This is a genomic window from Paracoccus acridae (assembly GCF_014642735.1).
Classification (GTDB): Bacteria; Pseudomonadota; Alphaproteobacteria; order Rhodobacterales; family Rhodobacteraceae; genus Paracoccus; species Paracoccus acridae.
In genome coordinates this window covers 1-56,205 of the sequence record NZ_BMIV01000012.1, presented here as the reverse complement: position 1 = coordinate 56,205, position 56,205 = coordinate 1, and the positions used below count along the sequence as shown (strand labels likewise).

At 61.8% G+C, this 56,205-nt stretch carries 55 protein-coding genes and 2 pseudogenes (1 of these 57 only partly in view); 32 read left to right on the top strand and 25 right to left on the bottom strand.

What is annotated here, in order from left to right:
* Window positions 1-264 carry the 5' portion of an Lrp/AsnC family transcriptional regulator gene (locus IEX25_RS15175; RefSeq protein WP_229665286.1) on the bottom strand. The gene continues 207 nt to the left of window position 1, outside the view, so 264 of the gene's 471 nt are visible here — the first part of the coding sequence; it begins with the start codon at window positions 262-264; the stop codon falls past the left edge of the window.
* A gap of 103 nt (window positions 265-367) precedes the next feature.
* Between IEX25_RS15175 and IEX25_RS15170 the strand changes: the two genes are divergently transcribed.
* Complete coding sequence (locus IEX25_RS15170; RefSeq protein ID WP_188716057.1) at window positions 368-1,804, top strand: aminotransferase class V-fold PLP-dependent enzyme; 1,437 nt, start codon at window positions 368-370, stop codon at window positions 1,802-1,804.
* Between the two features lie 237 nt (window positions 1,805-2,041).
* On the opposite strand, the gene IEX25_RS15165 is transcribed toward IEX25_RS15170, so the two are convergent.
* Genes IEX25_RS15165 through IEX25_RS15155 form a run of 3 tightly spaced genes read right to left on the bottom strand, consistent with a single transcriptional unit; the run spans window position 2,042 to window position 3,716 of the window.
* Complete coding sequence (locus IEX25_RS15165; protein ID WP_188716055.1) at window positions 2,042-2,761, bottom strand: RNA polymerase sigma factor; 720 nt, start codon at window positions 2,759-2,761, stop codon at window positions 2,042-2,044.
* Window positions 2,758-3,294 carry a cupredoxin domain-containing protein gene (locus IEX25_RS15160; protein ID WP_229665285.1) on the bottom strand — a complete coding sequence of 179 codons (537 nt, stop codon included), beginning with the start codon at window positions 3,292-3,294 and terminating at the stop codon, window positions 2,758-2,760. Before IEX25_RS15160 ends, IEX25_RS15165 begins: the two co-directional genes overlap by 4 nt.
* A gap of 2 nt (window positions 3,295-3,296) precedes the next feature.
* On the bottom strand, window positions 3,297-3,716 hold the full coding sequence (locus IEX25_RS15155; protein ID WP_188716052.1) for a hypothetical protein: 420 nt from the start codon (window positions 3,714-3,716) through the stop codon (window positions 3,297-3,299).
* Window positions 3,717-3,888: 172 nt separating this feature from the next.
* On the opposite strand from IEX25_RS15155, the gene IEX25_RS15150 reads away from it, so the two are divergent.
* A complete protein-coding gene (locus IEX25_RS15150; RefSeq protein ID WP_188716050.1) occupies window positions 3,889-4,956 on the top strand; it encodes an NAD(P)H-dependent flavin oxidoreductase in 1,068 nt (355 codons plus the stop codon).
* Window positions 4,957-5,119: 163 nt separating this feature from the next.
* Here the strand turns inward: IEX25_RS15150 and IEX25_RS20565 are convergent, their stop codons facing one another.
* On the bottom strand, window positions 5,120-5,254 hold the full coding sequence (locus tag IEX25_RS20565) for a hypothetical protein (RefSeq protein ID WP_370463875.1): 135 nt from the start codon (window positions 5,252-5,254) through the stop codon (window positions 5,120-5,122).
* A gap of 488 nt (window positions 5,255-5,742) precedes the next feature.
* Between IEX25_RS20565 and IEX25_RS15140 the strand changes: the two genes are divergently transcribed.
* The 6 genes from IEX25_RS15140 (at window position 5,743) to metB (ending at window position 10,945) form a co-directional block, all read left to right on the top strand.
* Window positions 5,743-6,126 (top strand): DUF488 domain-containing protein, encoded by a 384-nt coding sequence (locus IEX25_RS15140; protein ID WP_188716048.1) that lies wholly within the window; start codon window positions 5,743-5,745, stop codon window positions 6,124-6,126.
* Window positions 6,123-6,872, top strand: a complete 750-nt coding sequence (locus IEX25_RS15135; RefSeq protein WP_188716046.1) for a 5-formyltetrahydrofolate cyclo-ligase — start codon at window positions 6,123-6,125, stop codon at window positions 6,870-6,872. Before IEX25_RS15140 ends, IEX25_RS15135 begins: the two co-directional genes overlap by 4 nt.
* A gap of 93 nt (window positions 6,873-6,965) precedes the next feature.
* Complete coding sequence (locus tag IEX25_RS15130) at window positions 6,966-7,313, top strand: hexameric tyrosine-coordinated heme protein (RefSeq protein ID WP_188716044.1); 348 nt, start codon at window positions 6,966-6,968, stop codon at window positions 7,311-7,313.
* 24 nt (window positions 7,314-7,337) lie between these two features.
* Window positions 7,338-7,676, top strand: a complete 339-nt coding sequence (locus tag IEX25_RS15125) for a carboxymuconolactone decarboxylase family protein (protein ID WP_188716042.1) — start codon at window positions 7,338-7,340, stop codon at window positions 7,674-7,676.
* A 24-nt stretch (window positions 7,677-7,700) separates the two neighbouring features.
* The gene (locus tag IEX25_RS15120) at window positions 7,701-9,392 is read left to right on the top strand and encodes a cytochrome c oxidase subunit I (RefSeq protein ID WP_188716040.1); all 1,692 of its coding nucleotides are present in this window, start codon (window positions 7,701-7,703) and stop codon (window positions 9,390-9,392) included.
* Between the two features lie 350 nt (window positions 9,393-9,742).
* On the top strand, window positions 9,743-10,945 hold the full coding sequence (gene metB / locus IEX25_RS15115) for a cystathionine gamma-synthase (protein WP_188716038.1): 1,203 nt from the start codon (window positions 9,743-9,745) through the stop codon (window positions 10,943-10,945).
* Window positions 10,946-11,371: 426 nt separating this feature from the next.
* Here metB and IEX25_RS15110 read toward each other — a convergent pair whose 3' ends face one another.
* On the bottom strand, window positions 11,372-11,788 hold the full coding sequence (locus tag IEX25_RS15110; protein ID WP_188716036.1) for an RrF2 family transcriptional regulator: 417 nt from the start codon (window positions 11,786-11,788) through the stop codon (window positions 11,372-11,374).
* 77 nt (window positions 11,789-11,865) lie between these two features.
* On the opposite strand from IEX25_RS15110, the gene hmpA reads away from it, so the two are divergent.
* Together hmpA and IEX25_RS15100 are read left to right on the top strand one after the other, a co-directional pair.
* Window positions 11,866-13,056, top strand: a complete 1,191-nt coding sequence (hmpA, locus tag IEX25_RS15105; RefSeq protein WP_188716033.1) for an NO-inducible flavohemoprotein — start codon at window positions 11,866-11,868, stop codon at window positions 13,054-13,056.
* Window positions 13,057-13,072: 16 nt separating this feature from the next.
* Window positions 13,073-13,357, top strand: a complete 285-nt coding sequence (locus IEX25_RS15100) for a DUF6522 family protein (RefSeq protein ID WP_188716031.1) — start codon at window positions 13,073-13,075, stop codon at window positions 13,355-13,357.
* Between the two features lie 138 nt (window positions 13,358-13,495).
* Here IEX25_RS15100 and IEX25_RS15095 read toward each other — a convergent pair whose 3' ends face one another.
* From IEX25_RS15095 to IEX25_RS15070, 6 genes are all read right to left on the bottom strand, one after another.
* Window positions 13,496-14,254: a Crp/Fnr family transcriptional regulator gene (locus tag IEX25_RS15095; protein ID WP_370463874.1), complete on the bottom strand. Its 759-nt coding sequence runs from the start codon at window positions 14,252-14,254 to the stop codon at window positions 13,496-13,498.
* A gap of 346 nt (window positions 14,255-14,600) precedes the next feature.
* Window positions 14,601-15,128 carry a hypothetical protein gene (locus IEX25_RS15090; protein WP_188716027.1) on the bottom strand — a complete coding sequence of 176 codons (528 nt, stop codon included), beginning with the start codon at window positions 15,126-15,128 and terminating at the stop codon, window positions 14,601-14,603.
* Window positions 15,129-15,349: 221 nt separating this feature from the next.
* Window positions 15,350-16,042 carry a hypothetical protein gene (locus IEX25_RS15085; protein WP_188716024.1) on the bottom strand — a complete coding sequence of 231 codons (693 nt, stop codon included), beginning with the start codon at window positions 16,040-16,042 and terminating at the stop codon, window positions 15,350-15,352.
* Between the two features lie 32 nt (window positions 16,043-16,074).
* Window positions 16,075-16,971 (bottom strand): hypothetical protein, encoded by an 897-nt coding sequence (locus tag IEX25_RS15080; protein WP_188716022.1) that lies wholly within the window; start codon window positions 16,969-16,971, stop codon window positions 16,075-16,077.
* 325 nt (window positions 16,972-17,296) lie between these two features.
* On the bottom strand, window positions 17,297-18,679 hold the full coding sequence (locus IEX25_RS15075; RefSeq protein ID WP_188716020.1) for an ATP-binding protein: 1,383 nt from the start codon (window positions 18,677-18,679) through the stop codon (window positions 17,297-17,299).
* Window positions 18,679-19,392, bottom strand: coding sequence for a response regulator (locus IEX25_RS15070; protein WP_188716018.1), 714 nt, complete (start codon window positions 19,390-19,392; stop codon window positions 18,679-18,681). Before IEX25_RS15070 ends, IEX25_RS15075 begins: the two co-directional genes overlap by 1 nt.
* A 308-nt stretch (window positions 19,393-19,700) precedes the next feature.
* Here IEX25_RS15070 and IEX25_RS15065 point away from each other — a divergent pair, with 308 nt between their 5' ends.
* From IEX25_RS15065 to IEX25_RS15035, 7 genes are all read left to right on the top strand, one after another.
* A complete protein-coding gene (locus IEX25_RS15065) occupies window positions 19,701-20,465 on the top strand; it encodes a PRC-barrel domain-containing protein (protein ID WP_188716016.1) in 765 nt (254 codons plus the stop codon).
* 177 nt (window positions 20,466-20,642) lie between these two features.
* Complete coding sequence (locus tag IEX25_RS15060; protein WP_188716014.1) at window positions 20,643-21,407, top strand: hypothetical protein; 765 nt, start codon at window positions 20,643-20,645, stop codon at window positions 21,405-21,407.
* A 249-nt stretch (window positions 21,408-21,656) separates the two neighbouring features.
* Window positions 21,657-22,082 carry a DUF2238 domain-containing protein gene (locus tag IEX25_RS15055; protein ID WP_188716012.1) on the top strand — a complete coding sequence of 142 codons (426 nt, stop codon included), beginning with the start codon at window positions 21,657-21,659 and terminating at the stop codon, window positions 22,080-22,082.
* A gap of 245 nt (window positions 22,083-22,327) precedes the next feature.
* Window positions 22,328-23,161, top strand: coding sequence for a glucose 1-dehydrogenase (locus IEX25_RS15050; RefSeq protein ID WP_229665284.1), 834 nt, complete (start codon window positions 22,328-22,330; stop codon window positions 23,159-23,161).
* 4 nt (window positions 23,162-23,165) lie between these two features.
* The gene (locus tag IEX25_RS15045) at window positions 23,166-25,061 is read left to right on the top strand and encodes a glycoside hydrolase family 15 protein (RefSeq protein WP_188716010.1); all 1,896 of its coding nucleotides are present in this window, start codon (window positions 23,166-23,168) and stop codon (window positions 25,059-25,061) included.
* A 241-nt stretch (window positions 25,062-25,302) separates the two neighbouring features.
* A complete protein-coding gene (locus IEX25_RS15040) occupies window positions 25,303-25,521 on the top strand; it encodes a hypothetical protein (protein ID WP_188716009.1) in 219 nt (72 codons plus the stop codon).
* A 391-nt stretch (window positions 25,522-25,912) separates the two neighbouring features.
* Window positions 25,913-27,982 (top strand): catalase, encoded by a 2,070-nt coding sequence (locus IEX25_RS15035; protein ID WP_370463873.1) that lies wholly within the window; start codon window positions 25,913-25,915, stop codon window positions 27,980-27,982.
* Window positions 27,983-28,018: 36 nt separating this feature from the next.
* Here the strand turns inward: IEX25_RS15035 and IEX25_RS15030 are convergent, their stop codons facing one another.
* Both IEX25_RS15030 and IEX25_RS15025 read right to left on the bottom strand, forming a co-directional pair.
* Window positions 28,019-28,504 (bottom strand): RipA family octameric membrane protein, encoded by a 486-nt coding sequence (locus tag IEX25_RS15030; protein ID WP_167623945.1) that lies wholly within the window; start codon window positions 28,502-28,504, stop codon window positions 28,019-28,021.
* A 19-nt stretch (window positions 28,505-28,523) separates the two neighbouring features.
* Window positions 28,524-30,173: an alpha-glucosidase gene (locus IEX25_RS15025; protein ID WP_167623946.1), complete on the bottom strand. Its 1,650-nt coding sequence runs from the start codon at window positions 30,171-30,173 to the stop codon at window positions 28,524-28,526.
* A gap of 62 nt (window positions 30,174-30,235) precedes the next feature.
* On the opposite strand from IEX25_RS15025, the gene treZ reads away from it, so the two are divergent.
* The 7 genes from treZ to IEX25_RS14990 all read left to right on the top strand — a co-directional run bounded on the left by treZ (window position 30,236) and on the right by IEX25_RS14990 (window position 38,457).
* Complete coding sequence (gene treZ / locus IEX25_RS15020) at window positions 30,236-32,113, top strand: malto-oligosyltrehalose trehalohydrolase (protein ID WP_188716005.1); 1,878 nt, start codon at window positions 30,236-30,238, stop codon at window positions 32,111-32,113.
* A 268-nt stretch (window positions 32,114-32,381) separates the two neighbouring features.
* Window positions 32,382-33,332, top strand: coding sequence for a glycosyltransferase (locus IEX25_RS15015; protein ID WP_188716003.1), 951 nt, complete (start codon window positions 32,382-32,384; stop codon window positions 33,330-33,332).
* Window positions 33,329-34,336: an acyl-CoA dehydrogenase family protein gene (locus tag IEX25_RS15010; protein ID WP_188716001.1), complete on the top strand. Its 1,008-nt coding sequence runs from the start codon at window positions 33,329-33,331 to the stop codon at window positions 34,334-34,336. The genes IEX25_RS15015 and IEX25_RS15010 overlap by 4 nt, the downstream gene beginning before the upstream one ends.
* Complete coding sequence (locus IEX25_RS15005; protein ID WP_188715999.1) at window positions 34,333-34,992, top strand: PIG-L deacetylase family protein; 660 nt, start codon at window positions 34,333-34,335, stop codon at window positions 34,990-34,992. The genes IEX25_RS15010 and IEX25_RS15005 overlap by 4 nt, the downstream gene beginning before the upstream one ends.
* Window positions 34,961-35,563 carry an SAM-dependent methyltransferase gene (locus IEX25_RS15000; protein WP_188715997.1) on the top strand — a complete coding sequence of 201 codons (603 nt, stop codon included), beginning with the start codon at window positions 34,961-34,963 and terminating at the stop codon, window positions 35,561-35,563. The genes IEX25_RS15005 and IEX25_RS15000 overlap by 32 nt, the downstream gene beginning before the upstream one ends.
* Window positions 35,564-35,883: 320 nt before the next feature.
* Complete coding sequence (locus IEX25_RS14995) at window positions 35,884-37,035, top strand: BON domain-containing protein (protein ID WP_188715994.1); 1,152 nt, start codon at window positions 35,884-35,886, stop codon at window positions 37,033-37,035.
* 120 nt (window positions 37,036-37,155) lie between these two features.
* Complete coding sequence (locus IEX25_RS14990) at window positions 37,156-38,457, top strand: cation:proton antiporter (RefSeq protein WP_188715992.1); 1,302 nt, start codon at window positions 37,156-37,158, stop codon at window positions 38,455-38,457.
* Between the two features lie 111 nt (window positions 38,458-38,568).
* Here IEX25_RS14990 and nadE read toward each other — a convergent pair whose 3' ends face one another.
* The 3 genes from nadE to IEX25_RS14975 form a co-directional block, all read right to left on the bottom strand.
* Complete coding sequence (gene nadE / locus IEX25_RS14985) at window positions 38,569-39,567, bottom strand: NAD(+) synthase (protein ID WP_229665283.1); 999 nt, start codon at window positions 39,565-39,567, stop codon at window positions 38,569-38,571.
* A gap of 59 nt (window positions 39,568-39,626) precedes the next feature.
* The gene (locus IEX25_RS14980; protein ID WP_188715990.1) at window positions 39,627-39,878 is read right to left on the bottom strand and encodes a hypothetical protein; all 252 of its coding nucleotides are present in this window, start codon (window positions 39,876-39,878) and stop codon (window positions 39,627-39,629) included.
* Window positions 39,879-40,255: 377 nt separating this feature from the next.
* On the bottom strand, window positions 40,256-41,221 hold the full coding sequence (locus IEX25_RS14975) for a LysR family transcriptional regulator (protein WP_188715987.1): 966 nt from the start codon (window positions 41,219-41,221) through the stop codon (window positions 40,256-40,258).
* 62 nt (window positions 41,222-41,283) lie between these two features.
* Here IEX25_RS14975 and dctP point away from each other — a divergent pair, with 62 nt between their 5' ends.
* The 4 genes from dctP (at window position 41,284) to IEX25_RS14955 (ending at window position 44,913) form a co-directional block, all read left to right on the top strand.
* The gene (gene dctP, locus IEX25_RS14970) at window positions 41,284-42,315 is read left to right on the top strand and encodes a TRAP transporter substrate-binding protein DctP (RefSeq protein WP_188715985.1); all 1,032 of its coding nucleotides are present in this window, start codon (window positions 41,284-41,286) and stop codon (window positions 42,313-42,315) included.
* Entirely contained in the window at window positions 42,302-42,859 is a 558-nt protein-coding gene (locus IEX25_RS14965; protein WP_188715984.1) for a TRAP transporter small permease subunit, read from the top strand. The genes dctP and IEX25_RS14965 overlap by 14 nt, the downstream gene beginning before the upstream one ends.
* A gap of 109 nt (window positions 42,860-42,968) precedes the next feature.
* Window positions 42,969-44,276, top strand: a complete 1,308-nt coding sequence (locus IEX25_RS14960; RefSeq protein WP_229665282.1) for a TRAP transporter large permease — start codon at window positions 42,969-42,971, stop codon at window positions 44,274-44,276.
* Between the two features lie 25 nt (window positions 44,277-44,301).
* Window positions 44,302-44,913, top strand: coding sequence for a dimethylsulfonioproprionate lyase family protein (locus IEX25_RS14955; RefSeq protein WP_188715980.1), 612 nt, complete (start codon window positions 44,302-44,304; stop codon window positions 44,911-44,913).
* Window positions 44,914-45,251: 338 nt separating this feature from the next.
* Here the strand turns inward: IEX25_RS14955 and IEX25_RS14950 are convergent.
* A pseudogene (locus IEX25_RS14950) lies at window positions 45,252-45,485 on the bottom strand (integrase core domain-containing protein); the annotation flags it as partial.
* A gap of 133 nt (window positions 45,486-45,618) precedes the next feature.
* Here IEX25_RS14950 and IEX25_RS14945 point away from each other — a divergent pair.
* On the top strand, window positions 45,619-46,782 hold the full coding sequence (locus IEX25_RS14945; protein WP_188715978.1) for an HlyD family secretion protein: 1,164 nt from the start codon (window positions 45,619-45,621) through the stop codon (window positions 46,780-46,782).
* Window positions 46,739-48,763 (top strand): glycosyltransferase family 2 protein, encoded by a 2,025-nt coding sequence (locus IEX25_RS14940; protein ID WP_229665280.1) that lies wholly within the window; start codon window positions 46,739-46,741, stop codon window positions 48,761-48,763. Before IEX25_RS14945 ends, IEX25_RS14940 begins: the two co-directional genes overlap by 44 nt.
* On the opposite strand, the gene IEX25_RS14935 is transcribed toward IEX25_RS14940, so the two are convergent.
* The 4 genes from IEX25_RS14935 to IEX25_RS14920 all read right to left on the bottom strand — a co-directional run bounded on the left by IEX25_RS14935 (window position 48,747) and on the right by IEX25_RS14920 (window position 52,203).
* A complete protein-coding gene (locus tag IEX25_RS14935; protein WP_188715976.1) occupies window positions 48,747-49,838 on the bottom strand; it encodes a HAMP domain-containing protein in 1,092 nt (363 codons plus the stop codon). The two genes, IEX25_RS14940 and IEX25_RS14935, sit on opposite strands and share 17 nt — an antisense overlap.
* 6 nt (window positions 49,839-49,844) lie before the next feature.
* The gene (locus IEX25_RS14930; protein WP_188715974.1) at window positions 49,845-50,465 is read right to left on the bottom strand and encodes a hypothetical protein; all 621 of its coding nucleotides are present in this window, start codon (window positions 50,463-50,465) and stop codon (window positions 49,845-49,847) included.
* Between the two features lie 406 nt (window positions 50,466-50,871).
* The gene (locus IEX25_RS14925) at window positions 50,872-51,306 is read right to left on the bottom strand and encodes a hypothetical protein (RefSeq protein ID WP_188715972.1); all 435 of its coding nucleotides are present in this window, start codon (window positions 51,304-51,306) and stop codon (window positions 50,872-50,874) included.
* Window positions 51,307-51,939: 633 nt separating this feature from the next.
* Window positions 51,940-52,203, bottom strand: coding sequence for a zinc finger domain-containing protein (locus IEX25_RS14920; protein ID WP_188715971.1), 264 nt, complete (start codon window positions 52,201-52,203; stop codon window positions 51,940-51,942).
* 221 nt (window positions 52,204-52,424) lie between these two features.
* On the opposite strand from IEX25_RS14920, the gene IEX25_RS14915 reads away from it, so the two are divergent.
* Window positions 52,425-52,667 carry a hypothetical protein gene (locus IEX25_RS14915; protein WP_103175200.1) on the top strand — a complete coding sequence of 81 codons (243 nt, stop codon included), beginning with the start codon at window positions 52,425-52,427 and terminating at the stop codon, window positions 52,665-52,667.
* A 244-nt stretch (window positions 52,668-52,911) separates the two neighbouring features.
* Here the strand turns inward: IEX25_RS14915 and IEX25_RS14910 are convergent, their stop codons facing one another.
* The 3 genes from IEX25_RS14910 to IEX25_RS14900 form a co-directional block, all read right to left on the bottom strand.
* The gene (locus tag IEX25_RS14910) at window positions 52,912-53,271 is read right to left on the bottom strand and encodes a hypothetical protein (RefSeq protein ID WP_188715969.1); all 360 of its coding nucleotides are present in this window, start codon (window positions 53,269-53,271) and stop codon (window positions 52,912-52,914) included.
* Between the two features lie 57 nt (window positions 53,272-53,328).
* Entirely contained in the window at window positions 53,329-54,060 is a 732-nt protein-coding gene (locus IEX25_RS14905) for a hypothetical protein (protein WP_188715967.1), read from the bottom strand.
* A gap of 346 nt (window positions 54,061-54,406) precedes the next feature.
* Window positions 54,407-55,048, bottom strand: coding sequence for a VPLPA-CTERM sorting domain-containing protein (locus IEX25_RS14900; RefSeq protein WP_188715965.1), 642 nt, complete (start codon window positions 55,046-55,048; stop codon window positions 54,407-54,409).
* A gap of 335 nt (window positions 55,049-55,383) precedes the next feature.
* Between IEX25_RS14900 and IEX25_RS14895 the strand changes: the two are divergent.
* Window positions 55,384-55,991, top strand: a pseudogene (locus IEX25_RS14895) (transposase family protein); the annotation flags it as partial.
* Window positions 55,992-56,205: the final 214 nt, after the last annotated feature.

Here is a 56,205-nt window from a genome sequence, read left to right as displayed (position 1 = left end):
GTGGCGCGAGAAACGGTCGATCCACTCGCGGGAATGATGCCGGGTGCGGATCATCACGAAGACTGTCAGGTCCAGTCCCAGTGCCGCCACGTCTACGCGGGCCTGTGAGCCCGCCAGAATGCCCGCTGCCTGCAAGGCCTGGATGCGCCGCCAACAAGCGTTCTGCGAGAGTCCGACCCGTTCAGCGACCTGGCGCTGCGACAACGAAGAGTCACGCTGCAGGGCAGTTAGGATGCGGAGGTCAATCACATCAAAATTCTTCATTCCACCGTTCATATGATCGAACCATAGCCTCATCCAGCACAAATTGAGAGAAGTTGATCGTCGCACGTTGGTCTATCTTCGCGCTAGCTGAAGGAGACCTGCCATGACCCTTAACCCGTTCGCCCCATTCCTTGCCGAACTCGCTGCTGCCGATCCCATCGGTGCCCTGCGTGACGGGCTGATCGGCGAGGGAGCAATGATCGAGGGGGTCTTTGGTCCAAAGCCGCTGATCTATGCTGATTACACCGCCTCGGGCCGCGCGCTGCGGCAGATCGAGGCCTTTGTGATGGACCATGTCTTGCCCTACTACGCAAACAGCCATACCGAAGCATCGTTTTGCGGCGCCCGGATGACGGGGATGCGGCGCGCGGCGCGGGCAGTCATCGCGCGGGCTTGCGGCGCGGGGCCGGATTACGCGGTCATCTTTTGCGGGGCAGGGGCCACGGCGGGGGTGAACCGGCTGGTCACGCTCTTCGGGGCGGGTCCTGGCACACGGGTGATCCTGGGACCATATGAGCATCACTCGAACCTTCTGCCCTGGCGCGAAAGCGGCGCCGAGGTGATTGAACTGGACGAGGATCCCGCGGGCGGTCCCGACCGTGTCGCCTTGGCCGAGGCCTTGGCGGGCGCGGCCAACCAGCCGATCATCTGTTCTTTCTCGGCCGCGTCGAACATCACCGGTGAACTAGCCGATGTTGCCGCCCTGACGGGGCAGGCGAAGGCCGCCGGGGCGCGCATCGTCTGGGACTATGCCGGGGGCGGGCCCTATCTGCCGATCCGCATGTCCCTGGCACCCGGCGCTGATCTGGACGCCGTGGTCGTCTCGCCGCACAAGTTCGTGGGCGGTCCCGGCGCATCGGGCGTGATGATCCTGCGCCGCGATGCGGTGGTGACCGACCGGCCCAGCTGGCCCGGCGGCGGGACCGTTCGCTTCGTGTCTCCGGGAAGGCACGACTACAGCCAGCAGATCGAAGCGCGCGAGGAGGCAGGCACGCCCAACGTCATCGGCGACTTGCGCGCGGCTCTTGCCTTCCTGGTCAAGGACAGCATTGGCACCGACTTCATGGCCGAACGCGGCGCCGCCGTGATGCGCCGTGCGCAGGACGCGTGGTCCCGTCAGCCGCGGATCGAGCTTCTCGGCTCCACCAGCCGACCGCGGCTGCCGATCTTCTCGTTCCGGATCCGCGATGGGCAGAGCGGGCATGTGCATCACCAGTTGATCACTCGGCTTCTATCGGATCGCTACGGCATCCAAGCCCGGGGCGGCTGCGCCTGCGCCGGACCCTATGTCCATCACCTGCTGGGGATCGACGAGGTAGCGTCGGACCGGATGCGCCAAGCGATCCTGTCGGGCAACGAGATCGAGAAGCCGGGCTTCGTCCGTCTTAACCTGTCTCCCCTGATGAGCGACCGCAAGGTGCAGGTGGTGCTGGACAGTGTCACCGAGCTGTCGCGCGATGCCCCCGACCTTGAGCGACACTATCGTTGTGATCCGATAAACGCGATCTTCGCGCCCGTCGCGGACATGGCGCTTGCTTGAAGATGTCAAAGGTTTGAGGGTTCCAATCAATCGTGGTCGCCAAATAAGATTGTCGGGCGGTCAGCGCTCTTCGTGCCGCTCCCAACTTCCCGGAGTTGTCGCTGAAGCACACAAATCGCGGTCCAGCCAAACAGCCCGCGTCAGGCTGGTCTTGTTCCCGATAGAACGGCTCACAGTTCCTCAGTTGGTGCTCTCCGTTTCTTGTGGCCAGGTCCGGTTCTAACTTCACCATGCTTGTCAGTCTGAGCCTCGGATCAACTCCTGCCGTTCTTTCAGCAAGGCCACGACAGCATCCGCCATGACGGCGCAGCGGCTGCCCGCAAACGGAAAGATCGTCTCGAAGCCGCCGTGGATCCGATCCGTGATGATCCGCCGCAGGCGATGGCGCGCGCGCATCAGCCGGGTCTTGACGGTCCCGAGCGGCAGTGACAGGTCGCGCGCGATGTCGCGCAGGCTGAGGCCGGAGGCTTCGTGCATCAGAAACACCAGCCGAAGGTCCGGCGGCAGTTCCGCCACCGCCGCTTCGATCAGCGCGCGGGTCTGCATCCGGCCAAGTGCGGCTTCCGTGGGCTCAGCCTCGGTGCCGGGGAACAGCACGACCTCCGCATTGGGAAGTGCAGGATCCTTGATGGTGTCATATTCCTGTTGCTCGCGCGCCTTGCGCAGGCGCATTGCCGCGCAGTTCAGCGTGATGCGGGTGATCCAGGTCGAGAACCGGGCCTCCTCGCGGAAACCGTCCAGATGCGTGAAGGCGGCCAGATAGGCGTCCTGCACCACCTCTTCAGCCTCGGCGTCGCTGGTCATCAGGCCACGGGCAATCCTGAACAGGCGCCCGTTCAGCCGCCGGATCAGTTCGCGCACCGCGGCCTCGTCACGGAGCCGGGCTGCCGCCACCAAGGCAGCCTCGGACAATTGATGCTCGGCGCAGGCAGGTTTCGATTGCGGCTTTGTGCTCATGTCGCTTCTCCGCGCCCTTGCATGACGGATCCCTGTTCAAGAATAGCATGAACTGGGGGAAAGGCGGCTAACGCCACCTCGGGCAGATCGCCGGGTCCGGCTGTGGGGTCCTGCCAGCCGAGCTCCTGACCCGGCCGGCCCACCACGATGCGCGCCACCATGCCCGCATGCTCATGGGGCTGGCAGTAAAGATCATAAACCCCAGGAACGGAGAGCGTGACCTCGAACGTCTCGCCCGGCAAAAGCAGGTCGCTGTCCCAGGGCGTTGCCCGCGCCGGGATGCGCCTTGGCCGATCCAGGATGTCAGGATGATAGGCGGTGGCCGTATGGCTGTTGCCCGGGTCGCGGTTCACGAAGCGGATCGTCGTGCCGGGGCTTACGGCAAGGCCAACCGGCACGAACCAGACCGCCTCGCCGCGCGGACTGCCCTTCATCTCGATCATCAGCGGGAGTGCGGAAATCGCTTGGCGGGACCGCAGGCAGACGGCCCCCAAGAGAGCCGTCCCCCGGGTCAGCAGCGTCCGGCGGTCCATGATCATTCCGCCAGCCGCGCCTTGGCATCCTTGTCGTGATAAAGGACGACATGGACATGGGGCTTTTCCACCCCGGGATGACCGGCGTTATAGTAGATGTCGGTCGTGGTGACGCTGTCGCTGCCAACCGCCAGATCGTTGAAGGCGCCGCCACCCTCCAGATCCTCGATGGGCGTCATGTAGATCGTGGCCGAGAGCTTGCCGTCGTGGTCATAGCCGAGGAACGGACCCGCGGGCAGGGTCGCGGGATCGACATACAGGGTGCCCAGGCCGGGCAGGAACTCTGGCAGGGCGACAAGCTCGCTGACCTTCTGGAACGGCGCGGCAGGGGGTGCCGAGTCAGGGGCCGTCTGCGCGACGACCGAGAAGGGCAGGACGCCGAGCAGCAGGCCAGCGGCAAGAGCGGGGATGGACCGAAGCATGTGAACACCTCTTCATGACAGGCCGGATCTGCCCGGCCATGGTCATTGGATGCGGAATCGAGGAAAAGGTTCGCATGAGAGGGCAGGCAGTCCTGGATTTTTATCCGGATCATTGTGCAGCCTTGATCTGCTGGCGGAGGTTGGCGCAATCTGAAGCAGGAAGGAGCTTCTTATGACCGCCACGACCAGGCTTTTGGACCTGCTTGAAGTCCAGCTTCCGATCCTTCAGGCGCCGATGGCAGGGGTGGCTACGCCCGCAATGGCGGCAGCTGTCTCGAATGCTGGCGCCTTGGGCGCCCTGGGCCTGTGTTCCTCGACCCCGGAGGCAGCAAGGCAGGCCATCGAGGAGGTGCAGCAGCAGACAGCGGCACCGTTCAACGTGAACTTCTTCTGCCACGCAAAGCCACAGCGCGACCCGGCGCTTGAAGCTGCCTGGGTCCGACGGATGGCACCCCTTTTTGCGCGCTTCGAGGCAGAACCGCCGGCCGAGCTTCGCGATATCTACACCAGCTTTCGCGACACGGATGCCTATCTCGATGTCGTGCTCGAACTGCGTCCACGCGTGGTAAGCTTCCATCTGGGTCTGCCCCGGCCTGACCAGATCGAGGCGCTGCGCGACGCAGGGCTGATCCTGATCGGCAGCGCCACATCTGCTGCCGAGGCCAGGGCCGTCGAAGCCGCCGGGTTTCATGCGGTTGTCGCGCAAGGATGGGAGGCTGGGGGCCATCGCGGCATTTTCGATACGGCCGGGCCAGACGCGCGGCTCTCGACAAGCGACCTACTGCAAGTTCTCCTGGCCGAGGTCAGTATTCCGGTCATCGCCGCCGGCGGGATCATGGACGGCCGGGACATGTGCCGGATGCTGGAACGGGGCGCCGCAGCGGCGCAACTGGGCACCGCCTTTATCGGCTGCCCCGAAAGTGCGGCGGACGCTGGCTATCGCGACCGCCTTGCCCTGGGCGGCGACACGGTGATGACACCCGCCATCTCGGGCCGCCCGGCCCGTTGCCTCAGCAACGCGCTGACCCAGTGGACCGAGAATGTCGCCCCGGCCGATATACCAGCCTATCCCTGCGCCTACGACCTGACCAAGGCGCTGACCATCGCTGCCAAGGCAAAGGGTGCCACGGCTTACGCAGCGCAATGGGCGGGTGCGCAGGCTGCACGGGCGCGCGCGCTTCCGGCACGAGAGCTGGTGGAGGCCTTGGACAAGGAGAGGAAGGACATCTCCGTTTCGTAGGACCTCGCAGGATTGCACTGGTCGCTTTCGGGGCTCACGCGGCTGTCGCGCCGATCGCGGCAGGGCGATATCTGCCAGGGTTGAACCATTCAGGTCGGTCAGGAACGCCGCCTCGGCCAATCGCAGGCGCGCCTTCAGGCGGCAGCATCCGGTGATCGTGCATTCACCACCTTCCCGGGGCGAAGCATTCGATAGGCGCCTGTTTTTGTTCCAGCAGGCGAACCAAGGTTCCTAGCCTCGTCTCGGGCGGCAGGGCCAGGACTGCGCCGCCGCCGCTGCCTCGCCGCGTTGTGACGATCCCGGCCTGGGCAAGTCGCTGAAGGATCTTGGCAAGGTGGTTGCAAAAACCCCGAATTCTTCAGCCAGTTCAGCCGTCGAGAGCGCTTGGCCGGGATCGGCGGCCATCCGCATCAGCATTCGCAGGCCGTGATCCGTGATCCGTGATCCGTGAATGAAGTCAGGCACACTGTGCCACATCATTAATAGGTATTTACAATACCTGTTTACCAGCCTAGGCTTGAACTACAGCCCCATTGGGGAAGCGGCATGTCACGCGATGCAACGTCGCAGCCGCATTTATAACCGAACAACATCATGGCTCGCGCGTCGTGAGGCATACGGAACTGCCGTTCGCCGGGCCTAGGTCCCGCGATGGCTCGTCCAGGTCTGGGACGACGCCCGCAAGATCTGTCGCCTAGGGAAAGGGGGCGCGCCTGCTTGGCCAGAATGCATCTAAGGCGGTGCGCAACGGTATTCGGCTGATCGCCAATATGCTGGGAGGGGGAAATGACGACAGATGTCGATATCCGCATCGCCCGCGACTATGACAAGGGCGGACAGGACGACGGCGCCCGCATCCTTGTTGACAGGCTATGGCCCCGTGGCTTGTCTAAAAAGGACCTCGACCTTGACGACTGGATCAAGGACATCGCGCCCAGTGCAGAACTGCGCAAATGGTTCGATCATGATCCCGAAAAATGGGTCGGGTTCCAGAACCGATATTGGGCAGAACTGGCCGATAATCCCGAAGCGATCGAACAGTTGATGACATGGTGCCGCAAGGGCCGTGTCACCTTGCTGTACGGCGCCAAGGATCGCGAACACAACCAGGCTGTCGTTCTGCGCGATTATCTGGCTCAGCAGCTTTCCGGCGGAGCAGATAGAAGATGAGTGCACCAGACTATATCCAACAGGTTTCCTCGGCTGCAGAGCAGCTTGCAGCGGGGAACCGGGAAGATAACGCCACAGGCAGCTTCGCTTCGCCTCCCTGTTTCGCCCACGAGATCGCACCGTCCTATTTTGATCCGCTGGGTGCCGATCCCCAGCAGGCGACCGACGTTGCACGGTGGCGCAAGGCCCGACGCACATCGCTTCTTCAGGACCGGGCCGCGCTGCCGGTTGCCAAGCGCCACGACGCGTCGCTCGCGGTGGCGCGCACGCTGGACCGCCTGTTGGCGGAGCGCCATGGGGATGTTGCTGGTCTGACAGTTTCAGCATGGTGGCCGATCAAGGCAGAACTGAACCTTCGGCATTGGATGGAGGACATGACCGGGCGCGGGGCGACGATCGTTCTGCCGGTCGTGACAAAGCCCGGAACGCCGATGATCTTTCGGACTTGGAGGCCCGGCTGTCGCATGGTGCAGGGATTCTGGAAGATCCCGGTCCCCGCCGAGGGACCCGAACGCATTCCCGATGTGACCCTTGCCCCAGTCGTAGGCTGGGACAATGCGGGGTTCCGGCTTGGCTATGGCGGCGGCTATTTCGACCGGACGCTGGCGGCGCTGCGCCCTCGGCCCTTCCTCATCGGCGTAGGGATACAATCCGCCCGTCTTTCAACGATCTTTCCGCAGCCGCACGATATCGCCATGGACGCCATCGTCACCGAGTTCGGCCTGCAATGTCGGACGAAGCCATGAGCAACCATCTGCCCGAAGGCGCATCACGGGTTTCGTCAGGTTTCGCCCAACTGAAAGCCGTTCGTGTCAGGGTGCCAATCAAAGGAAAAAGCCATGTCACGACCGCAGATGATCCTTGCCGCGGCGCTGACCCTGCTGCCGACCTCGGTCCTTGCCCAAGGAAGTGACGCAGCGGCTGCCGACAGGCCGGCCGAGGCACCGGCAGAAACCGCGCCCGCGCCGTGGCTGACGACGTTGATCACCGAGACCCCGCAACAGGGCTTTGACCTGGCGATCACGCTGGCGCGGCGGGCAGTCAAGACAACCCAGCCTGACGTCGAGGTGCTGAAGACGCAAAGGCCCATCTATGCCGGGGATGCCGACAGCCTGATCGAGGTGTCCGGCGTGGCGGCCGCGTGGTTCGCGACTGTGGCAGCCGCGAATGATTATTGGCGCGAATGAAACGCAGGATCGAGGAGCACCACCATGACCGACATGACCATGCCGAAGGCCAGCAAGGCGCTGGCAGATCGACGTCACGCCCTGGCACCGGAAATCGATGACGCCTTTCTTGCGTTGTCGAAGGCGGTCTTTGCCGAGGGCGCGCTGGACAAGAAGACCAAGCAACTGATCGCGCTTGCGGTGGCCCATGTGACCCAGTGCCCTTGGTGCATCGAGGGCCACGCAAAGGGCGCCAGGCGCGCGGGCGCGACGGACGAACAGATCATGGAAGCGATCTGGGTCGCGGCCGAGATGCGCGCGGGCGCGGCCTATGCCCACGCCAACAAGACGCTGGCCGTGCTGGAGGAGTCCGCCGACCACTGATGGGATCATGGAGGAGGGGGCGAGATGGCCCAGGCAAGCGACGTTCACGCTGACGGCCGCGGGTTCTTCACCCGATGGTTCATGTCGACCAATCACAAGGACATCGGCATTCTCTACCTGTTTACCGCCGGGTTCTTCGGGCTGATCTCGGTCCTCTTCACGGTTTACATGCGGTTAGAGCTGCAACACCCCGGCGTTCAGTACATGTGCATGGAGGGCCTTCGCCTGCTGCCCTCGGCCGAGGACTGCACGCCAAACGGGCATTTGTGGAATGTCCTGATCACCTATCACGGCGTGCTGATGATGTTCTTCGTCGTCATTCCCGCGCTGTTCGGCGGTTTCGGAAACTATTTCCTGCCGCTGCATATCGGCGCACCGGACATGGCGTTTCCGCGGCTGAACAATCTCAGCTACTGGATGTATCTGGCGGGTGCGAGCATGGCGATCCTGTCGCTGCTTTCGCCGGGCGGGAATGGGCAGGCGGGCGCCGGGGTGGGCTGGGTCCTTTACGCTCCCTTGTCAACGACCGAAGGCGGCTATGCCATGGATCTGGCGATCTTCTCGATCCATCTGTCAGGCGCCTCGTCCATCCTGGGCGCGATCAACATCATCACCACCTTCCTGAACATGCGCGCGCCGGGAATGACGCTGTTCAAGGTTCCGCTGTTCGCCTGGTCGGTGTTCGTCACGGCCTGGATGATCCTGCTGTCGCTGCCGGTACTGGCGGGCGCGATCACGATGCTGCTGATGGACCGCAACTTTGCGACGAATTTCTTCAACCCGGCGGGCGGCGGCGATCCTGTCCTTTATCAGCATCTCTTGTGGTTCTTTGGCCATCCCGAGGTGTATATGCTGATCCTACCCGGCTTTGGCATCGTCAGCCACGTCGCCGCCACGTTTTCCCGAAAACCCATATTCGGCTATCTGCCCATGGTCCTTGCCATGATCGCGATTGCGGTCCTCGGCTTCGCGGTCTGGGCCCATCATATGTACACCGTCGGCATGTCGATTACTCAACAGGCCTACTTCCAGATTGCCAGCATGACCATCGCCGTGCCCACGGGCATCAAGGTCTTCAGCTGGATCGCAACGATGTGGGGCGGCTCGGTCGAGTTCAGGACGCCGATGCTGTTCGTCTTCGGCTTCCTGTTCCTCTTCACTGTGGGTGGCGTCACCGGCGTTGTTGTGGCGCAGACGCCGCTCGATCGCGTTTATCACGACACCTACTACGTGGTCGCCCATTTCCACTATGTGATGTCGCTGGGGGCGGTGTTCGCCCTGTTCGCGGGCATCTATTTCTGGATCGGCAAGATGTCGGGCCGCCAGTATCCCGAATGGGCAGGCAAGCTGCACTTCTGGGCGATGTTCATCGGCTCGAACCTGATCTTCTTCCCGCAGCACTTTCTGGGCCGACAAGGAATGCCGCGCCGGTACATCGATTATCCAGATGCCTTCGCAGTCTGGAACTACGTCAGCTCGATCGGTGCTTACCTCGCATTCGCATCGTTTCTCTGGTTCATCGGCGTGGTGTTCTACACGCTTTTCGCAGGACAGCGCGTGACCCAGAACAACTATTGGAACGAATACGCCGACACGCTGGAATGGACGCTGTCATCGCCGCCGCCCGAACATGCGTTCGAACGGCTTCCCCGGCGAGAGGACTGGGACCGTGACTACGCGTTCGCTAGGGAAAACTCCGATCCACTACAACGATAGAAGAGCGGCCTAGCCAGGGTTAGGCGAGATCCGCCGTCGATTGGCCGTGATGACGGAACGGTTGGTGTCAAGTCGACCGAGACCTTTCTACGCACCGACATGCAGGAGTTCCGCGACTTCATCCAACGGGTCCTGACAGTTTATCCGCGTTCAAGTTGATACAAGAAAGCGCCTCGCTGCGGGACATGGCGTTCATCCATCGGAGGAGCGGCTCCAGGCTTGTCTGAAGGACCAGACGATCCGGTTCGGAAGACACACCTTCCCCGTTGGGGCTTGTCAGTCTCCTGCCAAGGACCGATGATCCCTGAAGACACTCGCCACTTTCGGTGGGGCTGAGGCTGAGCGGTAGCATGAGCGAGCCGACGAAACTCGAGACTATAGCAGCATCTTACGGAATTGCATTCGACCGTGAGTTCGGTGCTGTTGCACCGCCGATTTATCTGTCGAGCACCTTCGCCTTTGCCGGATACGAGCACAGCGGGACGCATGAGTATTCCCGCGTTTCCAACCCCAGCCGCGCACTTCTTGCCGAGGCGCTGGCGCGCCTTGAGGGCGGCGCAGGCGCGGTAGTGACGGCGTCGGGAATGGCCGCTATCGATCTGGTGCTGTCTCTCCTGCGCCAGGGCGATCTCGTCCTCGCACCGCGCGACTGCTACGGAGGCACCTACCGGCTCCTCGCCGCGCGGGCAGAGCGCGGCCACTTCGATCTTGCCTTTGTCGATCAGGGCGATGCCGCGGCACTTGAGGAAGCCCTCGGGCGCAGCCCCAGGCTCGTGTTTGTCGAAACGCCAAGCAATCCGCTGATGCGGGTGAGCGATATCCGAGCTATCGCGGACAAGGCCCATGCAGCGGGCGCGCAGGTGGTCGTCGATAACACCTTTCTCTCGCCCGCGCTGCAGAGACCGATCGCTTATGGCGCGGACTTTGTCGTCCACTCAACGACCAAGTACATCAACGGCCATTCCGATGTGGTCGGCGGTGCGGTGATCGCTGCGGCGGCACCTGATGTCGAGCAGCTTTCAGCCTGGGCCAACATTGCCGGTACCGCTGGGGCGCCCTTCGACGCATACCTGACACTGCGTGGCCTGCGCACGCTTTTTGCGCGCCTCGAGCGCCAGCAGGCGAATGCCATGGCTGTAGCGACCTTTCTTGCGGCCCAGCCAGGGGTCGCGGCTGTCCATTATCCCGGGCTTGAGAGCGATCCTGGTCATGCACTGGCGGCCACCCAGCAGCAGGGTTTCGGGGCGATGCTGAGCTTCGAACTCCGCGGAGGCACGGAGGCAGTGCGCCACTTTGTCGAAGCAGTCGAAGTCTTCACTCTCGCCGAGTCGCTCGGCGGCATCGAGAGCCTGGTTGCCCATCCCGCGACCATGACTCATGCAGGCATGGGCTCGGAGGCGCGTCACGCAGCGGGCATCAGCGATAACCTGTTGCGTCTCTCGGTGGGCCTTGAAGCCGAAACCGATCTCATTGCCGACCTCTCCCGCGCGCTTGTTGCTGCCGAACGAGGGGCGGGCGCCAAAAACGGCCCTCGTGGTAATGGAGCAGTTTGACGAGCGGCTACGTCTCGGGCAGTGGACATGCCAACCGGCACGCGTCCTTCTGCTCGCCTGACGCAGGCCAGATTTGGCACTCCCGCACCAGTGGCGAAGCCAGGGCCGGAGTAACCGATATGCAAGCCTGTTTGCCAGTGTGTGGCTGGAGCAGCTTCTATCCGGGGCGTTGTATTGTAAGATAAATGCGGTCGGCGAAGGCGGGCTTACAGATGCCATCACGCCAAGCCTTACCAAGCCAAATGCATCCTGAAATATAGCATATTGCTAACGCCCCTGCAGGCTTCAATACTACATTTTGGTGCGGGACGAGGCCACGGACCCTCATCCATACGCTGCTGCATGAGGACAGCAAGGAGCGCGCAGCAGGTTATCGGTGACAGTTCAGGCACGTGGCCAGACTGCGGTCAAGCGACCTTGCTCCTTTCAGACGACAAACAGATGACGAAAGGCATTCGGCATCCGGGCGACATCCGAAAGACGACACCTGTCCAGAACAGCAAGGAAAGCCTCTCTCGCCTCTGAAAAGACGGCGGGCAGGCCGCAGTCCTCGGCAACCCGGCAGGTGCTGCAATCGACCATGCCGCTGTCACCTTCGGTATGCCGAACGACTTGACCGATGGTGATCTCGGTCGCCGGTCGCGCCAGTTGCAGTCCGCCGTGACGACCTCTGGTGGTCCGGATGAAGCCGGAGGCCGCCAGATCCTGGACGATCTTCATCAAGTGGTTCTGAGAGATATCATGCGCTTCGGCAATCTGTCGGATCGACACCAGACCGCCGTCGCGGGCCGCGAGGAAGATCAGCGTGCGCAGGGCATAGTCGGTGTAGCGGGTCAGCTTCATTTTTCTAAAATAGAGACATTCCATGTACATGTATAGCTCTGTATAGATGGATATGAAATGCATGTTAGGAGAGACTCATGCCCCGGTCCCTGTCGGAACAGACCATTGCCGTCGTTAAGGCCACGGTGCCTGCGCTGGAACAGCACGGTCTGGCGATCACGGAAACCATGTATCGCCGCCTGTTTCGCAACCAGGACATTGCAGCCCTGTTCAACCACGCGAACCAGAAGACGGGGACGCAGCGTCTGGCCTTGGCTCAAGCCGTGTTGGCTTATGCCCGCAACATCGAAAACCTAAGCGTTCTTGGCGGAGCGGTGGAGCGGATCGCCCAGAAGCATATCGGCTACGCCATCCTGCCAGAGCATTATCCATTCGTCGCCGAAGCGCTTTTGGGTGCCATCGCGGAAGTTCTGGGAGAGGCGGCCACAGAAGAGATCCTGCAGGCCTGGGGCGAGGCCTACTGGTTCCTGGCCGACCTGCTGATCGAGCGCGAGACAGCGATCCGTGACGCGATCGAGGCGCAGCCGGGCGGCTGGACCAACTGGCGACGCTTCCGTGTGGCTGACAAGCGCAGCGAGGCGGAAGACATCGTGTCCTTTGTGTTGCGTCCGCTAGACGGACGTTCCGTCATCGCGCACCGCCCGGGGCAGTACCTGACCCTGCGTTTCGATGAAGCCGGACTGGCCGGAGTCAAGCGCAACTACTCGATTTCAAGCGCGCCAAACGCGGACTTCTACCGGATCACCGTCAAGCGCGAGCCGAACGGCGAGGCTTCAGGCTTTCTGCACGATCAGGTCGAGGTCGGCGCGGTCATCGAGGCCACACCACCGGCAGGCGACTTCTATCTGTCCGACACGCCGCAGCGCCCGCTGCTCTTGCTGTCGGGCGGGGTAGGGCTGACCCCCATCGTCAGCATGCTGGAGGTTCTTGCCGAGCAGCATCACGACGTGCCTGTCTTCTATGTCCACGGCACAAGCAGCCCGGCGCATCATGCCCTTGACGCCCAGGTCCGCAAAGCCGCAGCCCGACATGGCAATGTTCTGGTCGAAACGTTTTACGAAAGCGGGGCGGGCGAAACAGCCAATCCCGGCCGGATCACCCTGGACTGGCTGCAGGGAAACACCCCTCTGGCCGAGGCGGATGTTTATCTTTGCGGCCCGCGCCCCTTCCTGCGCCACTTTGTCGGCAGCTTGCGTGATGCCGGCATCCCCGCCGATCGCATCCACTACGAGTTCTTCGGTCCCACCGACGAACAACTTGCCGCCTGAAGAAAGGGATGGTGCCATGGATCTCGGCTCAAAGATAAAGGTCGGCTTTGACCAAGGTCGTCCCGTCATCGAAGCGGCCGAGATCGCACGGCTGCTGGAGCTTGATGTTCCCGATTTCCAAGACCTCATGCGGTCTGGGAGCATCAAGAGCACGATTGAGCAAGGCGAAGGGGACGACGCAGGCAAGTTCCGTCTGACGTTTCAGTCGCCTCGGTGGCGGGTCCGCTTGACCTGCAAGGACGATGGGGAAGTGATGACCTTGACCCGTGTGCGGCTGACAGCACCACCGTCAGCGGCATAGGCCCGGGCGTAGGCAGGCACAGTGTTCGTGCCGGACATCTGCCTGTCCGTTTCCGGGAGTATTACGCAATAAGACCATCAGCCCGCAGGGCCTGTGGAAGAGGCAAGCGCTTGCCCTCTCATATATGAACCATACTGCCTAGGCCAGCCAACCTCCATCCGCGTCATTACCGGTTTCCGCCAGCAATGCCGGATAGTCGACAACCGTGACACCCCGCTTCCCATCGGGATCCACAACACTGTCATCTTTGAAAGCCGAGAACTGGCGGCTGACGGTTTCCAGGGAGAGACCCAGGAAGTCTCCGATCTCCGCCCGCGTATAAGGCAGATCCAGGTATATCTGTTTCTTCATCAGGGAAGGATCCTGAGTAACCTTCTCGCGGGCGAAGATGATCAGGAAGGAGGCGACCTTTTCGCGGGCAGTCTTTCTGCCCAGAAGCAGCATCCAGTCCCGCGCCGCATCAAGTTCGTTGGAGGACTGCTCCAGAAGCCCCTGCCCAAGTTCTGGTATCTTGCGCAGCAACCTCTCGAAGGGTTTGCGGCGGAAACCGCACATGACTACAGAAGTAGAGGCTACGGCATTGTAAGACGACTTGGCACGATAAGGATGGCCAAGAAAATTCCCCGGGCGCAGCATCGCAACCATCTGGATTCTACCGTCCGGCATGATCTTCGTCAGGGACACTGTTCCGGTGAGAACGGTGCCGACGAAATCCGGCACCTCGCCGTCCATGACGATGGTCTGCCTCGGCTCAAACGACCGAAAAAAGCGCATAGCTTCGATCTGACGCAGTTCCTCGGGTCTGCAATAGGCACAGATGGAGTGGTCCCGCGTCCGGCAGGCAAGACAGGACGCTTGAGGATGACATCCTACGATGAGGTCAAGTGTTGTTACCATGACGAGAAGCCTAACCATGCCTTGCAACCAGTGACCACAGCTGACGGCGTTTTTACCAGAACCCGTCAATACCGGCAAAATGTTGCCGGTGGACCCATCCGCCCAGGACCATGGTTGTGGCGACCAGCAGTCAGAAACGAGCGCCAGGGGTTTTCCGATAGATCGTGCCGATGTCCCATTTTGCATTCTTTCCTGAGGGCGTCATTGCAAGGGCGCCAGCGGGCGAGGCGATGCCTTGCAGGCGCGGTCAGGGTTGAATGGGATGGCCGAGAGAGGGCAGCGTTCGCCTTCTGCTTGCTGATCGGAAATGACGTGCCCCGGCACGGGGACCGGGGCAGCGCGCAAATCAGTTCTTCGGTATCTCGCCGGCAGCGGCACGCGTGCCAAGTTCGAGCTGCCGCATGCCGCGTTCGATCATCGCGGGATCCCACATGTTCGGCATCGCCGGCTGCGCCTGCGTCGCCATGTATCCGCTTTCGGCGGGTTCTCCGGCTTGGGGAGCGTTGCTGGACGTGGATTGGCTTTCAGTGCCGCTTCCGCTGCCCGTTGAACCCGCCTGAGCTTCTGACGCCCCCGAGGACCCTGATGGCCCGGGAAGAGGCGCGGCAAGCGCAAGCAGTTCTCCCGAAGGCCCGGCGATCATGTAGATCAGGGTGTCTGTCGCGGAGGTTCCCTTCAGGACACTGCTGCCCTTTACATCCTCGACGTTGCGCACCCCCGCCTTTTCGGCCTGGCTCTTTGCAGCCTCGCTGCCCACTGCGTGCGTCGAGGTGCTGTCTTGCGACTGCTGCGCCCACAATGGGCCAGCCGCCAAGGGAAGGCTGAAAGCCGCCGCAGCAGCCAGGCTGCCTATCTTCCGGTTCATCGTTGTCATGGTGATCTCCTCCGAGTGAATTGGTCGGTTCCGCCAGCCAAGTGCCGGCTCTTGCAGTTCTCTCCTTGAACAATCCTCTGCTGGGGACATTCGACTGCAGTCAGGCTGCGGACCAGGAGTCCCGGACATCCTTGTGAAGCCTTCGGGGTGTTGCCGTGTTCTGAAACCGAGCTTGCCGGTCAAGCAGAGAGGGCCTCCGAGACCCTCTCTGCGCGGAGCGCTCAGACGTCCCAGAAGCCGCCGTCGCCCATGTCGTCGCCGATATCAGCGAGCTCCGGCTCTTCGATAAAGCCGGTGCCATCGGCGTCATACCGATCGAAGATCCCTTGGGTGAGCTCGTCTTCGCTGATCCCACCATCGGCTGTCGTGTCGAACTCTGTGAACGTACCCCATGTCTGGAAGCCGGTCTGGAATTCATTGCCGAGAATGACGCCGTCACCATCAACATCCCAAGCCTCGAAGCTGGCTCCTTCCTCAACCGGTTCTTCGCCCTCAGGGACAGCGTTACTGGCGACTGTCTCAGTATCCGCGACCTCCTCGCCGGCGCCGACTTCTGCCTCCTCCCCAGCCTCGACCACTTGCTCACCGTGGAAGCGCCAAAAGCCCTCGTCGCCGAAATCACGTTCGAAAGCGCCGTATTCTGTTACTTCAACAGCCTCCGTCGAGTCGGTATCATACCGGCTGTAGATCCCACTGCCGAACTCCTCTTCGGACAGCACGCCATCGCCATCATCATCCCAGTCGGCAAAGTTGACCCGCTCACGGAAGCCCTCGCGGAACTCCTCGACACTCAGCAGGCCGTCGGTGTCGGCGTCCCAGGCCTCCTCTTCCCAGACGGACTGGGCCAAGGCTGGCGCGGTGCATAGAAACAAGGCCAGCAAGCCGGCTCCGGGCAGTTTCTTGTAGTTCAGCATGATCTTTCCTCCAAATTGGCTGAGCGGCGGTTTCAGTTGCCGGTAGTGGTCTCAGCACCTCCGGCCCCTTTTTCCGATGCGCCGGGGGCGGTCGGGGCACCGCCTGTCTGGCTATCGCCGCCGGCCTGATCCGTTTTTGCTTGGGTCTGGTCAGTCGTGCTGGCAGGGTCCATGGCTGCGCCCTGTTGTGGCTGGCCTGTCGTGGCGGCAGCGCCATCGGCGTCCTGGTCACCAGTTGCTTGTTGCCCGGAGCGCGGCTTTCCGTCTGGCCCATAGAAGGTGATGTCCGCCCCGGTCAGAAGAGAGGTTTCGATCTCCTCGACAGCTTGGCGGCGAAGACCTTCCTCGAGCTGTGGGCGCAACTGCTCCAGCGGCGGCACCTCATTGGTGGAAACCGCCTGCAGCGCCGCATACGCCTGCTCCACATTATCCGGCGTTACACGGCTCTCAAGTTCTCGTTGCAGCCAAACCTGCACGAGCGCGTGTTTCTCGGCTGCCTGCGTGGCCTTTGAGACCAGCGACTGGACCTCGGGATCCTGAGCCAGGTTTTGAGAGCGTGCTTTTTGCACGATCGCTTCACGCAGAAGCAACTGCTGGAGTACGAGAGACGCCACGATCTCGGGCGGGTGGGCGGTAAGCGGCGGAGGAAGTGCGCCGATTGCTGTCAGCACATCGGAATTGCGGATCTCCACGCCGCCAATGGTTGCAAGCAGTCCATCGGTAACAGCGCCCGAAGACGACTGCCCATCAGCACCTTGCGCTGATTCCAAAGGCTGCGCCTGCTCGGCGCCCGTGTCTCCTTGAGCTTTGGGATCTGGGGTATCTTGAGCCAGAACAGCGCCTGCCCAGAGAGGAAGGCTGAGCAGTGCGACGGCGGCGGAATTCATCAATCTTGTCTGTGCGCAAACGGCAGCGAAAGCCATTTCCATCTCCTTTCGGTTTTGGTTTGCAAAACGTGCGGTCTGCCCACAAGAGAGCTGAAGCCGCACCGGTAGAGTGGTCGCGGAACCAAGGTAGGCGATGTTTGGACGCTGAATTCGCTATGTGTTTGTCGAGGCTGTGACAGCATATGACAGACACGGCTGCTGATACATTTTGACGTCATTTGCTTCTGGAAAACCGATGTCAGCGCACCGCCAGTTCCTGGCCGTTCGGCAGAAAACGAATCAATATGAAGGTGACCAGAAGGGGCGTTCTGCACAGTGGCAGAAGTTGCTCACACCCCTCATATGAGGCCCGTACTCCCAATATCGGTCACAAGGGAAGAACGAGTTCGGCGCGAAGCCCCCCCTCGCGGCGGTTGATCAACCGCACCTCGCCGCCATGATCCTCGGCTATGGCTTGTGCAATACTCAGGCCCAGCCCAATTCCCTCGAAGGCGGCGGAGCGGGATTTGTCGCCACGGTTGAAGGGCAGGAACACACCTTCGAGCTGAGATGCAGGAATGCCAGGTCCGCGATCCTCCACCGAAATGACGGCAGCGTGCTTGGCACGATATGTTCTCACATGGGCCTCTTGGCCGTACTTGAGGGCGTTCTCGATCAGGTTCGTTACGGCACGCTTGATGCCGACACGCTTGCACGAGATGATGACGCCGGAGGCGCAGTCGCAGCCGATGGTTGCGCCACTGTCAGCCAGATCATCGCAGATGCTGGCCACCAGGGCTCCAAGATCGATGCGGCTTTTGGGCTCAGCTGGGTCCGATGTACGGGCGTAGTTCAGAAAGGTGCCGATTATGGCGTCAATGTCATCGAGCGCGCGCAAATTTTTGTCGCGTTCGGGCGAGGCAGGCATCATTTCGCTGCGCAACCTGATCTGCGTGATCGGAGTTCTCAAGTCATGGGAAATAGCGGCCAGAAATTCGGTCCTGCCGCGGATGAGGCGGATCAACCTGCGCTGCATCTTGTTGAAGGCCGTTGCGGCCAACACGACTTCGCTTGGGCCGGAAACGGGAAGTGGCATCGAGAACAGATTGCGCCCCAGGCGCTCGGCCGCTTCGGAAAGACGGGCAAGCGGTTGTGTGACCCGCCTCACCAGCCAGAACGCAACCAGTGCGATCGCAATCGCACTTGAGATGATGTTGGCCAGAAACAGGCCCGGCAATGACGTTGGCTGGATACTGAGAAGACCGATGAAGTTGATCCATTTGTCAACGTCATGCCGCATCGAGATTGCCAATGCGGACCCTTCGTCGGGAAGGTTGCGGGCATAGGACGGTGATCCGGCCCGACCCGATGGATCGAATGGTGGAGGGTCGAGTTGATATCCCTCTTCTTCGATGAAGCGAACACGCAGGTCACCTTCGGCAATGCGCGGCACCTGGGTCCGAAGATAGGCGGTGATGTCGCGTTCGGTCTTTGTCGGGTCCGGCACGGCCACGGCTGGCTCATCAGACAACCAGACACGAAAGTTGCGAGTATCTGAGAAGGAGGCAATGTTATCGTGCCAGTCCGCAGGCAGCTCATGCAAGAGGCGGCTGATGTCTGCGGCTCTTTCGGCCCGATCCACAGCCTCGGTGATCGCAAGCGTATCCCGGCGATCGAGGGCATAGAAGAACAAGCCGGCGACGTGGGACAAAATGAAACTGGCAATGATGATCACGGCAGTCTGGAACCGCATGCTGGAATAAAGGGCCATCAGGCCGCGTCCGGCGTAAACAGATAGCCGTCGCCCCAGATCGTCTTGATGATGCGCGGCTCGCGCGGGTCGTCGCCCAGCTTGCGCCGCAGCCGGCTGACCTGGATATCGATGCTGCGATCCGATATGACGGCAGAGCGACCATGGGTGGCGTCCAGAAGCTTTTCACGCGACAGCACCACCTGTGGCCAGGTGAGAAAGGCGATCAGCAGTTCGTATTCCGCGCTGCTCAGCTGGACAACGATCTCGTCTGCCGAGATCAACTCCCGCTTGCCGGTATCGAGACGCCATCCGTCGAAGGAAATGAACCTGGAGGTTGGTTCCTGAGGTGCCGGGCTCGGGCTGGTGCTCCGCCGCAGCACGGCCTTGATCCGGGCCAGCAGTTCGCGCCCGTGGAAGGGCTTTGGAAGATAATCGTCGGCCCCCATTTCGAGACCCAGGATGCGGTCGAAGTCGTCTCCTTTCGCAGTCAGCATGATGATCGGGGTTGTGACCCCGGTCGCTCGCAGTTCGCGGCAGAAGGTGAGGCCGTCCTTGCCCGGCAGCATGAGATCAAGGACCATGAGATCCACCGAGCCTTCTTCAAGCAAACGCTGGGCTGATCGTACATTCGGGGCCTGGCTGGCCTGATAGCCATCTGCCGAGATGACTTGTGACACGAGATCGCGGATCTCTGGATCATCATCGACAATCAGAATGTGATGGTTCGACATCTCTCCCGCCCTCCTTCTATCCCGCTGCTCCATTCTTCCCCAAGTATGCAGCCACTGCTCGAAGAATTCTCAGGAAAGTGGTGACAGAATGTGTCGGCGGGGTCCGTCTGTCACAGCCTGTCACAGCCTCGACAAACACACCGCGAATTCCAAACGCCGGTTCGGGTTACACAGGGTGCATGAACACCAGCACAAGGAAATTGCGGGAGCATTAAGTAGAGCAGGTCGAGGTGTTTCGGCTTCTGTGTCTTTGTCCGCGAAGCTTCCTTGCACGAGTCCTGGTGAAAGCCAACACAGGAGACACTTCCATGCGTGCAACACAGATGAGACTTCTTATGGCGGCCTCCGCCCTCGCATCAGGGCTCGCCGGTATGGCAACGGCCCAGGAGGCGAAGATCGAGGCCGAGATCGTTCCGCTGGCAGACTGGCGGTATGATGAACTCTACACGAACGGCATCAGCGTCGATGACATGATCGGTTCCGACGTAAAGGGTCCCACGGGCGATGACATCGGTGACGTGGAGAACGTCTTGATCGGCCAGGACGGGCAGGTCTTGTCGGTTGTGGCCGAAGTGGGCGGCTTTTTCGAACTCGGCGACACCCATGTGAACATCCCGTGGGACATGGTTGAAGCGTCCAAGTGGGATGACGGCATCGAGATCCCGTTCACGCAGGAGACGATCGAAGACTTCACGCTCTTCACGGATGAGGTGGTCACCGCCAGTGATGCCACTTCAGACGTCGAGGAAGTCGAAGGCGATGGAGCGGGTGTGGTCGATACTGGACGCCGCGTCTGGCGTGCAGGCGAGCTTATCGGGGACTACGCGCGCCTGAAGGACGGGGATGGCTTCGCCAACTACGGCTATATCGACGACCTGATCGTACGTGATGGAAAGGTCGCGGCCGTGGTGGTGAGTCCGGATGTGGGCTGGGGCGGCGGAGGCTACTACGCCTATCCCTATTATGGCTATGATCATGGCTGGAACCCCGGCAGCGGGTTCTACGATCTGCCTTACGAGCGCGACGAGGTCGAAGCGCTCGAGCCCTTCGACATAGAACAGATCCACGACTGATTTTCCAGGAACAAGCGGCTCGCCCTGGCGGGCCGCTTCCCGCGAAGGAGGAGGGAAGAATGCTCAATGACGCCGACTCCTTGGCGATGTGGCATCAACTGGGCCTCGGGCGCCTGACCGTCGATGCGTCGGTGGTCAGGCGCAGGTCTGACGTGGACAAAGGATGCACGGAGAGTAATGATTGGCCTTGCTTCCCTTGCCGGCTTGGCGCTGTTGGTTCTGGTCCACGTTGTCACGCCAAGACTCAGGTTCCTGGAGGGTACCCCGCGCAGCGTCTGGCTATCGCTCGCAGGAGGCGTGTCGGTGGCCTACGTCTTTGTCCACTTCATGCCCGAACTCGCAGCAAGCCAGGAGAAAGTCGCCGAGGCGGTTGGAGGGGAGGGCACCCTGATCCCGGCCGAGCGGCACGTCTTTCTGATCGCATTGGCAGGTCTCCTCACCTTCTACGGCCTTCACCGCCTTGCGCAAACCTCGCGCTCGAAGCGCGCGGGCGAGCAGGTAAACGGCGGGCGCGGGTCAGACATGGAAGCGGCCACCAGTTCACGGGTGTTCTGGATTCACATGGCCTCCTTCGCGGTCTACAACCTCTTGGTGGGCTACCTGCTTTTGCACCGCGAGCAGATGACGCTCAGCAGCTTGGCGTTCTTCGCTACCGCCATGGCGCTGCACTTCGTGGTGACCGATTACGGGCTCCACGAGGACTACAAGGCGCCCTACCGCCAGATCGGGCGGTGGATACTTGCTGCAGCGGTCATCGGGGGCTGGCTCCTTGGCCTCGTCACCGAAGTGCACGAGGCGGCCATAGCGACGCTGACCGCCTTTCTCGGCGGCGGAGTCGTGCTCAACGTGCTCAAGGAAGAGGTGCCGAGTGAGCGGCAAAGCCGCTTCTGGGCCTTCGCGGCCGGAGCCGCAGGTTACGCCGCGCTGCTGCTCATGCTTTGATGAAGTGGTCCGCGGCAGCGCATGCTTTCCAGGAAGACGTTGAGTAGATGATCCAGACGAACGCCGTCACTGGCCCGACGACGGCCTGCACGATAGCGGCGTGCGCATGCTGGCGAAGATTGCCTAAGGAACGGCCGGGACTTTGCGCGGGGTTCGCAGACCAGAGAAGCCCGTGACAGTCCCGCCCTTTAGGGTTGGGCATTGAATTGGGCGCCGCTTGTCTGGTGCCTCGAAACAGGGGGAATACGAATGCACGCCACTGCGCAGGGACGTACCATAGCCTGGGGCTTCGCGGCGCTTCTGCTTGCGGCCAACGTGGCGGGCTACGCCTTCGACCTTTATGCCGCGTTCTGGTGGTTTGACCGGGTGCTGCATGCTGCCACGCTTTTCGCGCTGACGCTGTGGCTTGCGCTTTTCGTCTGCCCGCCGGTCCTGCGCCCAGGACAGCCCCTGCTCTTCATCCTGCTGATCGCCAGCCTCGGCATCGCTATCGGCGCCTGGTGGGAAGTTGCCGAATGGGGCTTCGACCTGCTGGCGCCGGGCGATGTCATCAAGGGCAAGGATGACACCGTTATCGACATCGTCATGGATACGCTCGGTGCCGTCCTTGCCGCTTCCCTGGCCCCGCGGTTCCTTCTGCCGGGTCCGGCGGATGCGACGGACCCCTTCAGGTGATCTGTCACGACTGCCGGAACGGGGGGTTTGATGCTGTCGCATCTCGCCCTGGCGGGCCGCTCCCTCTGAACAGGAAGGTGGCTGGTTGAAACCAACCCATTCGGGTCAGCAAGCCAGCACGAGGTGTGGGCTCTGGAAAGGACCGGGAACCCAGGCATGGCAGCAGCGTTCGCCCCATGACTGGCACGGCGCAGATCCCGCTCCACTCGGGTTGCAAGTGAGTCTCCGACAGTCGGGAGTATGTCTTGGAAACAGCAGCTTCAAAGGCTTACGAAGGCTTTGGTCTGGCAGGTCAGGTTGCGATTGTGACTGGCGCAGCCTCCGGCATCGGACGGGGTTGCGCGCTGGCCTTGGTCAAGGCCGGGTGCCGCGTTGTTGTCAACCATCTTCCCGGCGATGAGGATGATGCAAGGGAACTCGTCAAGGAACTGGAGGCCGAGGGCAACCAGGCTTTTTCCTTTGCTGCAGATGTCAGTCAAGGCGATCAAGTCGAGGCGATGTTTGCCGAAGTCTGCAGGCGCTTTGGAACCGTCCACATCCTGGTCAACAACGCCGGAATCCAATCCGGCGCGCCCTTTCAGGACATGACATTCGAACAATGGCGCAAGGTGATGGCGGTCAACCTTGACGGCCAGTTCCTTTGCGCCCGAGCCGCAGTCCGCGAATTCCTGCGGCGCGGCCCGCAACCTCAAGTCTCGTCGGCCACGGGGAAGATCATCTGCATGAGTTCGGTTCATCAAGAAATCCCCTGGGCGTTGGAGGCCAACTATGCTGCGTCCAAGGGCGGTGTGATGCTGCTCATGCAGTCCCTGGCACAGGAGCTGGCGATCCATCGTATCCGGGTCAATGCCATTGCACCGGGGGCGACCCAGACGGCCATCAACCGTGCTGCCTGGGACGAACCCGAGGCACTGGACGAACTTCTCAAGCTGATCCCATACGGGCGCATCGGCCAGCCGCAGGATATTGCGAACGGAGTGCTTTTTCTCGCGTCGGACCTTTCGGACTACGTTACGGGCACCACGCTTGTGGTGGATGGCGGCATGATGCTCTACCCCGCCTTTCGTGGCGCAGGATAAGCCCATGAGCCGTCCGATCGAGGATTATGGTTTTATCGGCAACATGTTGTCCTGTGCGTTGGTTGCGCGCGATGGCTCCATAGACTGGCTTTGCCTTCCGCGCTTCGATTCGGACGCCTGCTTTGCAGCCCTTCTTGGCACACGTGAACATGGCCGCTGGAAGATCGCACCGGCAGGCAAGATCCTGCATGTGAGCCGCCGCTATCGTCCGAGCACGACCATTCTGGAAACCAGCTTCGAAACACCGGAAGGGGCGGTGACGATCATCGACTTCATGCCGCTGGCCGAGGACGAGGACCATGTCGATCTGGTCCGTATCGTGCGCGGCGATCGGGGCCGGGTCGAGATAGACATGGACCTGGTGCTGCGGTTCGATTACGGCCGAACCACCCCCTGGGTGCGCCGGACCGATCATGGGTTGCGCGCTGTGGCAGGACCGGATGCGGTGGAACTGTCCACTCCGGTCGGCCTGCAAGGAAAGGACATGCGCACGGTTGCAACCTTCAGCATCGGAGCTGGCGCCGAGGTGCCCTTCACGCTGAGCTGGCACCCGTCCTATCTGCCGGCATCCCGCCGGTGGGACCCGGCGGCGCAGTTGCACGAGACGGAAAGGTGGTGGCAGGAATGGTCCGGCACTTGCACCTTTGCCCTCGAAAAACAGCACCCGTGGCACGAGGCTGTCACCCGCTCGCTCATCACGCTCAAGGCACTCACGTTTCAGCCGACCGGCGGCATCGTTGCGGCGGCGACCACATCCTTGCCGGAAACGATCGGCGGCGAGCGCAACTGGGATTACCGGTATTGCTGGATCCGCGATGCCACGCTGACGCTGCTGGCCCTGGTGAGTTCCGGCTACAGGTCCGAGGCCCGGGACTGGCGGGAATGGCTGCTTCGCGCCGCCGCCGGCGACCCGGAGCAGCTGCAGATCATGTATGGGCTTGCGGGGGAGCGGCGGCTGACCGAGACCGAGCTGCCGTGGCTGCCCGGATACGAGGGTTCAAAGCCCGTGCGGGTCGGCAACGCGGCCTACGACCAATTGCAGATCGATGTTTATGGCGAACTCATGGACGCCCTTCATGTCGGGCGGAAGTTCATGCTTGAACCATCCGAGGCAAGCTGGCGCTTCCAGAAGCTGTTGCTTGCCGATCTCGAGGGAAAGTGGAACGAGCCTGACGAAGGCATCTGGGAGGTGCGGGGCGGACGGCGGCACTTCACCCATTCGCGTCTCATGGCCTGGGTTGCCTATGACCGCGGCATCAAGGCGGTGGAGGATTTCGGACTTTCCGGCCCGGTGGACCGCTGGCGGACACTGCGCGACACGATCCGCGACGATATCCTTTCCAACGGTTGGAGTGCCAAACAGAACAGCTTCGTTCAATACTATGGTGGAGAGGCCCTTGATGCCTCGCTGCTGCTCATCCCGTCCGTCGGGTTCCTGCCGCCAGAAGATACCCGCGTCATCGCCACGGTGGAAGCGGTCCAGCGGGAGCTGGTGGAGGACGGGCTGGTTCTCCGCTATAGGCCGGACGACACTCCTGACGGCCTCAGGGGGGCGGAAGGCACGTTCCTCGTCTGCAGCTTTTGGCTTGTCGACGCCCTGACAATGATCGGGCGGCTGGAAGAAGCGGAGGCCCTTTTCGAGCGCCTGCTGTCCCTGCGCAACGATGTGGGGCTGCTCGCCGAGGAGTACGACCCGCGCGGGAAGCGGCAGCTGGGCAACTTCCCGCAGGCGTTTTCGCATGTGGGACTTGTGAACGCCGCACATAACCTGATCGCTACCCAGGGACCCGCAGAGGAACGCGCAGACCGGACGGACCGCCCTGCTTCCGTTCCCCAAGATACCAACTGCCTGAGACAGCCTTTCGTGGCCAAGTCGCACCAGCGAGAACAGGCGTCTTGAGGAAAGTAATGGCTTTGCAGAGCTTCCCCGTATGGCGGCAACTTTGGTAGCATGAGAGTTGCATGCCCCACGGAGTAAGCAGTGCAACAAGGTTGCTTACAGGACTGTGAATGATCGTAACTGATCAGGTCGATGATCTGACAGTATCTCTTACAGTTCGTATGGCTGCTCCATAACACCCGTTAGGTGCCGGAAGAGTTGTAGGCGCAGAGTAGAATTGTCGCGAACTGGCAAAGTTGATTTGTCGCCCTTGCCCTGCTGCCGGAGCCTTGCGGTCGCCTGGTTGCCCCTGGCGCTGAAGCGGCTGCCCTTGTCGCTGCCCATTGTCTACATCGGCCTCGGGGCGGCGATCTTCTCGCTGCCGGGCATGGGGCTTGAACCATCGCCATTAGCCCATCCCGAATTCACCGAACGGTTCACCGAGTTCGTGGTCATCATCGCCCTGATGGGGCGGGGCTGAAGCTAGACCGGGTCTTCGGACTGCACCGCTGGCAGGTGACCTGGCGGCTCATCCTTGTGACCCTTCCCCTCAGCATCGCGGCGGTCACCGCTTTGGCCGGGACATGGATGGGTGAGATCCCCAAGCCGGCCCCGGCAGGATTGCCCTTTGCACCGCAAAGAAGCGTAACGGATATCGCTTCCTGCACGGGATGCCGCCGCAGCGGCCGCAAAGGCTTCCGGTTCAGGCAGCCGGGGAACAGTGCAGTTGGACCTCTGTCCGGCCTGCTCCGCTGGTGCCTTCCATGCAGCCAAGAACGTGACGGTTGACCAGAAAGCACCGCATCTAAAGAACGATGCCGCTTTTGAGGCGTTACCGAAGTCGGAATATGAGAATTCAAGCGAGTGAGACGATGTCAGCCAAGGACTACACGACGCAAACTGGTAATGGCGGAGAACTTCACCAACAGGCCGGAGGCAGCGTGCCTCCGCTCACGACACAGGTTGGTGCCCCTATTTCCGACGATCAAAACAGCCTTCGGATCGGACGACGCGGTCCTACCCTGATCGAGGACCAAGCTTTCCGCGAGAAGCTCTTTCACTTCGATCACGAACGCATTCCGGAACGGGTCGTCCATGCACGCGGCTATGGCGCCCATGGGTATTTTGAAACCTATGAAAGCCTCAGCGACATTACGTCAGCCGACATCTTCCAGCGCGCGGGTGAGAAAACAGAGGTCTTCGTGCGCTTTTCGACCGTTGCGGGCAACAAGGGCTCAATGGACCTAGCGCGCGATGTGCGCGGCTTTGCGGTCAAGTTCTATACCAACGAGGGGAACTGGGATCTGGTCGGCAACAATATTCCGGTGTTCTTCATCCAGGACGCGATCAAGTTTCCCGACCTCGTCCATGCCGCCAAGCAGGAACCCGACAGCGACTTCCCTCAGGCCCAGACAGCGCATGACAACTTCTGGGACTTCATCTCGCTTATGCCAGAGTCCATGCACATGATCATGTGGATCATGTCGGACCGCGCCATCCCGCGGTCCTTTCGCTTCATGCAGGGCTTCGGGGTCCATTCCTTCCGCTTTGTGAATGCTCGGGGCGAGGCCCGCTTTGTCAAGTTCCACTGGAAGCCGAAGCAGGGGATGCAATCGGTGATCTGGGACGAGGCGCTTCGGATCAACGGCGCAGATCCCGACTTCCACCGACGCGACCTGTGGACCGCAATCCAGTCCGGTGACTACCCGGAATGGGAACTGGGTGTGCAGGTCTTCGATGACGCCTTCGCCGAGCAGTTCGAGTTCGACGTTCTGGATGCCACCAAGATCATTCCCGAAGAGATCCTCCCTGTCCGCCCGATCGGCCGGATGGTCCTGAACCGGATGCCGGACAACTTCTTCGCGGAAACCGAACAGGTGGCCTTTCAGACCGGAAACATCGTGCCGGGCATCGACTTCTCTGAAGACCCGCTGCTGCAGGGCCGCAACTTCAGCTATCTGGACACGCAGCTGAAGCGGCTCGGAAGCCCGAACTTCAACCACCTTCCCATCAATGCGCCGCGCTGCCCGTTCCACCACTTCCAGCAGGACGGGCACATGGCCATGCACAATCCGCGCGGCCGGGCGAACTATGAACCGAACAGCTGGGGCGGTGCGCAAGGCGGCCCGCGAGAGGTGGCGCAAGGCGGCATCCGGGCAGTGCCAGTGTCATACAGCGGAGAGAAGGCCCGTGTGCGTTCCGAAACTTTTGCGGATCACTATTCGCAAGCCCGGCAGTTCTATATCAGCCAGACCGCCATCGAGCAAAAGCATATGGCGGATGCCCTGACTTTCGAACTCTCCAAGGTCAAGACCAAGGCCATCCGGCTGCGGATGCTCTCGCATCTACTGAACATCCATGACGATCTGGCAGAGGCGGTGGCGCAAGGCCTGGGCATCAAGGAGATGCCTGCCCCCGCGACGCCCGCCGTCCCGCCGCGCACCGACCTGCCCGAGAGCCCGGCCCTGTCGATCCTGAATAACGGTCCCGACAGTTTCGCGGGCCGCAAGATTGGCATGCTGCTGACCGAAGGCGCAGACGCGGTTTCAGTCAAGGCTATCGTCGATGCTGCCAAGGCCGAGGGCGCGATGGTGCAGTTCATCGGTCCATTGGCCGGCAGCGTGACGCTGTCCGACGGCACCGAGCTGGAGCTTGACGAAATGGTCGAAGGCGCCCCCTCTGCTATCTTCGACGCGGTGGCGATCCTGCCCTCGGCGAACCAAGTGGAGATGCTGGCCGCTATGCCCGCGGCGCGCGACTTCGCCGCGACAACCTGGGCCCACTACAAGTTCGCCGCCTATAATGATGCGGCAAAAATGCTGTTCATGAAGGCGGGCCTGCCGGAGGATCTGGATGGAGGCTTCCTGCCCGCGTCGGATGCGGCAAGCTTCATCGCCGCTTGTCGCAACCTGCGTTTCTGGGAACGGCAGAATGCCGCCTGAACCAACGGTGGGCGCCACACGGCGCCCATTCCCTTATCAGCGCAGATACAGCCATACTGCCACGCCTGCCAGATAGATCCAGGCAATCCCGAAAATCCAGGGGGAATGGATGGCAAGCAACGTCCCTTCGTGGAACCGTCGGCTCAGCGTCGGATCACGCGGCGGCTCGTCCTTTCCATGTTCGGTCGGCCAGTAATCCGCCAGGTCGCCGTGCTGTTCCAGCAGGGCGTTCTGCCGGTCGTGCCACCGCTGGATCACCCCGTAAGATGTCCGAATGGACCGCAGCGCATCCAGCGACAGGACGAAGCCCAGCAGTGCCAGGGGCAGCGAGACCAACAGCACGAAGATCCCCGGCTTGGTCCATCCCGCATTCATGGTTGAGGCATAGGCGATGACCAGAAAGGATTGAGATGACAAATAGGCGCCTAGCCTGCCCGACAGCATCTGGCTTTCGAACTGAATTTCGTTACGAAAGGCAGTCAGTCGCTTGATGTTCTCGTTGCGGATGTCGGTGTCTTCCATGGGAACCATCGCTGGATTGTCAGCCAAGATTGCCCAGGACGACCACCGCTTCCCAAGGCTCAAGCGTGATGGGACCGGCCGGCACCGAGTGACGTGGATGCGCCGTGCAGATCAGGCATGTGCCGTTGCTGGCAAGGCCGGGGGGCACCTCGGTTCGGGCGGGCTCGGACGAGATGTTGCACAAAACCGACAGCCGCTGGTTGTTCCACTCGCGGGTATAGGCCCAGATCTGTGGATGATCCTCCAGCCAGGAGACGAAGCGGCCTTGGACGATTACCTCATGCTGCTTGCGCAAGGCAACGAGGTGGCGGTAATGCGCGAGAACTGAGTTCGGGTCGTTGCGTTGTGCCGCGACGTTGATGTCCGCGCTGTTCGGGTTGACGGCAATCCACGGCTCGCCCGTCGTAAAGCCCGCGCCGGGTCCTGTGTCCCACTGCATCGGCGTGCGCGCGTTGTCCCGTGCGGTGATCCCGGCGCCTTCAAGGAACTGATGCTCGGGCAGACCCTGCATCAGCATCTCGCGGTGCATGTTGATCAGTTCGATGTCGCGATAATGGGTGATCTCAGTGAAGCCCGCATTGGTCATGCCGATCTCCTCGCCTTGGAACACGAAGGGCGTGCCGCGCATCAAGTGAATGGCCGTGGCCAGCGCCTTGGCTGACCGATCCCGCCACTGGCCCGCATCGCCATAGCGCGAAACAGACCGCGGCAGGTCGTGGTTGTTCAGGAACAGTGAATTCCAGCCGTCCACCTCCAGCGCTTCCTGCCAGTCAGTCCACACCTTCTTGAAAGCCACCAAGTCCAGTGGATGCGGGCGCCACTTGCCGTGCACCCTGTCCCAGCCAGCGACGATGTGCTGGAACTGGAACACCATGTCGAGTTCGCCTCTGTCGCGCCCGCAGTAAAGCAGCGCTGTTTCCTTTGTGACATTCCAGCTTTCACCCACGGTGACGACATCGCGGCCTGCCAAGACTTCACGGTGCATCTCTTGCAAGAAGTCGTGCAGATATGGGCCTTCGGTGATCAGGTCGCGGTCGATGTCTTTGCCGATCAGGTCGATCACGTCCATGCGGAAGCCACGCACGCCCCGATCCAGCCACCAACGCATCATATCATAGACTGCCTGACGCAGCGCGGGGTTCTGCCAGTTCAGATCCGGCTGCTGCGGCGAGAACAGGTTGAAGACATACCGGCCGACCTCGGGATAGAAGGTCCAGACCGGGCCGCCGAAATAGGCCTTCCGGTCGTCAGGCGGGCCGCCGTCCGGCGCAGGATCGCGCCAGTAGTAGAAGTCGTGGAACGGCGAGGCGCGGTCCTGCTTGGCCTCCAGAAACCAGGGGTGCCGGTCGGAGCTGTGGTTTACCACCAGGTCCATGATGATGCCGATGTCGCGCCGATCAGCCTCGGCCACCAGCCGGTCGAAATCTGCAAGCGTGCCGTATTCCGGCGCGATGTCCTGGTAATCCGAGATGTCATAGCCGTTGTCGGCCATGGGCGAGCGGTAAACGGGCGAGAGCCAGATCAGCCCGATGCCTAGGTCCGCCAGATGATGCAACCGGTCGATGATGCCTGGGATATCGCCCACACCGTCGCCATTCGCATCGGCAAAGCTGCGCGGATAGATTTGATAGGCGGTGCGGTTCATCCACCATTCTGTGCGTCGTGTCATCCTGTCTCCTTCGGAACAAGCTTGCGTCCCTGACGTTCATCACGGTCTTTCAGGAGCGTCCCATGCTTAAGTCTGTCCTTCCCATGCCGATCGGTGCCTCGCTGACCGAGGAAGGAACCTTTTTCCGTGTCTGGGCCCCCGACCGGCGGCATGTGAAGGTCCTACTTGACGAACCCGTTGCCCTGGAACCCGAAGGCAACGGCTATTTCTCGGCCCTTGTTCCCGGCGTAGTGGCCGGAACACGTTATGCCTTTCAGTTGGATGATGAGGACGGCCAATGGGCCGATCCCGCCTCGCGCTTCCAGCCCGAAGGGCCGGAGGGACCGTCCGAAGTCTCGGACCCGGCCTTTCCCTGGACGGATGCGGATTGGCTGGGCTTGTCGAGGCGCGGGCAGGTCGTCTATGAGATGCATGTCGGCACCTTCACGCCGGAAGGCACCTGGGCGGCTGCGGCCGAGCATCTGCCCCGGCTGGCGGATCTTGGCATCACCGTGATCGAGATGATGCCGGTGGCGGATTTCTTTGGCCGCTTCGGCTGGGGCTATGACGGCGTGAACCTGTTCGCGCCGACGCGGCTTTACGGGCGGCCCGACGACCTGCGCCGCTTCATTGACCGCGCCCATAGGCTTGGCATGGGCGTGATCCTTGACGTGGTCTACAACCACATCGGGCCGCGTGGAAACCCGCTGCCAGCCTTCACGCAGCGCTATTTCACCGATCGCTACGAATGCGAATGGGGCGAGGCGATCAACTTCGACGGCCCTGATGCCGCCCCGGTGCGCGAATACTTTATTCAGAACGCCGCCTACTGGATTCGCGAATTCCACTTCGACGGGCTGCGGTTGGATGCCACGCAAAGCATCTTCTGCGCCCGCACACCCCATGTCATTGCCGAGATCGTCCAGGCCGCGCGCGATGCTGCCCACCCACGCCAATGCCTTATCGTGGCCGAGAACGAACCGCAGGACGCGGCCCTGCTGGCCGATCCTGCAGAGGGCGGGCAGGGGATCGATGCAGTTTGGAACGATGACTTCCACCATTCTGCCATGGTCGCGGCCACGGGACGCAACCCGGCCTATTATTCCGATCATCGCGGCACCGCGCAGGAATTCATCTCGGCCGCCAAGCACGGCTGGCTTTACCAGGGCCAGAACTATGCCCACCAAGGAAAACGCCGGGGTGAGCCCGTACTCAACCAGCCACCGGAAGCCTTTGTCACCTATCTGCAGAACCATGATCAGGTGGCCAACACCGGCAGCGGACGGCGGATTGATCGGCGAACAAGCCCGGCGCGGCTTCGTGCCTTGACCGGCCTGATGCTGCTGATGCCCGGCACACCCATGCTGTTCCAAGGTCAGGAATTCGCGGCCTCGACGCCCTTCTTCTACTTCGCCGACATGGGAAAGGAATTGCGCGGCCCCATTGCCAATGGCCGGGCCGAGTTCCTGAAGCAGTTTCCCGCGCTGGCAACCGTGCAGATGCAAGACCGTCTGGCCCCGCCGGACGAGCCCGACACCTTCGTGAACAGCCGGCTGAACTGGGCCGAATGGGACAAGCACGTCGAGGCCGTGGCCCTTCATCGCGATCTTCTCGCCCTGCGCCGGACCGATCTGGTGCTTGCGGCGCAAGGTGCGCAGGGCTTGGACGGCGCTGTACTGGAGCAAGGGTCGTTCCTGCTCCGCTTCGGGCGGGGCCGCGAGGTGCGGCTGCTGCTGGTGAACCTCGGGCGTGACCTGCACAAGGCATCACTTCCCGAACCGCTTCTTGCGCCGCCCCTCGGATGTCGCTGGCAGCTGGCTTGGTCGAGCGAGGACCCGTCGTATGGCGGCAGCGGCACGCCTGAACCCGAAATCGATGGCGCTTGGACCTTGCCTGCCGAAGCAGCCGTCCTGATGGCACCGATGGTCAAAGAGGAGCGACGGGCCTCAGGACTTCCGTAACCGAGCGGCATTCAAGGCCTCGTGCAGCCGCTTCGCCAACATGCGAAGCCAGCCCGGAGCGGAGTGCGCGTTGCCCTTTTTCATGCGTTCAGGCCTGCTGAAGAGACGCTTGGTGCCTCTGGCTCGCATAACGATGTCGCCGCTGCCCTGGCGCGACGGCGGAACCCTTGCGACTGGTGGAAGTTGGCCTCGGCATGACACAGGGCACATCATGGACGTATCGCTTGGGACGACTGTTTCTGCTCACCGTTGCCCTGTCCTGACGCAGATGGTCATCGCCATTCCTGTCAGAAACGAAGCCGAGCGACTTCCACAATTGTTGCGTGCCCTGGTAGCGGCGGCCTTGCAGTCCGCCTTGCCGGTAACCGTTGTGGTCTTGGCCAACAATTGCACCGACCACAGCGCCGACATTCTCCGTTCTTTCGCTCATCCCTTGCTGCGTCTGGAGGTGCATGAGATCACTCTTTCGGACCCCAATGCGGGCCTTGCCCGGCGCTTGGCCATGGATCTCGCCGCGCGGACGGGTGCGCTGATGTTGACCACGGACGGAGATGCCGCGCCCGATCCCCACTGGATCGCGGCGGCGATACACGCGGCGACTGCAGGGGCTGACCTGATCTGTGGCAGGATCGAGGCCGATTGCCGCCATGTCCTGGCCACGCCCTCCGGACGCCGCGTGGCAGAGGCAGAGACAGCCTATGGCAAGCTGCAGCACGAGATCCGCCATGCGATGGACCTTTTGGATGGCCGGCAGGGTTCATCTCGACCGCATTACATCGAGTCTGGGGCCTCCATGGCAATCCGCGCTGATTGCTATCGCCTGATCGGCGGCTTGCCCAAGGTTCGATCCAGCGAAGACCGGGCCTTGGTCCATCACGCCGAGGCACAGGGCCTGATCGTCCGATATGCAGAGGACATGCTCGCCACTGTCTCGGGAAGACTACACGGTCGCGCGGAAGGCGGCATGGCGGAAACCCTGCTCTATCGTATGCAGGAAGAGGATCCCGTGGCTGATCAGTCGATGCTACCGGTGCCTGTGCTGGCAGACCTGTGGTCCCAAGCAATCGCTCGCCGTAGCCTACATTACCCCAGTCGGGCCCATCCTGTTGGCGTCAGGCTGCGCGCTTCGGATCTGGAGGCAGGACTGCCGGAACTTGGGAGATTGGTCGAGCAGACGGTGCGTCCGCAGCTGCTGATGCAACAGGAGAGGGCGGCATGACCGATATCGCGCATGCTGCGCGGCTTGTGGCCGAAGCTCCATGCGATGGGCCCGATGGTCCTTCGGGAAGTGCCTTGGCAGCCGCGCTGCGACACGGGGGCCTTCTTGAGGCCTCCCTCACGCTCGAAGAGCTTTTCGAAGCTTTGGTTGCGATCGGCAAGGCAAGTCTGTCGGCAGGCCGTCTCTTCGAAGGTCATGTGAATGCAGTCAAGCTGTTGAACCTTTATGCCCCGGGGCAAAGACCCGATGGCCTGCTGGGCATCTGGGGCGCCGACGGCCCCGATCCGGTCAGGATAGAAGGCACCGTTCTGCGGGGGCAGAAGCTGTTCGCCAGCGGTGCGGATGTGCTGGACCATGTCGTCGTGACCGCAAGGAACGAAGACCAGGTGCAGCTCCTGTTGTTCAGCCGCCCGCAACTCGCGGGGCGACTGTTTCCGGAGGAATGGCAGGTCTCGGGAATGCAGGCGACTGCGTCGGGGCGCTGCAACCTGGACGGCCTTTCCCCCGATCACGCGGTCTGCATCGGGGGCGTCGGCGATTACCTGATTGAACCGCACTTCCAGGGCGGCGTGTGGCGCTACGGCGCTGTTCAGTTGGGTGGAATGCAGGCCCTGACAGCCATCACCGCCGAGCAGCTGCAGCAACGGCAGCAGGAAAAGGCGCCCTTGCAAGCAATGCGCCTCCACCGCATGGTGACGGCCTGTGAAACAGCTCGGCTCTGGCTGAGGCAAGCCGCGCAGGCGGTCGAGCGTCCTGAGGCAACTGCCGATGATGCCGAAGCCTCGATCCTTGCCCGGCTTCTGACCGCGCGCGAGGCAGTTGCGCTGATGAATGCCATGGACGAGGCCTTGGGTGCAGCTTCCTTTGCGACAGCTCATCCTGCCGACCGCATCCGCCGCGACCTGAGCTTTTATATCCGGCAGGCTAATCCCGATGGCCTGGCCTTGGGAGCCATGGCGCGCATCCTGGATACGCCTGCCTTGCGTGAACGGTGGATCGGATGAGCAGGTTTCTTGACAACCTTGGTCCGTCCGTGACCGTTGCGGACCTTCTGGATGGCCGCTCCCTGGTGGTGCTTGCTCCACATCCCGACGACGAGACGCTGGGCTGCGGGGCATTGCTGTTTGATGCCGCTGCTGCCGGCGTTTGCTGCAGCGTGATCTGTGTGACGGACGGCAGCCGGTCGCACCCGAAGTCGCGGACATGGCCGCCCGATCGGCTGGCACGCCAACGACGGGCCGAACTTGAAGCCGCTGTTGCTGTTCTGGGCGTGCCCATGCACTGGCTTGGCCATCGGGACTGCGAGGTGCAGACAGACGCGGATATCTCTGATCTGATCCCGCAAGGCTCCTTGCTCCTGGCAACGTGGGAGGGCGATCCGCATGTCGATCATCAGAGCGTGGCGCGCTTTGGGCGCAGGATGGCCCGTCCGGATGTGGCGCTTGCCTTTTACCCGATCTGGGGTCGCTTCACAGAGCGCACTGCCTCGGCAAGAACCATTACGGCTTCAGAACCGGCGCGGCTTGCCAAGCGGCAGGCTCTGGCCTGCCATCTCAGCCAAATGACGCGGCTGATCGATGATGATCCCGACGGCTTTGTCATGGAGGCGTGGCGGCAAGAGCATTTTCTTGACCACCCCGAGATCATCATTGCCCCATAGCGACACCCTTGCCCATCTTGCCCGCCTTTACGGCGCAAGCGAGGATCCCTGGAACCATCGCTCCAGTTCCTATGAGGCTGCCAAATACGAAACAACACTCTCGGCGATCGGACCTGGTCCGTTTCGCCAGGCCCTGGAGATCGGCTGCGGCAACGGTGAACTGGCGGGCCGTCTCGCGCCACGTTGCCGTCGCCTGACGGCCATGGAATGCATCCCCGCCGCCGCGCAAAGCGCCCGCCGCAGACTCGCTGGGTTTTCCCAAGCGGAGGTTCTGGACGGTTGCGCGCCCCAGGACCTTCCCCGGATACAACCCGATCTCGTCCTTCTGTCAGAGGTGCTTTACTTCATGACGCCTGCGGAGATCGGGGTATTGGCCCTTTGGCTGAACAGGAACGCGGCTGGTCCGATTGTGGCAGTCAACTGGACGGGACCCACGGACGAGCCGCAGACGGGACCTGAGGCTGTCGGCTTGCTTGCGCAAGGCCTTCTCACCCGGCAGGTGCAGCACTTCGAGGGCTTTCGGATCGATGTCTTGGCGACAGCGAAGCAGGAGAGTGTCCAAGCGCCCTGACCTGGGTTTGTGCTGGTCCATGGTGAAGGCTCTGTGCCTCAACGGGCTCTTGCTTGGCGCCGATGCCGGCTCAGGAACAAGATGCGGGCGCCGCAGCAGAAACCCAGTCTTCGATAGTCAACATCATCTCCTGTCCTCTTCTGGCCGGTCACGCTTTGGCGAGACGGCGCCGTATTCCGCCGGGCAGGGACCGGGGGCGCAAACCGGGCGCGGCGGGGCGCCCGCGCGGGGATCCAGAGGGGGGAACGCAAGGCAAGCCGCGAGGGTTGGTGGGGAATGCGGATGCCCTGTCCGCATTCACTGCTGAAGGAGGAAAGCAGATGACACGTGATTGGGAAGATCGCTACCGTTCGGGCGGAGGCTATGGCCGCCGCGACGATTACGGGCGCCGCGACAGATCGCGCGACTGGTCCGACAGGGCCGGGGACGAGGTGCGGTCGTGGTTCGGCGACGACGATGCCGACCGTCGCCGCCGCATGGACGACGACCGCGACTATGGCGGGGGATATGGCGGGCGGTCCGGTCGCGGCGGCTATGGCGACGATCATGGCCGGTCCGGCGATTACGGATCCCGCCTTGGTGATTACGGCAGCCGTTCGGGCGGGGGCTATGGCAACGACTATGGCCGGTCGGGTGATTATGGCGGCCGTTCCGGCGGCGGCTATGGTGGCCGTTCGGGCGGCTATGGCAGCTCGGGCGGTGGCTACGATCCCTATGACCAGGATCGCGGTTATGGCGGCGGACGCGACAGCGGCTATGGCCGGGGCGATTTCTCGGAGGCGATCCGGTCGGGAATGGCCGGGCGCGGCATGGGCACGTTCGGCGCCTATGGCGCGCGGGATTTCGGCGACCGCGATTACGGGGACCGCGACTATGGCCGGCGCGGCTATGACCACGGCAACTACCGCGGATCCGACGACCGTGGCTTCTTCGAACGCGCGGGCGACGAGGTGGCGTCCTGGTTCGGCGACGAGGATGCGCAACGCCGTCGCGAGAGGGATGCGGGCCACAGCGGCCGCGGTCCCCGGAACTACAGCCGTTCGGACGACCGCATCCGCGAGGATGTCAGCGACCGTTTGTCGGACGACCGCCATATCGACGCATCCGACATCGAGGTCTCGGTCAGCGGGGGCGAGGTGACGCTGGACGGCACCGTGGACAGCCGTTCGGCCAAGCGCCATGCCGAGGATCTGGCCGAAAGCTGTTCGGGCGTGAAGCATGTCCAGAACAACCTGCGCGTCAGGGATCGGCAGATGTCGGGCGGCTATTCCGGCGCGATGTCCGGCAGCGGTTCGACCGGCATGAGTGGCAGTTCCGGCAGCGGCATGGGCAGCACCGGCGGCAGCACCGGCCTGGGCGGCAGCGCCAGCAGCGGGATGGGCAGCACCGGCACCAGCGGCACCACCGGAACGACCGGCAGCGGCGGCGGCACGACCAGCACCGGAAGCGGCAGCAGCAAGACGCAAGTGTGACACGCTTCTTGACCACCGCCCCACTTGGGGCGGTGGTGATCGATGGCAATGAAGGAACGAGCAGCCGAGTGCGAGCCGTTCCTTCCGGCGGGGCAGGTCCCTGTTCTTTGCAAGGATCCCATGGCCACGCTGTTCCAGCCCGACCCTTACATCCTTGTTCTGACCGGCGCGGGGTTTCTGATCGCCCTGGTGGCCTGGTTGCCCCTAGCGCTGAAGCGGCTGCCGTTGTCGTTGCCCATTGTCTGCATCGCCCTCGGGGCGGCGATCTTCTCGCTGCCGGGGGTGGGGCTTGATCCCTCGCCCCTGGCCTATCCTGAATTCACGGAGCGGTTCACGGAGTTCGTGGTCATCATTGCGCTGATGGGGGCGGGGCTGAAGCTGGACCGGATCTTCGGACTGCACCGCTGGCAGGTGACCTGGCGGCTGATCCTTGTGACCCTTCCCCTCAGCATCGCGGCGATCACCGCTTTGGCCGGGACATGGATGGGCCTGGCCTGGCCCGTAGCGCTCCTTCTGGGCGCGTCCCTGGCGCCCACCGACCCGGTCTTGGCCGCCGACGTGCAGGTCGGCCCCCCGAAGACCGGAGAGGAGGATGAGGTCCGCTTCGGCCTGACCTCCGAGGCAGGCATGAACGATGGCGCGGCTTTTCCCTTTGTTCATCTGGCGATTGCGTTGTCCCTTGCCGCTGCCACGGGCGAGCCCTGGGCCATGAGGTGGCTGACCTACAACGTCCTGTGGGAAATCGGCGCGGGCGTTGCGGGCGGATACCTCATCGGCCGCGCCTTCGGCTGGGTCACCTTCCGCATCCCGGCTGAGACGAAGCTCGCGCAGACAGGCGACGGGCTGATCGCCCTGGCGGCGACCTTCGTATCCTATGGCCTGACCGAGATGATCCAGTCCTACGGCTTCCTGTCGGTCTTCGTCACCGCCCTGACCTTCCGCCATGCCCATCGCAGCCACGACTTCCACCGCGAGATGCACGATGTCACCGAGCAGGTCGAACGGCTGGCGATGATGGTGCTTTTGCTGCTCTTCGGTGGTGCTCTGGCCCGAGGCCTGCTGGAAGGGCTGTCCTGGTGGGATGTTGCAGCGGCTGTGGTGATTCTGCTGGTGATCCGCCCCCTGACGGGGCTGATCGGCCTTTGGGGCTTTCGCGCCGCCCCCGGCGAGAAGCTGACCATTGCCTTTTTCGGCATCCGTGGCGTGGGGTCGTTCTACTACCTGTCTTATGGGCTGAACCACATGGAGGTTACCGGGGCCGAACACCTTTGGGCCATTCTGGGTCTTGTGGTTCTTTTGTCTGTCCTGATGCACGGGCTGACCGTGACGCCGGTGATGCGCCTTCTAGATCGCAAGCAGGGCCGCAACCCCGATGCAGAAGGCCTGCCCCCGCCGGGCCTGCAGGGACCGGGGGCGGACTGAGCCGTGCGGGGGCATGAGCGTCCTACAGAGATCAAAGCCAGACAGCTTTAGCGCCCGGCACAAAGTTGTCGCGGCCGCGCGCAGATCAACCAGGAAATTCCTTCTGGCTAGCTACCGCCGCAGCACCTCAGGCCGGAAAAGGCTCTCGTCCACCTGATCAAGCAGATCAAAGCGGTCCATCAGCGGGTGATCCAACCGGATCGGATTGACCCGCTTGTACCAAGTGCTCCGCAGGCGACCCAAGACCGTTTGGAGAATGCCCCGGGCATGCTCGTCCCCAGCGAATTCCAGGAGTTCCGCTATCCGGTCCGGCGTGGTCTTGGGCTCCACCTGCAGCGCTTGGCCGATGGCGAAGATCATGATGTCCCATTCCAGATAGGTTGCGCCGATCTGCGCCTCGTCGTCTGCGCCAATCCCCAACCCGTCGGTCGGTTTGGCGCGCCACGTTTTCTCGGGCACACCCAGCGAACGGGCCAGCCACGGGATCTCCCACGATTTCAGCAGCCCCTGGATCGGGGCCACGTCGCCGACGTCGCCGTGCAATGTCCAGAAACCCGCGCCCAGTTCCGAGAAGTTATCGGTGCTGGCGACCAACCCGCCCAAACGATGGGCCTGATCATAAAGGGTCATCATCCGCAGGCGGGCGCGCAGATTACCGCGTCGCGTGCGCGCGAGGGTGGAGTCGTCTGTTCCAATGGTGGGGTCAACACGCCCGAGAGCTGACACCATCGCCTCGTATTCGGGCGACAGGTCCAGGTGCAGATGCTCGATCCCCAGGGCCGCACAGGCCTCGATGCCGCGCTCGGTCTCGATCGGGTCCTGATGAATCGGAAGGGTAAAGCCCACCACCCGCCAGCCCGCCGCCTTGAACAGCGCGGCGGTCAGAGCGGAATCCACGCCACCGGACATGCCCAGAACAGCGGTGCCGACCGCCCCCTGCACGCGGTAGGCAGCAAGCTGATCAATGATCTTCTGCTGGGCTTGGGTCAGGTGCGCCTCTGTGGCGAAAAGCCCTTGGTCGATCTGCGCCCTCAAGCGCCGGTCAAACCATGGTGTCAGGCCGCCCGATGCTGCCTGCCGCGATAAGGTCAGGATTTCAGAATAAAGCATGCAGCCTCCAGCGATCATCCTTGAAAGGCTCGTCCTTCCAAGCCATCAAGCAATTACGCTCAGATCAGGGGCGTCTCGCTTGTCTTGGCATAGTCTTCTGCGTTCATGATCCGGCAGTTCCAGAGCCTGCCATCATCGCCCATGTCGCAGATCCACCAATGTCGTTGCGGGATCAGAGACACCTGAACCAGATGTCGTCCCCAAGCAAAATAGCGGATCCCTGTTCGAAAGCCGCTCTCCTCCTCTGCACTTGCCACGGCACGGACGAGCCTCTCATCCTTCATCCGCGTGGCTTCGACATGAGTAATCATGTTGCAGCTCCGTCAGGCTTCTCCTGGCTGGATCACACAACTTCTGCGGGTCAATCCTGTTCCGCCTTCCAAGCTTTTTCGTTTTTGAAGCCTTCCGCTTTCCTCAGGCGAACAGCAGCGGGCTCAATCTTTAGCAGCCTTCCATAACACTCGTACTGCACGGACGATTTATGTGAGTTCTGACACCAGATTTTTTTTTGCAATGAGCATAGGCAGGCTTGGTACGCCCATTGCCATGACCTGCAATTGTGTAGTTCTGCCCGCCGATGGTGTTCGAAGGTTAAATGCCGCTCGACTGCGGTTTTATCCAACGCGGATAGGTCGGCACTTGGTGACGCAGGATCGCGCACATCCATTCCTGATGCGTTCCTCCCAGGCTATATTTCGTCAGGGAAATAGAATGTTGAACTTTCTCGCATCATTCGCACGACCGCCAGCACTGCCGGCGATGTTGCATGGGAGCCATAGGCGACGGCAAACCGAAGGGTAGGGAAGGGGGGAGAAACCTCGATGACCTGCAGGACCTTGGCGTCGATCCGATCCTGCATCAGAGATCGAGGTAGCAGGCTGATCCCGAGGCCCGCTTCGGTCAGTGCGGTTACCATGCTGACTGAACTGCAATGGTTCACCCAGTTCGGTACCGCCGCGTGATCCTTGAACCAACGTACAGCCATTTGGTAGAGAGCCGAACCCTCCGACAAGGAGATGATGGGATATACTGCCAGTTCATTTGGCGAATGCCGATGCGTTGGGATGCCCAGCACGGGACTGGCCATCCAGGCATAGTCGAAACAGCCGAGATCTTCGACTTCGACATCCTTGCCGGACATAGCCGGCGTGACGATCGCGGCATCAAGAAGTCCGGCGTTGAACTTGCTGATCAGCCGGTCGGCGAGATCCACATCGACCGACAGGATTACCTTCGGGTATTGGATCCGTGTCGCTTCGACAAATGAACTGAGCCATGTCATGGCAACGGTTTCGGAGGCGCCGAGCCGTACGGTCCCCGAGATTTCATGGCGCTCCGTCATACTCGCCGTTATCGCATCAACTCTTTGCAAGAGCTCTTCTGCCTGCGGCAAGAACTCGCGGCCTTTTGCCGTCAAGACCGCCCGACGTGTTCTGGTATCGAACAGGGTCACACCAAGCTCGCGCTCCAGTTCCCGGATGCGACGGGAGATGCTCGGCTGAGTAGTGGCAAGAGCACGGGCGGCGGCTGAATAGCTGTTCAGCCGAACAATGGTACAGAATGCCTGAACATGACTGAGTTCTATCATTATACGAGAAGCGTATAAGTCTTCTATCAGAATGACAATTTGCCTGAACAGGAAAACTTGCCCCATCCTTACTGCAAGGTCGGTGCCTTGACGCTTTGGCCGACAACGAAAAACAAGGGAGGTCGATCATGACACAACAATCACACCTGTGTTTCACAATGACTGCCTGTTTGGCCCTCACGTGTCTGGGATTACCGGCTGCGGCGGGCACAACGCTGAACTTCAATAGCCAAGTCCTGGAGAACACCGTTTCCGGGCAGATTGAAAAATGGTTTGCCGAGGAGGTGACCCGGCGCAGCGAAGGCGATCTGACCATCAAGGTGTTCTTCGGCGAAGGATTGGGCAAGGCGACCGAAAGCCTGTCACTGATGGAAGACGGCGCGATTGACTTGGCCAGCATGTCTGCAGGTTACTACCCGGCCGAACTGCCTCTCACGGCCGCGCCGAATTCGATCCCGATGGCGCTTGATACAGTCAGCCAGTCGATGGAATTGATGACGCGCTTGCTGGAGGAGGTTCCCGCAGTCCGCGAAGAGCATGCCCGCAATGGCGTGCGCGCCTTGTTTTTTCATAATCTCAACGAATACTACCTGGTCTCCACAAAGCCCCTCACGACGTTCGAAAGCCTGAAGGGCGAACGGATGCGCACCTGGGGGGCGGATATGCCCAAGCTCGCCTCGGCTGCAGGCGCGATCCCTGTTACCGTCGGATTGGGTGAGGTCTACGAAAGCCTCTCAAGCGGAGCGATCTCGGTCATTCCACTTTCCTATGACTACACGCGCGATTACCGCCTCTACGAGGTGGCCAAGAACATATCGACTGTTCCCGCCTTCGTTGGGCCAACTGGGGGCGTCTGGATCAGCGAAACGGCTTGGTCCAACCTGACGCCCGATGATCAGCGACTGATCAAGGAGGTCGCTGCCGAAGCGTTGCAGCGCGACTTCGAGGAAGTAACCGCCGCCGCAGAGGACGCTCGCGCCTACCTTGTAGAGAATGGTGTGACGCTTCACGAGTTCCCGGCCGAGGAATTGGAAAAATGGAAGAGCGCCAATCCCGACTTCCTTGCCGACTTCGTGAGGCAGATGGAGGCTGCAGGGCAGGGCGATGCGGCCCGCCAGATCGTGCAGATCTACGCCGAGGTTCGCGATGAAAAGGAATGAGGAGCAAAGCCTCCCGCTTCTGGCGCGGCTGGAAGGCGGGATGGGCAGGATCAACCAGATTTCCGTCAGCTTGGCCGGGCTGTCGCTCCTGCTGATGGCCGTCATCGGGGCTGCGGACGTCGTTGGCTCGGGCTTTGGCAAACCCGTCGTCGGCGCATACGAACTGATCGAGACCTTGATGGTTGTGACGATCTTCATGTCCGTCGCGGCCGCCCAGCGGAAGGGGGCTCATATCAATGTCGAACTGGTGAAGCACATGCTCGGCGCCCGAGCGCAAGCCGGGCTTGCTCTGCTGGGTATTCTCGTCTCCGGGGGACTGTTCCTGCTTGTGGCCTATTATGGCTGGTTCGCCACGCTGAAGAGCTTTGCTTCAGGAGAAATCAGGCAGGGACAACTGGGCTTCCCGGTCTGGCCGGCGCGTCTTGCGCTTGCCCTTGGGTCCAGCCTTATGGTGTTGCAGTGTCTGGTGCAGGCTGCCTCGACCCTGAGGAGCTTCGTGCGGGGCGATCTACCCGCTACTGCCACGGCTGCTGTCAGCCACTGAGCATCCTTCTGGCCTACGGGCCCGTGCTCTCCGAACATCTCCTCAATCGATCCGAGACAGTTCCGCTGCTTGTGGAAGTGAAGCTCGGTGTTCACCCTGGAGTCTCCCTGTGAGTGAAACTCTCGTCGGTCTCTTGTCTGTTGGCGGCATGCTCGTTCTGCTCATTTGCGCTGTGCCGGTCGGCATCGTTCTGGGCATTGTCGGCGTAGCCGGCATGTACTTTGGCCTCAGTCCCTCCTTTGCCTTCGGGCAGTTGCGATCCTTGCCCTTTGCAGTGTCCAGCAACTATGCCTTTGCCATTCTGCCGCTCTTTATCCTGATGGGCATCGTCGCCGAGAGATCCGGTATCACGATAAAGCTCTTCGACGCGGCAAATGCCTGGTTGCGTTCCGTGAAAGGCGGCTTGTACCAGGTCGTGATCGTCGGGTCGGCGATGTTTGCCGCGATCTCCGGTTCGACCATGGTCAATGCCATCGTATTCACGAGAATGGCTCATCCCGAGATGCAGCGATACGGCTATTCTCGTAGCCTGTCGCTTGGATGTATCGCAGCCGCAGGCAGCTTTGCCGCCATGATCCCGCCTTCGGCCACGATGGTCATCTATGCCATCATGACTGAACAATCAGTCGGCCAACTGCTTCTTGCAGGGGTCGTTCCGGGCATCATCAGCGCGCTCGCATATGCCCTGGGCATCATGGCAATGGTCCGGATCTGGCCCAACCTGGCTCCGAATGCTCTTCAGAAGATGCCTCTTCGGCAGAGGATGACGGCGCTGACCTGGGTCTGGCCGATCGCGCTCCTGTTCCTCCTGGTCATGGGCGGGATCTATGGCGGGTTCTTTCCTCCAAGTGCTGCTGGCGCCGTGGGAGCAACAGGCGCCATCCTGATCGGCATCCTCTACAAGCGTGGCGATCTTTTCAGCTGGCTGCCGGTGTCGCTGCGAGAGGCAGCTTATATCAGCTGCACGATTTTCGTTATCCTGATCGGGGGTCTGCTTTTCTCGCGGATGCTGGTTGCCGCAGGGATCATCCCAGAAATCGTTTCCTATTTCCGCGCCTTTGACCTCGGTCCGGTCGGGTTTCTCATCGGTGTGTCGATCCTCCTGCTTGTCTTGGGAGCCCTCCTCGACACAACCTCGATGCTGGTCGTGACCCTGCCGTTCCTCTTCCCGATCTCACAAGAGGTGGGGGTCAATCCTGTCTGGTTCGGCATCATCGTCGTGAAGCTCATAGAGATTTCAGTCATCACGCCGCCAATCGGCTTGAACCTGTTTGCCGTGCAAAGCGCAGCAGGTCCGCAGGCAAGCTTCGGTACAATCGTGCGCGGTGTAATCCCCTTCATCGGTATCGAACTGGTGGTCCTCGCGGCGCTGATCACCTTTCCCGCACTTTCGCTCTGGCTGCCAAGCGCGCTTTAAGCCTCTTTCTTGAAGGATCTTTCTCATGACGAACAGACACCCTGCACTCGACAAGCTGGTGCGCTCGCTCGAAGCCGCGTTTCTCGAAAAAAACCCTACGGGACCATGGATGGACGAAGCGGTTGAGGCGTTTAGATCCTTAAATATGCCGCATCCCCCAAGTGGAGCGGCTTCCGCTACCATCGACGCCTGCCGCCACCTGGAACCTGCGCTCGCGCGGGCACGGGAAGAGGGAAGCAACAACGTCCGCTCTATTGCAGAAGCTTTTGGAGAACTCGCGCCCCAGCTTACCTGGGCACGTCGGGCCGGAAGCGAAAGGGAGGATGTCACCTTTCACGAGGGTCATGCCAATGCCATCGTCATCGGACCGAAAGGACTTGAGGCGCGGGAGGATTGCTGGCTTGGCGTCAGCTTGATGGCCCCAAACGTCCAGTATCCGGTCCACCGCCATCCTCCTGAGGAGCTGTATGTCGTGCTGTCAGAGGGCTATTGGTTTCGCGAGGACGCTAACTGGTTCACTCCAGGCATGGGAGGTATCGTCTATAATCCGTCGGGGAGCATTCACTCGATGAAGTCGACCCAAGCACCACTCCTTGCATTCTGGGTGCTTTGGGGTGGTCGTAACCTGTCTCTGTAAGAGCGGCATGCGGACACCACCGATGTCCGGGAGGGGCGCAGTCTCAGCAGCTTTGCCGTGACTCTCTTCCGGATAGGAGCGGTCCCGGAGTTCGTCGGCTGGTCGTCAACAGCCGACCTGTCTGCGCTTCATAGCAATCCGAGCCACCGGGGTAGGGCAAGCGACAGCGCCGGGATGAAGGTCGTGAGCACCATCACCGGCAGGGCAACCAGGGCCATCATCCGCAGCGCAGGTCCGACGGCTGATGGACAGAGACTTTGCCGATCTGTCCGTCGTCGAATGATTTGGAACAGGCGGCCTGATGTTGGTCTGGAGGGCTCTGGCTCCGTGGGTTGAGGTTATGCTGCCTGGCGCTGATGGATCAAGCGCCGGTTCTGGATGGTCAGCTTCTTGATCTTCTCCCTTTCTGCCAGGATGGCCGGGCCGCGCCCGAAGTAGACATCAGCGGGCGTGAGATTGCCGAGGCTCTCATGATAGCGGTGGTTGTTGTAATGCTCGACAAAGGCCGCGATGGCCGCCTCGAGTTCGCCCTGCAGATAGTAGTTTTCCAGCAGAATGCGGTTCTTGAGGGTGTCGCTTGACACATGCAGGGTTTGAACCACAGGCAAAAAGAAAAATTCAAAGCGCTGATCGAACCTAGTTAATTTCTGGCAGCATTCCTTTAGGTTGAGTCGCACAACCGGAACGAACCAAGGCTGCGCGCTCATGAAGTACGGAAGACTGATCATCGGCATCGTGGCCGTCATCACGGCCCTTTGGATCATCCTGGGCGAGCAGATATCGGGCGCCAGCGCCGATGCGGTGGTCAACGCCCCTGTGGTGACCGTCCGTGCTCCGGTGGCGGGGCATTTGCAGATTGCGCCGCGCCAGTTGGGGTCGCGGGTCAGCCGGGGCGAGGTTCTGGCCAGCATCCAGGATCCGCTTGTGGATCGGGTGCGGCTCGATGATCTGCTGATGGAGGTGCGGCTGGAAGCGGCCGCCGAAGCACAGATCGCGGCTCTGCTGTCGGAAACACAATCTGTCCGGGAGGGTCTTGCCGAGCGCACCCAAACTAGCCGAGCCAGCCGGCTGGAGGAACTGCGCGAGCATCTGTCCCATGCCGAAGCACGCCTGACCATCTTGGAAACGGGCGGAGCGACGCCGGAGAATGACGATCAGCAATTGCTCAATGCCGTCGCGCAGGACGCCGATCGTCTGCCAGGTGAGCCGAGACTGGATGCTCTGGTCCTCGACCATGCACGCGAGCGGGTGGACGTCCTGCGGATTGCCCTTAGGGCCGCCGAGGAGAACGTGTTTCTCCGGGATGGAGCCGATGCCGGGCAGCGCCTGCTGGAGCAAGACAAAGAAATCGCCCTGCTGACCTCACGTCTCGCAGAGCACCAGGAGCGCAGCGCTGCTGTCCGGGAGCGGGCCGATCGCGAGCGGATCCGCGTCAATGGCCTGACCGGTGGTGACCTTCAGGCTCCTGTGGACGGCCTCCTATGGGAGGTGCTGGAGGCAGACGGCGTCACAGTTCAGCGCGGCGACCCTCTCCTGCGGCTGGTCGATTGTCAGGCGACCCTGGTGACAGTGTCCGTGACCGAACGCGTCTACAACGGCCTCACGGTCGGGCAAGCCGCGACGTTCCGGCTTGGCGGCACGTCCGAGGTGCATGACGCCACAATCAGCCGCCTTGCCGGCAGCGGAGCTGCAACAGTTTATCGCAACCTGGCCGTGGCTCCCAGCCAGCGTCATCTTGAGCGGTATGACGTGGCCCTGATCGTTCCCGCGCTGCGCCAGGCTGGGCCGGAAGGCTGCATGATCGGGCGCACCGGCCGCGCCTTCTTTGACACCCGCCCGCTGGACGGGCTGCGCAACTGGTTCCGCTGACATGTTTCCGTTCCCTCACCTGACTGAACTCGGCTCCAGCTGGACCCATGTGCTGCTGGCGCTCGGCGCGGGCCTCATCCTGCCTTCGGTGGTCGATCCGACCAACAACCGCCATCGGGCCGCCCTGATGGGCATCTCCTTCCTGCTGGCGCTGCGCTATGTCTGGTGGCGAGGGACCGAGACCTTGGCGCCGGCGGGATGGACCATCGACATGCTGGCCAGCTGGTCGCTGTTTGCCCTGGAGATGCTGGCGCTCATTGGCTCGATCAGCGCCTTCACCATCATGTCGCGCATCCGCCTGCGCAGCGAGGAGGCCGATGCGCATGAAGCCTGGTGGGGCGAGCAGGAGCCCCGCGTCGCCATCCTGATCGCCACCTATAACGAAGAGCTGGAAATCCTGGAGCGCACCATCGTGGGTGCCCGGTCGCTGCGCCACAGGAACAAGGAGGTGCTGGTCCTCGATGACAGCCGGCGCGACTGGCTGCGTGACTATTGCGCCGAACAAGGCGTGCGCTACATGCGCCGACCTGACAACAAGGGCTCCAAGGCCGGCAACATCAACCACTGCCTGGATCGCCTGGCCGAAGATCCGGTGCCGCCAGATTTCGTTGCGGTGCTGGACGCCGATTTCGTGCCCCACCGCGGCTTCATCTCGCGCAGCCTGGCGCTGTTCCATGACCCCAAGGTGGCCTTGGTCCAGACACCGCAGCACTTCTTCAACGCCGACCCGATCCAGCACAATCTCGGCATCAGCCGCTCCTACCCGGACGAGCAGCGGTTCTTCTTTGACTACATGCAACCGTCGCGCGACGCTTGGGGGATTGCGATCTGCTGTGGCACTTCGTCGATCTGCCGCTGGAGTGCCCTTCGGGAAATGGGGGGCTTTCCCACCGAAAGCGTCACCGAGGACTTCCTGCTGACGCTGGCGCTGCAGGAGCGCGGCTGGAAGACCGTCTACCTGGCCGAGCCGCTGACCGAGGGCTTGGCTCCCGAGGGGTTGAAGGAATACGTCACGCAGCGCGCCCGCTGGTGTCTGGGGCTGATGCAGATCGCCCGCTCAAAATATGGGCCGCTGGCCAAGAACAATTTGCGCCTGCGCGACCGCTGGAGCGTGATCGACTCGGTGTTCTTCTGGATGACCAGCTTTCCCTTCCGGGTGGCCGTTGTCGTCTATCCGCTGCTTTACTGGTTCTTCAACGTGATCGTGGTGAACGCGACGCTGACGGATGTGATCAGCTACTTCGGCGTCTACTTCGTCTGGTCGTTCATGGCGCAGCGGACGTTGATGCCCGGCATGTTCGTGCCCGTTCTTCACGACACCAGCCAACTGATCGGCGCCCTTCCCATCAGCCGCGCCGCTTTCACGGGGCTCTTCCGGCCCAAGGGCCACCCCTTCTCGGTGACGGCCAAGGGCGGCGACCGGACCAAGGTCATCGTTCAATGGGAGATGATGGCCCCGTTCCTGGTTTTGCTGATCCTGACGCTTCTCGGCCTGACGCTGGGTATCTTCGTGGACCGCTTCGCCTTCAATGACGCCGGCGACGGCAAGTGGGTGGTCATCTTCTGGACCATCTACAATGTCTTTGTTCTGCTTATGACGATCCTGGCCTGTGTCGAGCTGCCCCGCCGTGAGCGCCATATCGCTGATTTGCCAGACCGTGGCATCCTGGTCACCGATGGCGACATCCGCCGTCAATGGATCAGTTCGCTGACCATGGAGGAGGCGCGGCTGCGCGGAAAGATATACCCGATTGGCACAACAGGCCTGTTGCGGCTCCGTGACGTTGGCGATGTGCCGGTTGAGGTCATCGCGCAGACTGTGGACGGCAACCGTGTCCGGCTGACACCTACCCCTCAGCAAAGGGAAGCCTTGTTGGTCCGGTTTTACGCCGAAGGGGCCGCACCCGGCACGGGCCGGGCGCAGCTGGCGGGGCTGCTTGCGGGATTGGGGCGCCGTCTGTCGTTCAGCGATCGTCGCTGATGCGGTCTTGTTGAAGCCGGGTCAGCGCCGCCGACAGCAGCGCGGCTTCGCGGGTGACGTGGAAGCTCGGAGGATATTCCTGAGAGCCGTCCGCGATACGCTGCGCAGAGGCGGCAAGTTGGGCAAAGGGCGTCCTGACAGCACGCGCGACAAGAGCCGTCAGCAGTCCGATCAGGGAAACGGCGACCAGAAACGCGTAAAGCGCCCCGTTGCGGATCAGGTCGACGCCGATATCAAGGCGATCGGCATCCAGCCGCCCCACCATCCGCCACCCGAAGTTCGGCAGGTCTCCATAGGACACTTCCGGTACCAACGCGGAGAAATACTCCTGCCCGTCAGGCCAGGTCTCGCGTCCTCCAGACTGTACGCCGGTCTGCGCCGCACCCAGGATCTGCAACTCCGCTGTGTCCGGTGCCTCATCCGCTGAGGAGGCCGATATGTCGCCACTGGGGTTGATCAGGTAGAGGTCAATGCCAAAGGCTTCCGAGGTCTCTCGCAGATGTTTGGTCAACCAGGTCGCGTTGATGTGCATGCCGACGACGCCGATCAGATCACCATTGGCGTCCGTGACCGGCTTGGCCAGATCGATGAAGCGCAGCGAATCGTCCCCGTCACCTCCGAGAAGCTGGGCCAGAAGCACGGCGTCATGAACATCGCCCGCAAAACCACCGCTGAGGCCGTTGCGATACCAGGGCCGTTCGCTGACATCCTGCCCGACCAGCAAGCCATCCGTCGCGGCAATGACCTGGCCGCTCAGATCCGCATACCCGACCCAGGAGATGCGGCTGCCATCGCCGCTGGCCCCCGTTATCAGATAGGTCAGCTGCTCCGGGTTCAACCCGTCAACCCTTTCCGTCAGAGACGTCAGGTCACGCCAGTCGCGCTCGAGTGTCCGGGCCAGATCCTCCGCGGCGGCCGTGGTGCGAAATCGGGCCGCATAGTCCAAGGTGCTGTCGGTGAACCGGTCGCCGCGCAGATATGCAAATCCCATGGGGACCAGGCACATCACCAGGATGCAGGACAGCGCAAAGCCGAAAAGGGCCTTGCGCAGGGTCAGGGTTGGCAGCTGGGTCATGGCACCTCAGAACGTGTTGATGGAGAAGCCGGCAAAGACTTCCTCAGAGGTCAGTTTGTAGCCGGCCCGGACGCTGAGCGGCCCGTCAGCGATGCGTTTTTGAAAGGCCAGGGTGGTCTCGTGGTAACTGTCACTTCCGCCGCGCGACAACTCGACGCCAAAATTGCCTGGTGCAAACGTCATCTGTCCGAGCAGAAACCAGGACTGGTGAACCGAGCTGACATCAGCCAGCAAATAGGTGGATCCGAAGGAGGTGGGGGTGTAACGCTCGAGCGACAGCTTGAGGCCGGCCTGAACGTCATCGCCCTCATCCTGCTCGTGCTGAAAGCCGATGGTAGGACCGACCTTCATGACGGCAACATCCCCCAGCGGCAGCCCATAGGTGAGGCTGATCGCGCCGGAATGCCCATCCTCGTAGTTGGAAAGGTTCAGCCCGTAGTTCAGGGAGCCCCGGCTGGCAGAAGCCACGACGGATTGGGTGCGGGCACCCGCATCCCCTTGCAGGAAATAGCCGTCGGCGGCGGCAGTCTGACCCAAAAGGCAGGCCAAGCCCGCTGCCGAGGCTATTGTTCGAACCCGCGCCATCGAAGCTCCCTTTGTCAATCTGCTTAAGGACAGCTTAATCATGAATCAGCGCTACAGCCTAGAGTTGAAAATGGTCCTGCATTGGGCGCTCCGAAGCAGATGTCTGCTTCACCCAGATTTGCACCTGCCATACTATTATCCATGTCAGGTGACTCGGTGCCCGTCAGGTTTAGGCAACTGCCAGGCAGAGACTTTTTTGCATCTGCAGCGTATGACTGCTTGCTCCGCATCGCTGTCACCCAACCGCCCGCCCGCAAGCGATCGCAACCCGACAGGGCCGAGACTGGGCCGCTGGACCGACTATTGCGGCCCCGCGCGGGCTGGCTCGGGACGAGACAGGCGGCGCGGGAAAAGCCGCAAAGGAGGGGCAGGGGTCCAGGCTCGGGGCGCAGGCCGGTGAAGCCGGCCGGAGCCTGGAGCGCGGTCCCGGCCAAAGGCCGGGATGCGGCTAGAACAATCTCCTGATGTTGCCGATGCCCTTGCTTGATCCCGATGGCGCAATCCGCAGATGCGAGCAAAGAGCGATCAGGCCGGTTCTCAGCAATCTCGGATGGGCTTTTGCGCCCTTCATCAGAACCTCGTGGATCATGCCGGTATTGCGTTCCGCCTCGACCCTGAACACCTCGCAAATATCATCGCCGGGCATCATGATTTCCCAGATATTGGATTCTTCATTCTTGACGCATGACACCATAAAGGCCGCCATGACATCGGCGGCCCAGTTTACGACAGGATTTGGCTCAACCCCTCTTTTCCTTGCCTCCGCCATGCAGAAGTTCTTTGCCGCCTTGAAGGCGTTGGACACATCACGGGGGCAATCCGATATTCCGCCAGTATCGCGAATACCGTCGATCCAGTTTGCATAAATCACATGATAGATCATCTGCCGTCCCTGACCTGAAGGCCGCTTAAGGCCCGAAGCTTGCTCGAAGCATACCCGCGAAGCCTATCGCCACAACAGCCGGTATGATGCGTCTGCTTCAGGACCATGCCCGACATGATTGAAGTCCGCCGTCAGGCGGGCCAGGACGCCGCCAGGCGTCCTTGTTCTTCTGCCCTGTCCTGCACGGTAATGCTCGGGTTGGCCGTCAAGGGGTAACTGCCGGGGCGCAGACAACCACGACCCCGCCCCGGCGCACTCATCAATGGGGAAACAGAGCCATGCCATGACAATCCATGGATGTTCAATAACTTGAAAGCACAACCTCCAGAAGAAACAGAGACCTGCTTCATGGACGCAAGCGCGGCGCCTGCCGCGCTTTCCTTTTCCCGCGCAGCGGTTCCGCGCGAACAGCGCGGGCCGGGGCTGCGGGGCATTGTCCCTGCAGCGCCGGTCAAACCAGAGGGCTGCGCCTGGACAAAAGAAAAGGCCCTGCCGGAGCAGGGCCAGTGCTATCCTCACCACAAGGATAATCGGGTGCAGCCTCCTTTTCAGGTCGGAGCGGCGGCTGCGGAAAAACTCGTTGCAGGTATCACTCCCGGCAGCACAACGCCAGCGGTCGGGATGATCGTTCCGTCAGATCAGGGCCATCTTGTCGGGCTGCGGGCGGATCCCTGCGCGGCCTCGCGGGTCGATGAACCAGCCGTCGCCGTCGCGGAACATGCTGGCCTCCCATCCGTGCTGCTCGATGAACAGGCGGTCGGCTTCCGCGCCTCGCTCGGCGTGCAGATCGCTGGCGCGGTGCCCGCTCGGGCGACGGCACCAAAGGCCGGGGGCGCTTTGGCAGGTCGGGCAGCGCACAGCTAGAACCGGATGCGGGTATACGGTGAAGTCAGGCATGGCAGCTTTCCTCGGCAGTCGAAAAGCGGGGCTCGATCCGGCAGCGATGTTGATCGCGGGGAACAAGGTCGAACGGCATCTGATCCAATGTAAACCGGCCTACGCTGTAGCTGAGCAGGAAATCCAGAGGTGAGAGCGGATCGGCGGGATGGTTCCTAAACATTGCATCCCTTTCTGCTGCTGGGCAGTTATGCATCGGACCATCAAATGAGGGACCGATTATGACAAAGGCCATCCTGACCCTTGAGGGCATGAACCAGATCAGCGGCGACGTGGAAACTGGCGGCGATTATGTCCGGTTTACGGCACCGGATGCGCTGGATGAAAGTCAGATCAACGGCCCGCATGAAGGAGAACTCGTGATCGATGGGAAGGGCGAACGGGTGGTCCTCACCAATTACAGGACCACGGACGAGGGCGGATGCGAGATCACCCTTCGCCGGATACAACCCAACGTTTCCTGAGCAACTACGCGGCTGCGGATCAGCATGTCGTTCGCTGCCGCCTTGGGCTGCACCAATCCCCGGCCATCAGCTCGGTCAGAAGGGGCAGAGCTTCTCGTTCAAGGCACTGCTTGCGGCGCAGCGCGGCCCGCTTGCGGCTGGTATCGGTGAACGGGTGGCGTTCGCATCGTGTGAGCCGCATGGGGGCAACCTCCTTCGCGCGAGAGGCAGGCAGGGCGCAAACGCCCTGCTGCGGTGGTTCACGTCATGCCTTCGGGCGACGATCAAGGCGGAACCGGACAAGCCACGATGGCCCAAGCCGGTTGCGCAGGCTGTGAAGAACGGGGCTGGCACTGGCGTTCATCCATTGCTTTCGCAGTTCGGCCTTCCAGCACCGGCCATGCTCGGCGGCAAAGGCCCGCAAGGCTTCCTGTTCCTCGACCGTCAAGCCGTCACCGGGATCGGCGCTGCCACCGGCCTTTTCCCCGATGATCCGCTGCAATTCCTCCCGTCCGGTGTCGAGCATGGCGCGGGCTTCAAGATGGGCAAAGGGTTTCCAGAACCTGGCGCGGGCTTCCGGGGTCTGCTCGATCCCGGCACGGCGTTCGAGGTCTCCGATGGTCATGACACAATCTCCTGCGGGGTGATGGGGTGGGGCGCTTGCGCCCCACCGTTGGTCACTTCATGCTTCGGGAAGCCATGCCGCGATCTTCGCGGCCTGTTCCTCAGTGACGGCAAGGGCGCTGCACAGATCCCCGTCGCCCCGGAACAAGGCTTCAAGCCGCTCGGCCTTTTCGCCCTTCTTCATCTTGGCGAAGGTGGTTGCGGTGGGATGCTCGGGGGCGAGGTCCAGCAGGTCGCGCCACAGATCATCAAGGTAGCCGCCACCCACGCGGGAAAAGAAATTGGCGGCGGTCGGCGTCCAGACTTCGCGGATATTGGGCTGCGTTTCCTTGTCCAGCATGGCCGCCATGTCCTTGCTGCCGCCGCGATAATGCGCGGCAAGGAAGCGGGCCAGTTCGCCCTTCACATGCTCCGCACCCTTCTTGCGAAAGGCCCGGAAGGACTTGGCATGGTCCTTGCCAACCATATCGCGGGCCGGGTTGTCGGTCAGCCGCGCATCAAGCTGGTAGCCGCTGGCCTCGGTCGAGGGCCAGTTCGGAACGTCCTCGGTGGACAGGCCGAACGGCTTTTCCCAACGCAGCGCATGGCTCAACTGATAGGCCAGGAGGTCGATCAGCAGATCAGGGTCGCGCAGGATCGCATGTTGCCGCGCCCCTTGGGCGATGCGGGACAGGTCATCGCGCAGCTTCTGCGAGATTGCCGATTTGGGCGCGTCCTCGGCTGCACCGGCATGGGCGGACGGGCGCAGGAAACCGGCCTCGATAGCCGCAGTCCGGTCCTCGCGGCGCACAAGGCCCTCGGTTCGACAACAACAGCGACGCGTCTGACAGAGATAAAGAGCCGGGCTGCGCCAAGGCGGATGGCGTAGCGGCACTTGCAAGTTGCAATGACAGGCGTCATGCGAAAGCTTCTGATCCTTGCAAACACCTTACTGAAGGAGGGCAGGGCCTGGACAACGACCCTGCCCTGAACCGGTCTCTGGCTGCGTGGTAGCGGGCGTCAACAGCGCGAGAAACTGACCATGAGCGGCGGGTGCATCAGCTTCCGAGCGATGCAATCAACCCACGGGATGCTTGATGAACAATGATTTTGTAGAACGCAACTCTGAGACACGCTGCGTTCTGATTGTTCAACCGTTAGGCCGCCATGCGCTGCTTCCTGCGCCGGCTCAGGCCACCGACACCGCCCATGGCTGCGAGGAGAAGGAGGCCTGACGCGGGGAGGGGGACAGGGGCGATGGCAACTTCATCGTAGTTGACTGCAAACGCAAGATCACGATTCCAGCCAGTTGTCCAACTGTTTGACCCGAAAGCTCCGCCGCCCGTATTTATAAAAACGAACGTGCCGTCATCATACGCCTCATCATTTGTGGCGCCCCATTCCGAGCTTCCCGCAGAGGTAGCGCCCAGGAAAATCACATACTTACCAGCGGTAAGTGCCAGATGGCCCACATCGATGAGATAGCTCGTCATCTCGCCGGTTGCTAGCGTCGTGCCTGTTCCGCTGAACAACGCCGACCCCGCGACCCTGCCATTTTCGTCGTCCCAAGCATAAACAAAGGAATTGTAGCTTATATCGTTAAAACTGTTTATGCGGAACTCGAACGAATTAAGATCAACATTGTCGCCAAATGAAACAGTCTGGCCGTAATAAGTTGTATCAGGCATACCCCACGAATTAATGGTCCCATTTTCGTCCGCAAGAGTCGAAATGGTCGCTGCACTTGCAGCACCCGCGCCCACCATTAGGACGGCAGCCATAACTAGTTTATTCAACATCAAAACTTCCTCACAACGATACTTGCGGCTGGTTCAACTATCTCCGCTCCACACGGAATAACAGGAGCGTGATCATAGTTCTACAAAAATTTTTCAAAAAATTCGGGTGCTTACGACCTGTAGCTGTAACGAACGCTGAACTCCTCGCCTAGAAGCAGTGGGAAAGTAGCTTGTTTGTCTTTGTATGTTGTCCGTCGTGAAATTGAGCCGTAGGGATGTTTCTCTAACTCAGCTGAAGCTGGGTGTTCCATTCCGGATGATCACATAGACCCTCGTCGGTCTGCTCTGTTCATGGCAAGGTCGATCCTGCGCGATGTTCGGGAGGGAGTGGGAGCATGCTGATCTCTCTGCACAAGCAGGCGACGACGACGCCGAAGATCCGTGCCGCGATCCAGGCCAGCAGCGAACCGGCCTGGCGGGTGGCCGAGCGCTCCGGGATCTCCGAGCAGACGGTCTGGGCATGGCGGGGCCGCGACGACGTCCACGACCGGAGCCACACGCCGCACCGCTTGCAGACGACGCTGACGCCTGCGCGAGGCAGGCCGTCGCGGTTGCCCTCCGCAAGGCCTTGCTCTTGCCGCTCGACGACCTGCTCGCGGTGGTGCGCGAGTTCCTCAACCCGCATGTCTCGCGCTCGGGACTCGACCGCTGCCTGCGTCGCCACGGGGCGGCCAACCTGCGGGCGCTGAAGCCGAAGGAACCCAAGCCCGCGCACGGCACCTTCAAGGCCTACGATCCCGGCTACCTGCACATCGACATCAAATACCTGCCCCAGATGGCCGACGAGGATCGCCGCCGCTACCTCTTCGTGGCCATCGACCGGGCCACGCAGTGGGTCTTCCTGCGCATCTACCCGGCGCAGACCGCAGCCAACGCACGAAGGTTCCTGCGCGATCTGGACCGCGGCGCGGCCCCGATGAAGATCACCAGGATGCTAACCGATCAAGCCATTGGAACGCCATTGATGGAGTGGATGGCTCCCGCTCCCGGCATCGCAATGTGCCACATTGGGTGCCGTCAGAGTCACCAATGAAGCGAGCCATCAATGAAGGGGTGAACCGCCCCGGGTTTACCGGAGAGTTTGTGGTTCAATGATTAGGCTGCTTTTTCGGCTGCGTTCAAGCTTGCGTAGAAGGCCTCCTCTGCTTCGTTCGGCG

Coding starts and splice junctions, on each gene's coding strand:
- IEX25_RS15170 (WP_188716057.1), top strand. CDS start 368: ATGACCCTTAACCCGTTCGCCCCATTCCTTGCCGAACTCGCTGCTGCC.
- IEX25_RS15165 (WP_188716055.1), bottom strand. CDS start 2,761: ATGAGCACAAAGCCGCAATCGAAACCTGCCTGCGCCGAGCATCAATTG.
- IEX25_RS15160 (WP_229665285.1), bottom strand. CDS start 3,294: ATGGACCGCCGGACGCTGCTGACCCGGGGGACGGCTCTCTTGGGGGCC.
- IEX25_RS15155 (WP_188716052.1), bottom strand. CDS start 3,716: ATGCTTCGGTCCATCCCCGCTCTTGCCGCTGGCCTGCTGCTCGGCGTC.
- IEX25_RS15150 (WP_188716050.1), top strand. CDS start 3,889: ATGACCGCCACGACCAGGCTTTTGGACCTGCTTGAAGTCCAGCTTCCG.
- IEX25_RS15140 (WP_188716048.1), top strand. CDS start 5,743: ATGACGACAGATGTCGATATCCGCATCGCCCGCGACTATGACAAGGGC.
- IEX25_RS15135 (WP_188716046.1), top strand. CDS start 6,123: ATGAGTGCACCAGACTATATCCAACAGGTTTCCTCGGCTGCAGAGCAG.
- IEX25_RS15130 (WP_188716044.1), top strand. CDS start 6,966: ATGTCACGACCGCAGATGATCCTTGCCGCGGCGCTGACCCTGCTGCCG.
- IEX25_RS15125 (WP_188716042.1), top strand. CDS start 7,338: ATGACCGACATGACCATGCCGAAGGCCAGCAAGGCGCTGGCAGATCGA.
- IEX25_RS15120 (WP_188716040.1), top strand. CDS start 7,701: ATGGCCCAGGCAAGCGACGTTCACGCTGACGGCCGCGGGTTCTTCACC.
- metB (WP_188716038.1), top strand. CDS start 9,743: ATGAGCGAGCCGACGAAACTCGAGACTATAGCAGCATCTTACGGAATT.
- IEX25_RS15110 (WP_188716036.1), bottom strand. CDS start 11,788: ATGAAGCTGACCCGCTACACCGACTATGCCCTGCGCACGCTGATCTTC.
- hmpA (WP_188716033.1), top strand. CDS start 11,866: ATGCCCCGGTCCCTGTCGGAACAGACCATTGCCGTCGTTAAGGCCACG.
- IEX25_RS15100 (WP_188716031.1), top strand. CDS start 13,073: ATGGATCTCGGCTCAAAGATAAAGGTCGGCTTTGACCAAGGTCGTCCC.
- IEX25_RS15095 (WP_370463874.1), bottom strand. CDS start 14,254: ATGGTAACAACACTTGACCTCATCGTAGGATGTCATCCTCAAGCGTCC.
- IEX25_RS15090 (WP_188716027.1), bottom strand. CDS start 15,128: ATGACAACGATGAACCGGAAGATAGGCAGCCTGGCTGCTGCGGCGGCT.
- IEX25_RS15085 (WP_188716024.1), bottom strand. CDS start 16,042: ATGCTGAACTACAAGAAACTGCCCGGAGCCGGCTTGCTGGCCTTGTTT.
- IEX25_RS15080 (WP_188716022.1), bottom strand. CDS start 16,971: ATGGAAATGGCTTTCGCTGCCGTTTGCGCACAGACAAGATTGATGAAT.
- IEX25_RS15075 (WP_188716020.1), bottom strand. CDS start 18,679: ATGGCCCTTTATTCCAGCATGCGGTTCCAGACTGCCGTGATCATCATT.
- IEX25_RS15070 (WP_188716018.1), bottom strand. CDS start 19,392: ATGTCGAACCATCACATTCTGATTGTCGATGATGATCCAGAGATCCGC.
- IEX25_RS15065 (WP_188716016.1), top strand. CDS start 19,701: ATGCGTGCAACACAGATGAGACTTCTTATGGCGGCCTCCGCCCTCGCA.
- IEX25_RS15060 (WP_188716014.1), top strand. CDS start 20,643: ATGATTGGCCTTGCTTCCCTTGCCGGCTTGGCGCTGTTGGTTCTGGTC.
- IEX25_RS15055 (WP_188716012.1), top strand. CDS start 21,657: ATGCACGCCACTGCGCAGGGACGTACCATAGCCTGGGGCTTCGCGGCG.
- IEX25_RS15045 (WP_188716010.1), top strand. CDS start 23,166: ATGAGCCGTCCGATCGAGGATTATGGTTTTATCGGCAACATGTTGTCC.
- IEX25_RS15035 (WP_370463873.1), top strand. CDS start 25,913: ATGTCAGCCAAGGACTACACGACGCAAACTGGTAATGGCGGAGAACTT.
- IEX25_RS15030 (WP_167623945.1), bottom strand. CDS start 28,504: ATGGAAGACACCGACATCCGCAACGAGAACATCAAGCGACTGACTGCC.
- IEX25_RS15025 (WP_167623946.1), bottom strand. CDS start 30,173: ATGACACGACGCACAGAATGGTGGATGAACCGCACCGCCTATCAAATC.
- treZ (WP_188716005.1), top strand. CDS start 30,236: ATGCTTAAGTCTGTCCTTCCCATGCCGATCGGTGCCTCGCTGACCGAG.
- IEX25_RS15015 (WP_188716003.1), top strand. CDS start 32,382: ATGGTCATCGCCATTCCTGTCAGAAACGAAGCCGAGCGACTTCCACAA.
- IEX25_RS15010 (WP_188716001.1), top strand. CDS start 33,329: ATGACCGATATCGCGCATGCTGCGCGGCTTGTGGCCGAAGCTCCATGC.
- IEX25_RS15005 (WP_188715999.1), top strand. CDS start 34,333: ATGAGCAGGTTTCTTGACAACCTTGGTCCGTCCGTGACCGTTGCGGAC.
- IEX25_RS14995 (WP_188715994.1), top strand. CDS start 35,884: ATGACACGTGATTGGGAAGATCGCTACCGTTCGGGCGGAGGCTATGGC.
- IEX25_RS14990 (WP_188715992.1), top strand. CDS start 37,156: ATGGCCACGCTGTTCCAGCCCGACCCTTACATCCTTGTTCTGACCGGC.
- nadE (WP_229665283.1), bottom strand. CDS start 39,567: ATGCTTTATTCTGAAATCCTGACCTTATCGCGGCAGGCAGCATCGGGC.
- IEX25_RS14980 (WP_188715990.1), bottom strand. CDS start 39,878: ATGATTACTCATGTCGAAGCCACGCGGATGAAGGATGAGAGGCTCGTC.
- IEX25_RS14975 (WP_188715987.1), bottom strand. CDS start 41,221: ATGGGGCAAGTTTTCCTGTTCAGGCAAATTGTCATTCTGATAGAAGAC.
- dctP (WP_188715985.1), top strand. CDS start 41,284: ATGACACAACAATCACACCTGTGTTTCACAATGACTGCCTGTTTGGCC.
- IEX25_RS14965 (WP_188715984.1), top strand. CDS start 42,302: ATGAAAAGGAATGAGGAGCAAAGCCTCCCGCTTCTGGCGCGGCTGGAA.
- IEX25_RS14955 (WP_188715980.1), top strand. CDS start 44,302: ATGACGAACAGACACCCTGCACTCGACAAGCTGGTGCGCTCGCTCGAA.
- IEX25_RS14945 (WP_188715978.1), top strand. CDS start 45,619: ATGAAGTACGGAAGACTGATCATCGGCATCGTGGCCGTCATCACGGCC.
- IEX25_RS14935 (WP_188715976.1), bottom strand. CDS start 49,838: ATGACCCAGCTGCCAACCCTGACCCTGCGCAAGGCCCTTTTCGGCTTT.
- IEX25_RS14930 (WP_188715974.1), bottom strand. CDS start 50,465: ATGATTAAGCTGTCCTTAAGCAGATTGACAAAGGGAGCTTCGATGGCG.
- IEX25_RS14925 (WP_188715972.1), bottom strand. CDS start 51,306: ATGATCTATCATGTGATTTATGCAAACTGGATCGACGGTATTCGCGAT.
- IEX25_RS14920 (WP_188715971.1), bottom strand. CDS start 52,203: ATGCCTGACTTCACCGTATACCCGCATCCGGTTCTAGCTGTGCGCTGC.
- IEX25_RS14915 (WP_103175200.1), top strand. CDS start 52,425: ATGACAAAGGCCATCCTGACCCTTGAGGGCATGAACCAGATCAGCGGC.
- IEX25_RS14910 (WP_188715969.1), bottom strand. CDS start 53,271: ATGACCATCGGAGACCTCGAACGCCGTGCCGGGATCGAGCAGACCCCG.
- IEX25_RS14900 (WP_188715965.1), bottom strand. CDS start 55,048: ATGTTGAATAAACTAGTTATGGCTGCCGTCCTAATGGTGGGCGCGGGT.